Below are 54834 nucleotides of genomic sequence, written 5' to 3' on the forward strand. Positions count from 1 at the left end.
TGCGACAGATAGTCGTACCCGAGGTCGGCGGCGCTGGAGAAGACCTGGGCCGGTCCGGCGAGGTCCAGCAGGTGCAACTGTGGCACCAGCAGGAACACGACCCGGGTCATCGGGTCAGCTCCGGGTGCCGGCGAGGGTCGCGCCGGTCACCTCGTCGACGGTACGGATGGTCGCGAAGCGGCCGGCCAACGCGTACTCGGTGCGGGTGACGATCTCCTCGTTGGTGAGGGTGCGCGGGTCGGCGAGGATCTCGGCGACGGTGGCGGTCTCCGGCAGGTCCCGGTGCGGGATCGGGAAGGTGAGCGTGGCGTCGGTGACGACAGTCATCCGGTAACCGAGGTCCGCGCCGACCCGGGTGGTGGTCTCCACGCACTGTTCGGTGCGGATGCCGCAGACCGTGATGTCGTGGATGCCGGCCTGGGTGAGTAGCTGTTGGAGGTTAGTGGTGGTGAAGGCGTTGTGCGCGGTCTTGACCAGCGTCGGCTCGTCAGCGGCCGGCACCAGCCCGTCGATCAGCCGCACGTGCCCGACGGCGGGGTCGAACACCCCGCCCGTGCCGGGCTCGGAGTGCAGCACCCAGACCACCAGGTCGCCGCGCTCACGGGCAACGGCGACCAGCCGTTCGACCTGCCGGACCAGGTCGGGGTTGGAGCCGTACGCCCAGATCGGGCGCTGCCGGAAGGATTCCTGGACGTCGATCACGACGAGGGCCGCTCTGCTCATGTCTGAAGATCCTGACCGAACGGCGTCCGCACCGGCAGACATCATCCTGACCGGGTGCGGAACGATCCGGCCAACCCACTGTCAGCGGCTGGTCTCGCGCTGCTCCTCCGCGGCCTCCAGCGCGGCGGCCTCCTCCGGAGTGGGAGCGCTGCCGCCCAGGTGCGCGGGCAACCACCAGGTGTCGTCCGGGCCGGCCGGCGCGTCCGGGTATTCCCGCTGGGCCCGTTCGACGAGCGCGCTGAGCCGGGTGGTCAGCTCGGCGGCCAGCAGGTTCGGGTCCGGGAAGTCCGCCGGGTCGATCGGCTCGCCGATCAGGATGGTGATCGGCGTGTGCCGACGGGTCAGGGTGCGTGGGCGGCCCTTGGTCCAGAGCCGCTGGGTCCCCCACAACGCGACAGGCAACACCGGGACCTTCGCCGAGCGGGCCATCCGGACCGTGCCGCTCTTCAACTCCTTGACGGTGAACGACTGACTGATCGTCGCCTCCGGGAAGACGCCGACGATCTCGCCGCGCTTGAGAGCGGCGACGGCGGTGCGGAACGAGGCGGCGCCGGCGTCCCGGTCCACCGAGATGTGCCGCATCCCGCGCATCAGCGGGCCGGAGATCTTGTGCGTGAAGACCGACTTCTTGGCCATGAACCGAACCAGTCGGCCCGACGCGTTCGCGCCCAGGCCGGCGAAGATGAAGTCGAGGTAGCTGATGTGGTTGCCGGCCAGCACCGCCCCGCCGGTACGAGGTACGTGGTGGGCACCCTCAATGGTGATCTTGAGATCGAGAAGACGGAACATCGTCTTCGCAGCGGCGATAACGGGCGGGTACACGAGCTCCGGCATTGGCAGAATCTACCCTGCCAGGCTGGGTGGCGACCCGGCGGCGGCGTGCCCCGCGCGCCGCCGCCGGGTCGGCCGGCGGGTCCGTCAGTCGGCGAGCTTGTCCAGTTCCAGCCGGCCCCGGGCGAACGCGTCCACCCGACCCCAGCGACCCGGGATGTCGAGCACCTCGATCCGGCCCATGCCCACCGGCAGTCGCGGCTCGACCGACAGGTGACCGTCGTGCGGTTCCAGACCGAGCATGGTCCGCAGCAGCAGCAGCGGGGTGCCTGTCGACCAGGCCTGCGGGCTGCACGCGGTCGGGTACTCCACAGGGAACTTGGTGAGGTCCCGTGGGTAGCCGCCGAACGCCTCCGGCAACCGGCCGTCGAAGTACGTGGCCGCGTCCAGGATGCCGTTGGCGATTGTCGCGGCCTCCTCGGCGAAGCCGTATCGGCGCAGACCCCAGGCGATGAACGAGTTGTCGAACGGCCAGATCGTGCCGTTGTGGTAGCCGATGGGGTTGTACCGGGCCTCCCCCACGGCGAGCGTCCGCACCCCCCAACCGGAGAAGAGCCGCTGCCCCACCAGGTGCTGGGCGATCTTCTCCGCCCGCTCGGGTTCGACGATTCCACTCCACAGCAGGTGGCCGATGTTGGAGCTGAGGATGTCGCACTGGCGGCCGTCCGGGTCCAGGGCCAGGGCGTAGAACTCGCCGTCGTCCACCCACCAGTCCCGGTTGAACCGCTCCTTCAGCGCTGCCGCCTCCCGCTCCAACTGGTCGGCGAACGCCGGGTCGCCCCAGAACTGGCGCGCCATCCGGGCCGCGCGCATCTTCGCGTCGTACGCGTACCCCTGCACCTCGCAGGTGGCACGCGGAAACGGCGGCAGCGTCCCGTCGGCGTAGGAGATGGAGTCCCAGGAGTCCTTCCAGCACTGGTTCTCCAGGCCGGTGTCGGTGTTGCGCCGTTCGTACCAGATGTAGCCGTTGCCGACCAGGTCGGCGTAGTTGTCGATCCACCGCAGCGCCGCGCGGGACTCCTGCTCCAACTCCTTGACGAGCGCGACGTCCCCGGTCCACCGCTCGTACTCGTCGAGCAGCACGACGAACAGCGGCGTCGCGTCCACCGACCCGTAGTACGGCGAGTGCGGCTGCTCCTCGAAGGCCGCGGTTTCGCCGTAGCGCATCTCGTGCAGGATGCGCCCCGGGTCCTCGTCCCGGAAGTCGTCGAAGCGACTGCCCTGCAACGAGGCGAGAATGCGCAGCGTCGTCTTCGACAACTGCGGTGTGAACGGCAGCGTCTGCAGGCAGGTGAGGATGCTGTCCCGACCGAACATGGTCATGAACCAGGGCAGGCCGGCGGCCGGCAGCGTGGCGCCGCCGAGCGACAGGGGCGAGAAGCGCAGCGCGGCCAGGTCGATCAGGCTGCGCCGGTAGGTGCTGGCCACCCGGCCATGCTCACTGTTGACCTTCGGCGCGTCGGCGATCCACCGCTCCAGGTCGTGCTGCAGGGCGAGCCGCTCGGTGCCGTGCACCCGCAGCCCGAACCGCAGGTCCCGGCCACCCGGACCAACCGCGTGCGTCCGGACGTCGATCGAGGCTTCCCACTGCTCGTTGGGTTCCAGATGAACCGTGTACGCGAAACCGTCGCGGTCGTACCGGGCCGGCATCGAGGAGGAGATCACCGTTTCCCGCTGGAAGTTGCCCCGGCGATAGCCCAGCCGGAGCTGCTCCGGCTCGACCTCGGCGTAGATCTCGCCCTTCTTGTTGAGGATCTCGTCCTTGACCTGGAACAGGTCGGCGAAGTCCGACGCCGCGTCCATCCGGACCTCTAGATCGACAGGCTTTTCGTCGTGGTTGAGGATGGTGAGCTGCTCCCGGAAGCTGCCGCCCACCATCCGCTCGCGGATGATGGACAGCTTCGCGTCCACGTAGTGCGTGGCCATTCCGGGGACGAGGAAGAACCGCGACTCGAAGTACTGCAGATCGTCGTAGGAGAGCGAGTTGAGTCGCTCACCGTTGACGGTCAGCACCCAGGTGGACAGAAACCGGGTGTCGATGGAGAAGAGCCCGGTCGGCTCGCTCGGAGTCGCCTCGATGTCGCCGGTGTCCTCGCAGACGACGAACGTGTTGCCGTCCAGGATCCGGACCGTGTTCGACTGCCCCATCAGAATTCCTCCTCGGCGAAGCGTCGACGGGGCCCGCGGGCGTCCGGCGAACTCGGGAAGATCCGCTCCACCTGCACCACCAGCCGGGCGTCACCGGTCACCGTCATGTCTCCACGCAACAGTGCGGCGAGGCCGTGTTCCCGACCCGAGGCGATGTCGTCGAAGAGGACGGGGCTGGCACCAATCACCGTGTCGGCCTCTCGATCCTCCTGGCTCACGTCGAGCCGCCCGTGGTCGATACTCAGCAGCCAGTGCCGGGTCTGCGCCCCCTCGTGCAGGTCGATACGCAGGGTCCCGGAGGTCTTCGCCAGCAGGGGTTCGTACCCCCGCCGGTCCAGGTCCTCGAAGAACCTCGTGGTCGCGTCCACCTCGAGTCAACTCCTCCCAGTTGCCGGGCCCGGGATCCCACACCGCACTCGCGTCGCGCGGCCGGCCGGCGTTGCACGTCCCCGCACGGGTCCCCGCCGGCCCTCCGGTCAATCTCGCCCGGATCGGGTGAGCTGCGGCGGCGTCCCGGCAGCGCAGCGCCGGCCCGCCCCGCGAGGGGAGAGCCGGCGCGCGCCCGCGGCGGACGGTCAGTTGTTCGGGTCGTCGGCGCTGATGTCCGCGAGCACCGACTGCGGTTCCCGCTCGACCGCGAGGTCGCCCATCGAGATCAGGCCGACCAGGCGCCCGTCGTCGATCACCGGAAGCCGGCGTACGGCGTACGTGCGCATCAGGTCCGCGGCGGCCACCGCGTCGTCGTACTGGCTCACCGTGATCACGTCACGGGTGGTTATCTGGTTCAGCCGCGTCGAACCCGCGTCCATGTTCTCCGCGACACCCCGGACCGTGATGTCCCGGTCCGTGACGATGCCGACCACGTTGTCGCCGTCGGTCACCACCACGTCACCGATCGCACTGTCGCGCATCTCCTGCGCGGCCGCGATGAGTGTGTCGTTGCCGTCCATCGTCACCAACCGGGTCGTCATGAACTCTCCGACCGTTGTCATGGTGCTCCCCTCTCGGTGTCGGCACGGCCCGTCTACCCGCCGCTCGGCAGGGGGTAACGCCGGCCTCCCCGCCACTACCGACGCGCTGCCACCCGCCGTGCCGCTGCTGCCGGGCCGGTCGGGCCGGGGCAGGTCGGTCGGCTGGGCCGGCGCGGGCCGGCGGGCCGGGGCGGTCGGGGCGGGGCGGGTCGACCACCGGCCCACCCGGCCGAGGCGGACGCAGGTCGGCTCCGCCGCTTATGGTGAACCGATGACCGGCGCGGAGGAGTTGCGGAGTTTGATCGCCGACAACGGTTGGCTGACCCGGGCGCTGACCGTGGTGCGTGACTCCGGCCTGCCGGACGCCTGGATCGGCGCGGGTGTTCTCCGCGACCTGGTCTGGGGCGAGCGCTACGGCGACGGGTTCGACCCGACCACAGTCCACGACGTGGACGTGGTCTTCTTCGACCCGGCGAGGCTGAGCCGCGACGACGACCAGCGGGCCACCGCCCGACTGGTGACGGCATGGCCCGAACCGCCGTGGCAGGCCCGCAACCAGGCGGCGGTACACACCTGGTACGCGGCGAAGTTCGGCGGCGACCCGATCGAGCCGTACCGCAGTGTGGCCGAGGCGGTAGCCACCTGGCCGGAGTACGCGACAGCGGTGGCCGTACGGCTGGGCTCGGCAGACGAGCTGGAGATCTGCGCGCCGTACGGTCTGACGGATCTGTTGGACGGGATCTGGCGGCACAACCCGACCCGGGTGGACGTGGGCCGGTCCCGGCAACGGTTGGCCCGGCACCGGCCGGCGCACCGCTGGCCCGGCGTGACAGTGATCGAGCCGGGCTGACTCGGCCGGGTCAGCGGCGGGGCGCCAGCCCGTAGACGCGCTGCACGTGCAGACGCAGCACCAGCCGCCGGTCGTCGACCATGGCCTGGCGGTATTCGTCCCAGTCCGGGTGCTCGCCGCTCAGCGTCCGGTACAGGTCCACCAGTTCCTCGACTGTGGCATCGTCGGGTTCGGTGGCGGGCGGGGTCAGCTCGGCGCGCCCCTCGACCACCGCGTACGCCCAGCCGTCCTCGCTGCTGACGTGGAAGCTGGCCCGCGGGTCCCGGCGCAGGTTGGCGGTCTTGGCCCGCCCGTCGGTGACGGAGACCCGGATCAGCCCGGCGTCCCTGTCGAACGAGTAGACCACTGTGGACAGCTGCGGTCGTCCGTCCCGCCTGATCGTTGCCAGCACGCCCATCGAGCGGCCGGCGATCAGATCGGTAAGCGCCTGCTGGGTGCGGTCGTCCGGCACGGTTCCTCCAGGTGGACGTCGGCTTTGTCCATCCAAGCATGCCCGGCCGACCGCCGCCCGGAACGCGACCGAGCCCCCGCCGCTGACCGGCGAGGGCTCGGGTGACGCGACGGTCAGCGACGTTCGGCGGCGACCAGCTCGGCGAGCTGCACCGCGTTGAGGGCGGCACCCTTGCGCAGGTTGTCGTTGGAGCAGAACAGTGCCAGCCCGTACTCGGCGGTCTCGTCGGCGCGGATCCGGCCGACGTAGGTCGGGTCCTGGCCGGCGGCCTGCAGCGGCGTCGGCACGTCGGTGAGTGCCACCCCGGGCGCGTCGGTCAGCAGCTCGTGGGCCCGCTGCGGGGTGAGCGGCCGGGCGAACCGGGCGTTGATCTGAAGGGAGTGCCCGGTGAAGACCGGCACCCGGACGCAGGTCCCGGACACCTTCAGGTCAGGAATTTCCAGGATCTTGCGGGTCTCGTTGCGGAGCTTCTGCTCCTCGTCGGTCTCGAACGAGCCGTCGTCCACTATCGAACCGGCAAGCGGCAGGACGTTGAAGGCGATCGGCTCGGCGAACGAGCGCGGCGCGGGGAACTCCACGGCCGAGCCGTCGAAGGCCAGCGCGGTGGCGTGCTCGGCGACCTTGCGGACCTGCTCGTCCAGCTCGGCGACGCCGGCCAGCCCGGCACCGGACACCGCCTGGTACGTGGAGACGACAAGGCCGACAAGCCCCGCCTCGGCGTGCAGCGGGCGCAGCACCGGCATCGCGGCCATCGTGGTGCAGTTCGGGTTGGCGATGATGCCCTTCGGGCGGTCGGTGGCCGCCTGGGGGTTGACCTCGGCGACCACGAGCGGCACCTGGGGATCCATCCGGAACGCCGAGGAGTTGTCGATCACCACGGCGCCGGCCTCGGCGACCCGGGGCGCCAACTCCCGTGCCGTGCCCTTACCTGCCGAAAAGAGCACGATGTCCAGCCCGGCGTAGTCCGCGGTCGCGGCGTCCTCCACGGTCACCTCGCCGTCGCGCCACGGCAGCGCACGCCCGGCGGACCGCGCCGAGGCGAACAACCGCACCTGCTCCGCCGGGAACTTCCGCTCCGCCAGCACCTGCCGCATCACGCCACCGACCTGGCCGGTGGCCCCCACAATGCCGATCCTCATGCCCGCGAGGCTACCCAGCCCACCCCCGAACACGGGAACCGTTTCCCACCCCCCGGGTCCCGCATCACACCCCCAAACCCCACCCCACCCCTCCCACCCCGCCCCCCGCCCTCCCCCTCCCACCTCCCACCCGCCCCCGCCCACCCGCCCGCCTCCCGGTTGATCATGAAGTTATTGCCACGACACGCCGAGGCAGGTGACAACAACTTCATGATCAACGGCGAAGGGCGGGGCCGGCCGAAGGGCGGGGCCGGCCGAAGGGCGGGGTGGGCCGGGTGGGGTGGGTCGGGATGGGGTCAGGGGAGGATGGTGCCTAGGTTTGCGGCCGTCAGGTCGTCGCGGATGACCGCGGCGTCGCCTTCGATGACCAGGGTCAGTGCGTCCGGGTGCAGGTGGGTGGCCGCCGCCGCGGAGACCTGGTCCACGTCCGCCGCCAGCAGCGACTCGCGCAGCCGGGCGTGGTAGTCGTCCGGCAGGTCGTGCACCACAAGCGTGGTGAGCGCGGACGCGATCGCCCGAGGGCTCTGCAACTCGACCGAGAGCTGCCCGGCCCGCCAGGACCGGGCCACCGCCAGCTCGTCCTCGGTCACCCCGGTGGCCTGGGTACGGCTGATCTCACCCACCGCCTCGACCAGGGCCGGCACGGTGACCGCGGTCTGCACGCCGGAGCTGACCCCGAACCGACCGAAGCGGCGCGACGAGGCGAAGTCGCCCCGGACGCCGTAGGTGTAGCCGTGCACCTCGCGCAGCAGGTGGTTGAGGCGGGAGGTGAACGCCCCACCGAGGACCGTGCCGGCGAGCGTCATCGGCACGTGGTCGGGATGCGCCCGGTGCGGCGACGGGTGGCCCAGCCGCAGCGTGGACTGCACCGAGCCGGGCCGATCCACCAGGATGATCCGCCGCCCGTCGTGCAGCGGCACCTCGATCGGCCCGCCCCGCTCGGCCGGGCCGCCACCGGTGCCGGCGAACGCCGCGGCGGCCAGTGCGTCAAGGTCGATCCGGTCCAGGTCACCGGCGACGACCAGGGTGCCGGGGCGCAGGAACCACTCGGAGTGGAAGACCGTGACGTCCTCCACGTCCAGCCCGGCGACCGACTCCGGGTCGCCGTGCATCGGCCGACCCCAACGGTGCTGGGCGCCGAACAGGTCACCGCGCAGCGCGGCGTCGGCGCGGGGGCCCGGGTTGGCCCAGTCCATCCGCAGCGCTGTCGCCTCGTCGTCCCGGACCCGGCGGACGTCGGCCGGGTCCAACCTCGGCGTACGGACCGCTTCGGCGAGCAACTCCACGGCGGCGCTGAGCCGGTCCACCGGGATCACCACGCTGGCCTGGAACGAGTCCCAGTCCAGCCCGGTCGACAACGCGGTGCCCAGCCCTTCGACGGCGAGCGCGTACGCGGCGGCGTCCCGCTGCGCGGTCCCCTCTTCGAGGGCCTTGGCCAACACCCCGGACAGGCCCTCCTTGCCGACCGGCTCCTGGCCCGCGCCCACGTCGAGCAGCAACAGGGCCACGGCGAGGTTCTGCCCCGGCAGGTGCGCGGCGACGACCTGACCACCGGCCGCGGTGCGACGGACCACCGGCGGGAACCGGTACGGGCGGGCGGCACCCGGGCCGGGACGGTCGGCGATAAGCGTCATGGGGTCTCCTCGGGCAGGTAGGTCAGCAGCACCCGGTCGGTGGCGAGCACCTCGGCGGCGGCCTCGGCGATCTGCTCGGCGGTGACGGCGAGCAGACCCGGCAACTGGTCGGCGATGCGGGCCGGGTCACCGAACTGCGTGGCGTACCGGCCGAGCAGGTCCGCGCGGCCATCCACCGTGGACAGTTGACGCCACCACCCGGTGCTGAGCATCGCCTTGGCCCGATCCAGCTCGGCGGCGGTGACCGGCACGGTGGCCAACTCGTCGACCACCTCGGCCAAGCCCTCGGCCAGCCGCTCGGCGCCCACTCCGGCGCGGGCGGTGGCGGTGGCGATGAGCGGCGCCGGTGCGTGCGCCAGATCCACCCCGTACGCCCCGACCAGGTCCGGCTGGGCGATCCGTTCACCGTCGGCGAGTCGCTGGTAGAGCCGGCTGCCCCGCCCACTGCCGAGGACTGTGGCGAGCACGGTGACCACGTGGTACTCCGGGCTGCCGAACGGGTAGGTCCGGTGGGCGATGTACACCCGCGGCGCCGGCACGTCGGCGCGTACCGACTCGACAGCCGTCTGCCCGGTCGCCGCGACGGTGCGGCCGTCCGGGGCGGCCGGGATGTCGTCGCGTGCCGGCAGCGCGCCGAAATACTTGTCGGCGAGCGCGAACACGTCGGACGCGGTGGCGTCGCCGGCCACGGTGAGCACCGCGTTGTTCGGTGCGTAGTAGGTCTGGTGGAACGCCTGGAAGGTGGCGAGGTCGGCGGCGTTCAGGTCGGCCATCGAGCCGATCGTCGCGTGGTGGTACGGGTGTCCCGGCGGGTAGAGCAGCGGCAGCAACCGCAGCCAGGCGTCGCCGTACGGAACGTTCTCGTACCGCTGCCGGCGCTCGTTCTTGACCACGTCCCGCTGGTTGTCGAGCGTCTCCTGGGTGAGCGCGGGCACCAGCCCGCCCATCCGGTCGGCCTCCAACCAGAGCGCCAACTCCAGGTGCTCGGCCGGAACCGTCTCGAAGTAGTTGGTCCGGTCCGGGTTGGTGGTGGCGTTGAGCGAGCCGCCGGAGCCCTGGATCAACTTCATGTGCTCGGTCTTCGCCACGTTCACCGAGCCCTCGAACATCAGGTGCTCGAAGAGGTGGGCGAAGCCGGTCTGCCCGGTCGGCTCGTGCCGGGAGCCGACGTCATACCAGAGATTGACGGCCACCGCGGGTGCGGTGCGGTCCTCACTCACCACCACGCGTAGGCCGTTGTCCAGTCGGGACGTCTCGATGGGCCAGGGGTAACCGCTGTCGGGCATACCCCGACGCTATCCGATCTCGTGGGCGGAAAGGTGACCTGTGGTGGGTCGGCGAGCCGACCCGGGGCATCGGGACCGCCGTCCGGGGTACCGGAGGGCAATGACAGTCACCCCGCCCCCGTCCCGGTCCGCCGTCGTCGTCGAACGGGCCAGCGCCGCGCTCGGCCGGCTGCGCCACGGCAGGCTGCTGCATCCGGCCGGTCGCTCGTTCGTCGGCGAGGTGATGATCTGGGGTACGCCCGGACCGCCCACCGGGGTCGGCCTGCTTGACGATCCCGGCCGGTACCGGGCCACCGTCCGGCTGTCCAAGGGAACCCCCACGCCCGACGGCTGGCCGGACGTGCTGGGCGTCGCGCTGCGCCTGCACCGCGACGCGGGCCGACCGTTCGACCTGCTGGTCAGCTCCAGCGGCGCGGCCCCGCTACTGCGACACCTGCCGCTGCCCCGACGCTGCTTCACCGGGACGTACAGCACGATCGTGGGTTACCGCGTGGGCCGCCGCCGCATCTGGCTGGCCGCGCTGGCCGACCCCGACTCCGTCGACCTCGGGTGCAGCCTGCCCGCGGTGGCCGCCGCGACCCGGACGGACACGCCGCGCCTGGTGCTCGCTGTCGCGTCCGCCGTCGGGCCGTGGCGGCCGGTGGGGCAGGTAGCGATCGGTGTCCCGCTCAGCGCCGAGCAGGACGCCGCGCTCGCGTTCGACCCGGTGCGGAACCTGCCGTCCGAACTGCGGGCGGCAGGTCCGCTGACCTGGCTGCGGGAGCACACCTACCGGGGGTCCCGCCGGGCGCGGGGCGCCACCGCTCAGTCCGGCGGCTCGACCGCGACCACTGTCTGATCGGAGGTACGACGTTCCAGCACCGTGTCGGGTGCCGCGTTCTGGTCCGCCTCCCGGATGTCCGACTCGGTGAGGATGGCCTCGGCCTGCGCCTCCGGGTCGTCGCTGCCCACGGCGGCCTCCTCCGGCAGGAGGTGGTGGGCGCGGGACTCCACCCGATCCTGATCGCTCTGGTGTTCTGTCATGGCACCCCTGTTACCCCGACCCCGCCCCTGGCACGCGGGCTGTGCCCCGCATCTTGGGACGACGGGCCGGCCGTTCCCGTCCGGTCGGGTACGCTTGCCCCCGTGACACGTTCCTATCGATGGTTTAGGCAGCCGGCTCGCACGCCGGTGACTTCACCATGAACTGACGTCACCACGGACCGAGCCGGCTGGGCAGGAGCTGTCGTTCCTGCCCTTTTGCGTACGAGCAGCCGGCTCGTCCCGGGCACCGGCCCCGGGCACGGTCGGCGGAAGGATGCCCACCGTGACGACCCCGGAGACCGATCGGGTAAGCGATCAGCGGATCGACCGTGTCGTGCCGCTGACCACGCCCGCCCTGCTGCACCACGAGTTACCCCTGGACGCCCCGCTCGCGTCGGCCGTGCTGACCGGTCGCCGAGCGGTGGGCCGGGTGCTGGATCGCGAGGACGACCGTCTGCTGGTGGTGGTCGGCCCCTGCTCGGTGCATGACCCGGCCGCCGCCCTCGACTACGCGCGGCGTCTCCGCACGGCAGCCGACCGGCTGGCCGACGACCTGTTGATCGTCATGCGGGTCTACTTCGAGAAGCCGCGCTCCACCGTCGGCTGGAAGGGCCTGATCAACGACCCGGGTCTGGACGGCAGCGGGGACGTCAACACCGGTCTGCGGCTGGCCCGGGCGCTGCTGCTCGACGTGCTGCGGGTCGGTCTGCCGGTGGGCTGCGAGTTCCTCGACCCGATCACGCCGCAGTACATCGCGGACACGGTGGCCTGGGGCGCGATCGGGGCCCGCACCGTGGAGAGTCAGGTGCACCGCCAGCTCGCCTCTGGTCTGTCCATGCCGATCGGCATGAAGAACCGCCCGGACGGCAGCATCGGCACCGCCGTGGACGCGATCCGCGCCGCCGGGGTGCCGCATGTGTTCCCCGGCATCGACTTCTCCGGCACCCCCGCGATCATGCACACCCGGGGCAACACCGACGGCCATCTGGTGCTGCGCGGCGGGGGTGGCCGACCCAACTACGACGCCGATTCGGTTGCCGGAGCGCTCGACCTGCTCCGCGCCGCCGAGCTGCCGGAGCGGCTGGTGATCGACGCCAGTCACGCCAACAGCGGCAAGGATCACCGCAACCAGCCGCGGGTGGCCGCCGACGTGGCCGCCCAACTGGCCGCCGGCCAGCGCGGGATCACCGGCGTGATGCTGGAGTCGTTCCTGCTGCCCGGCCGGCAGGATCTCGACCCGACCCGGGAGCTGGAGTACGGCCGGTCGGTCACCGACGCCTGCCTCGGCTGGGACGACACCGTCGAGGTGCTCGACCACCTGGCCACCGCGGTGCGGGCGCGCCGGGCCACCCTGCCGGCGGTGGTGTGACCGTCGACACCGCGGGGCACGGAACACGGGCGGGGGTAGCCTCGTTGACAGGGGTGTCGGTGTGTCCAGTGTCCCCGGGCCTCACCTAAATAGCCTTCGCGGAATACCGTCCGGCTGGAGCCGCGCAGTGCCACTCGCCGAGAGGCGACCTGCACACCGACACCAGCGCCGCCCCCGGCCCACAAGGCCGGGGGCGGCGCTGTCTGCCCGGGTCGGGACAGTCTCAGTCGCCCGGCGGCGGCCATCCGCCGGTGACGTTTGACCGATTCCGCCCCGGGTAGCTGATCGAGGTGACCGACGACGCATCCGTGACCGACGAGCCGGACACCCAGGCCCTCGACGACCTGCTCGACGACGTCTTCCGGGGGCAGGAGCGGGTCGACCAGGGCGAGATCTACCGCCGGGCGGTGGCCGCCGAGCTTCCGGCGGATCTGCTCACCCGGATCGACGCGCTGCCCGAGGGCGAGTACTCGGTGGACGAGGCCAGCGACCTGCTGGGCGGCTCCATCGGGTGAGCGGCCCCGCCAGCTTCATCGCCGGAGGCGATCTCGCCAGCAGAAGGGACACCGACATGAGTCACCACGAGGATCACGACGAGAAGATGCCGGCGCTGGGTCAGCCGCCGAAGGGCAGGGACACCACCCCCGAACCGGATTTCGCCAACGAGCACGACAAGACGGCTGTCGACCGGGACATCATCACCGGTGCGGACGAGGACGAACGGGAACCGGAGTCGCCGCACGGCTGGTCCGGCATGCAGCGCTGAGGTGGTTACGACAGGGGGGCCGGCGACTGCCGGCCCCCCTGCGCGTCTACTCGATCAGTCGTCGTCGTGGTGCCCACCCTCGGCGGCCTGCTGTGCCGTCGCGTACGCCATCTGGAGGAAGTCGGACGCGGCGACCGCCGTCAGCGCGGTGGCCACCAGCCGGGTCAGCCGGGGTGCGAGCACCAGGCCGCCGGTAAGCCCGGTGGCCACCCAGACGGCCAGGCAGAACGGGCAGCTCAGCAACTCGCCGATGGCGTGCCGGGTCGGGCTGCCCGAGTCGCGGACCTGCTCCATCACCTCACCGCTGCCGATCGGACGGTCGTAGCGGGTGAACGGTGCCCGTAGCGGACTGGTCACCGCGTCCTTGGACAGCAGCCGACTCAGCTTGTGCGTGGCGATGGAGAGCAGCACCACGTCGGACGGGGCGGGACGCTCCGGCACCGGCCGACCGGTCACCTTGACCAGACCGGCGAGCGCCCCGGTCACCCCGGCGTACGTGCCCATCGCCGCCAGGTAGCCGCCGAGCGGCCGGTGTTCGTGCGGCGCGTACGCGCGACGCAACCGCGCCGCCTTCTGTCGCAGGCCAGTGTCGCGCACCCGGTCTCCTTACTTCTCGTGGTGGTGCGGGAGCGGCGTCCCGCGCGGCCGACTCAGCCGGCCTGGAGGTTGTCGGCGACCTCGCGGGCCAGATTGGTGAGCGCCTCGTCGGCCAACTGGTCCGGGCCCGGCCCGTCCGATCCGTCGGCCAGGTCGAGCTGGATCCGGGCCCCGCCGGAGTCGGCCGACTCCACCCTGATCTCGGCGGACCAGTCGGCGTCGCCACCCCACCGCGCTGTCAACTCGGTACCGCTGATCTCCGCGGCCGGGCTGCCGCCACCGCGCAGCGGTTCCGGCAGCCAGGCGGAGGCCCGGTCGGGGTCGGTGGCCGTGTTGAAGACCACCTCGGGTGGCGCGGACATGCCGCGCACGGCGCGCGCCGCCATCAGGAGTCCCGCAGCCGGTTGGGGTCGACCTCCCGGCCCGGGTGACGGGCCAGGTATTCGGTCTCGAGCTCCGCGGTGCGCCGCAGGTGGTTGGCGAGCGCGGAGTCCGCCGCGTGTCGCAGGGTGTCCAGGCGGGTGCGGTGCAGGCTGTGCATCTCGCGGATCAGATCCTCGTCGCTCAACTCCGTCGGGTCGACGCCGGGCAGGTCGCCGTCGAGAACACCCGCCGGGTCGGCGAGGTGATCGCCACCCCACTCGGGCACCCGCTGCTCCGGGCTCATGTCCGTGCTGCCGCTGGTCGCAAAGTCGTCCTCGCGTACCGATCCGGTCATCATCGCCCCCCTTGATCTCGTTTGGGCTGGCGTCTAGACGATTGCCCAGGCGTGGTGACGCCAAACCAGCCCGGCGGCGCGACAACTACGACACGGTGTCGGAGACGGGCGGCGACCCCGGTATTCTCGGTGCCATGAGGCGGCTCTGGACCCCGGCGTGGATCGCACGTCACGTGGCCATGGTCGTGCTGGTGGTGGCCTTCCTCGGGCTGGGCTGGTGGCAGATCAGCCGGGCCACCGCCGGCAACAGCCTCAGCTGGGGGTACGCGGTCGAGTGGCCGGTCTTCGCCGGCTTCGTGGTCTACGTCTGGTGGCGTGAGGTGAGGCTGGCCCGTCGCCGGGCGGCCGACACCGACGTGCCGTCGACGGAGCCGGCCGCCGAGCCCGCGCCGGCGCTCACCACGGGGTCCCGACCGGCGGTACGCCGACCGGTGCGGGTGTCCCGCCGGCCGTCCGGTGGGGGCGACGCCGTCGAGGACACGGACCTGGCCGCCTACAACCACTACCTGTCATGGTTGAGCGCCAATCCGGGCGCCCGACCCGGCGACTATCCCGGCTGAGCCGGGCTCGGAAGGACGGACGAAGGTGGGCGCTGCCCTTACCCGGTACCGCGCGATCGCCTGGATCGTGGGCGTCGTGCTGATCCTGCTGGTCGTGATCGGCATGCCGATGAAGTACGTGTTCCACAACGCGGTGGTGGTGGAGACGGTGGGGCCCGCGCACGGGTTCCTCTACATGATCTATCTGGTGGCGGCGTTCGACCTGAGCCGTCGGGCCGACTGGCCGCTGAAGCGGATGTTGCTGGTGATGTTGGCCGGGACCGTCCCGTTCGTGTCGTTCTACGCCGAGCGCCGGGTCAGCGCCTGGCTGGCCGCGCCGCAGGAGACCCGGACCCCGGAGCCGGTCGCCCACTGAGCGGGCCGCCCGGCCGACGCCCGTTCGCCGCGGGCCCCCGTCTGTCGGCTCACCGAGTGGGCCGCCACGGCTCGGCGGAGGCGAGCGGGTCGACCCAGCCGCCGTAACGGTTCATTTCCCGGGCCCGCAAGAGTGCCCGGGTGACCTGGCCGAACTGCCGCTCGTCGTCGGCACTGAACAGCAGCACCTCCACTCCCCCGTACCACCCCCACAGCTCGTGCGGCGGTGGGCGCCACCGATCGCCGACCACCGCGAGCGCGGCCGGCAGCAGCAACACCGCGCCGAGGATCAGGTACGCCCCGGCGGTCAGGCGTTGCAGGCCGCCGGTGAAGCCGAGCAGCAGTCCGACGCCGCCGAGCATGCTGGCGGTGATGATGACGGCCCGGACGGCGATCCGGTCGTGCGGGCCCCGGGTGGTACGCAGATGGGTCAGGTCGGCAATCCGGTAACTGGTGCGGCCGACGGTGAACCGGTCGACGGTCACGATGATTCCGGGCCGCGCGTACAACAGGGTCGACCGGCCACCCGGCTTCGTTCGCGGCGGTCGCACACTTGCGCCTTCACGATCCACGGTTCCTCCCGCGGGGACGGTTGGCCGAGGTGACCGGCGGTGACGGCTCGCCCTGTCCACCGACGGGATTCCCGGCCTCAGCTCCCATTGTGTTTGCGCACCGCCAGCCGACCTGGGCAATTACCGGTTCTCGACAGCTCACCCCGGGCGGGACATCGCCGAGAAACAGCATCCATTTCGCCTTTTTTCGGTTATGGCGGCCAGCGATCCGGCGGGATACGCCCGGAACGACGAAAGTCGTATATCCGTCAATGCCTCAGAAAAAGGTCTCTGCCCCGGCGCGGCAGGTGTCAGCAGCGCCATCCGCCGCACCGACCCGAACCGCCACTCGGCCAACTTTCGCCCCTGCTTCAACTGCGAGCGACATCCGTCCCGGGTTAGGTTGGGTGCGCCGGTCCGGCCCAGTGCCGTCCGCCCGGATGACCCCGGCCGGTGTCGACGAGGGCGTCAGCAGCCCCGGCGGCCGTGGGAGAGGGGCCTTCCGCTCTTGTCATCCCTGAGAAACCTGCTGCGTACCGTGGCGCTGGCCGGCATGTCGGCAGCGCTTATCGCCCCGACGGCGGTGGCGCACGCCGAGCCGTCCCCCGCCGACCTGACCCGCCGGATCGAGACGTCCTCGGCCGAGTTGGAACGGGTGGTGGAGTCGTACAACAAGCTGCGTGAGGAGATCAAGACCAACGAGGCCTCGGTGGCCCGATTACGGACCCGCATCGGCCCGCTCGAGCAGCAGGTCGAGCAGAGCCGGGCCGACGTGGCGGAGCTTGCCTCGACCGCGTACAAGAACGGTGGCCTGCGGACCGCTGACGCCCTTTTGCGTCCCGGCGGCTCCGCCGCATTGCTGGACCGGCTGGGCACGCTCGACCAGTTGACCCGGCAGCGGCAGGAGCGCATCTCCGGCTTCACCGCCGACCAGCAGCGGCTGCTTGACCAGAAGGCGAGTCTCGACGCCACCCTGACCCGGCAGGCCGCGCAGGCCCGCCAGCTCGCGGCCGGTAAGAAGCAGATCGAGCAGGACCTGGCCAAGCTGTACGAGCTGCGTCGGCAGGCGTACGGGGCGGCCACCGAGCGCCCCGCGCCGAAGGCCGCGGCGACCGAGGCCAAGAATGTGCCAGCGGTGGCGGGTGACGCCGGCGCCGCGGTGCGCTACGCGTTCGGCGCGATCGGCAAGCCGTACGTCTGGGCAGCAGACGGACCGAACGGCTACGACTGTTCCGGGCTGACCTCGGCGGCCTGGCGGGCGGCCGGGAAGTCCCTGCCGCACAACACCCGGATGCAGTGGGGTGCCGTCGCGCACATCGGGCGGGGCGACCTACGCCCAGGCGACCTGATCTTCTACAGCGGGCTCGGGCACGTCGCCCTCTACGTCGGCGACGGCCAGGTGATCGACGCGCCGAGCGCCGGCCGCAACGTGCTCAAACGAGGCATGAACATGATGTCCATCCAGGGCTACGGCCGGGTCCGCTAGCACCGACCAAGTACGGCGAACGGCCGGCGTCCCCCTATCGGACGCCGGCCGTTCGCCGTAATTACTACCAGGTCAGGCCGCCTGCAGCCCCTCCGCCCGGGCCAGCTCGCGCAGCCGACCGAGGGCCTGGATCTCCAACTGCCGGATCCGCTCGCGAGACAGCGAGAAGCGCGACGCGACCTCGGTGAGCGAGTGCTCCCGACCGTCCTCCAGCCCGTAACGGGCCCGCATGATGCCGGCGGACCGGTCGTCGAGGTGGTTGAGCAGCCCCTCGATGCGCTGCCGCTCCAGGCCGCTGAGGACGATGTCCTCCGGCGACGGTGCGTCGCTGTCGGCGACCAGGTCGCCGAGGTTCGTGTCGCCGTCGTCGCCCACCGGGGTGTCAAGCGAGACGGTGTCCTGCGACCAGCGGCGCAGCTCGTTCACCCGCTCGACGGTGACGCCCAGGGAGGCCGCGATCTGCTCCGGCTCCGGGTCGGCGCCCAGCTCACGGGTCAACTGCCGGGCCACGTTGCGCATCCGGTTGACGTCCTCCACCAGGTGCACCGGCAGTCGGACGGTGCGCTCCTGCTGCGCGATCGCCCGGCTGATCGCCTGACGGATCCACCAGGTGGCGTAGGTGGAGAACTTGTAACCGCGCTCGTAGTCGAACTTCTCGACCGCCCGGACCAGGCCGGTGTTGCCCTCCTGGATCAGGTCCAGCATGGGCATGCCCGAACGCACGTAACGGCGGGCGATCGAGACGACAAGTCGGAGGTTGGCGCGGATGAAGAGATCCTTCGCCCGCTCCCCCTCGACGACGAGCCACTCCAGGTCGGCCCGGTCCGCACCGGCGGGGACGGCGTCCTCACCGAGCAGGTGCTCGGCGTAGAGGCCGGCCTCGATAGCCTTGGAGAGATCGACCTCCTTGGCGGCGTCCAGCAGTGGCGTCCGGGAGATCTCGTGCAGGTAGACGCCGACCAGGTCGCGCTCCTCGGCAACCTCGTCGGTTCGCATGCCGATGTTCTTGTCCACGTTGCCCACGGTCCCCTCGCTCGCGCCGGTTGCCCGGTTCCTTGCCATTCCCCACGTCCGTCAACCCCTGGTAACTTCTGCTGTGCCCATCGGTGCTGACACCTACACAACAGATGAGACGTGTCGGGGATTCCGTGTGGTGAGTCGAAAGTGTCACGAATGCCTGAGTAGTAGCTGAGAGCACGGTCCACGTTTGCTGTCAGCACCCCGTCGGATGGCTCGCCGCTGGGCACCACGCACGGGTTACCGCACCATGGCAACACCACCCGCCGTGGGGGCACAGCGACCCGGGTCACCACCACGCTGCGATCCTGGTCACTGCCAGATACGCGGCGAAGGACCGGCCGGTTCATCCTCGGGGGTGTATTACCCCCCGGCCAGATGAACAATCCGAAGCCCCGTTCGCTTCCCGGGGCGCGGGAGCCTAGGGGGCGAGCAGGGCGAGGGCCCCGCGTACCTGGTCGGCGGAGCGGGCCAGCGCGGCCCGGGCGGCGTCCACCTCGGCACCGGAGACCAGGGCGACGAGCGCCGTCTTCAGGTCACCGTCGGCCTCGGCGAGCGCCCGCCGGGAAACCTCCTCCGAGCAGCCGGTGGCCTCGATCAGAATTGAGATCATTCGACCGCGGAGCTTCGCGTTGGTGGCCACCATATCGATCATGAGGTTCGAGTAGACCCGGCCCAGGCGCACCATGACGGCGGTGGAGAACGTGTTGAGCACCAACTTCTGCGCCGTGCCCGCCTTCATCCGGGTCGACCCGGTGACCACCTCGGGTCCGGTGTCCACCCCGATGAACACGTCCACCGACCGGGCGGCCTCCGCCTCCGGATTGGCGCAGAGCAGCACCGTCGAGGTGCCCTTGGCGCGGCCCGCGGCGAGCGCCCCGAGCACGTACGGGGTGCGTCCGCTCGCCGCCAGACCCACCACCAGGTCACCGGTGCGCACACAACTGGCCGCCTCGACCGCGCCGCCCCGCTCGTCGTCCTCGGCGTCCTCCACGGCCCGCCACATGGCGTCCGGGCCGCCGGCGAGGTGGGCACAGAACCAGTGCCGGGGCGAGTTGAAGGTGGGGGCGAGCTCGGCCGCGTCCAGGACACCGAGCCGGCCGGAGGTGCCGGCCCCGAAGTAGTGCACCCGGTGGCCACCGCGCAGCGCCTCGACCGCCAGGTCGACGGTGGCGGCGATCTCGTCGAGCACCGCGGCGACCGCCGCCGGCACCCGCCGATCCGCCTCGTTGATCACCGTGAGCACGTCCCGGGTCGACATCAGGTCCAGGTCGACGCTCAGCGGGTTGCGCCGTTCGGTGGGTGCGCCCACCCGGACTGTCGGTCGGGCGTGCCGCGCCGGCAGGTCTTCGTCGGGGGCCAGCGCACCGGCCGTCATGGCCGCCTCCGGTTGGCACCCACCCGGTGCGACTGGACCGCCTCGGCGGTCGACTCCAGGGCCTTGCGGGCCCGCGCCCGGTTGCGGGCGGCCACCCCGACGAAGAGGCAGTCGACAACGGTGAGCTGGGCCAGCCGGCTGGCCGTGGCACCGGAGCGGTAGGTGGTCTCCCGCGCCGCCGTCGTCAACACGAAGTCCGCCACTTCGGTGATCGGCGAGCGCGGGAAGTTGGTGAGCGCCACGGTGACGGCACCTCGCGTACGGGCCTGCTCCAGCACCTCGATCACATCGGAGGTCGTGCCGCTGTGCGAGATGCCGATCGCCACGTCGCCGCGGCCGAGCAGGGCGGCCGAGGTGAGCGCGGTGTGCACGTCCGGAAAGTAGAAGGCGATCCGGCCGATGCGGTGCAGCTTCTGCTGGAAGTCCGAGGCCACGAACCCACTGGCACCGGCGCCGTAGATGTCGATCCGGGCGGCGCTGTTGATCGCCTCGACCACCTGCTCACAGACGGCGGGGTCGAGCTGCTCGGCAGTCTCCTCGACCGCGCGGGCGTCGTTGAACGCGATGGTGGCGATGATCTGGGCGAGGTCGGCACCGGGCGGGATGTCGCCACCGACCACCCGGGCGTCCGGTGGCTCGATCCGGCGGGCGGCCTCGGCGGCGAGCCGGATCCGCAGCTGCGGATAACCGTCCATGCCGACCGAACGGCAGAACCGGATGACTGTCGCTTCCGAGGTCTCCGCCGCGGTGGCGAGGTCGGTGATGGTCCGCCGGGCCGCGGCGGCCGGGTCGGAGACGACCAGCCGGGCTACCCGCTGCTCGGCGGGCGACAGCGACGGCAACAGCCCGCTGATGTGGACGATCAGCCCACCGGGCTCCTGACTCGCAGAAATCTTCGGACTCTTCGCCACGGATGAAACTTACTTTCACCTGGCGTGAGCGTCAACTACGACCGGCCGAAACGGGGCAAACGGCCGACGCCCGAATCACCGGTCCCGCACAGCCTGCCACTCCCGCAGCACCGCCGCCTCATCCGCCGGGTCCAGTCCCCCCTGCCGGACGGCGGCCGGGTCCGCTGTCATCCAGGCCGCGGTCGCCCGAACAGTGTCGGAAAGTGGACGGACCGCCAGCCCGGCGGCCAGAGCCGGTCCCGCGTCCCGGTCCATCAGGCCAGCGAACTCCGGCAACCGCACCCAGAGCGGCAGGGCCCGCTCCCCCGTCCACTCCCGCACGTCGTGGTCCAGCAGGAACTCCTGGTCCACCCAGACGAGGGCCGGATCGGCGACACCCAGCCCGGCGGCCACCCCGTGCAGCAGCTCGGCGCGGGGCATCGCCAGCCCGGTGCCATCGTACGTGCCGGCGAGGCCGGTGCCGGCGGCGTGCAGGAGCCAGGCAGCCAGATCGGCCACGTCCACGAACTGCACCCGGTCGGTCGGCCGGCCCGGCGCGAGCACCTCGCCACCTGTCGACAGCCGCCGCACCCAGTACGGAAAACGATCGCTCGGATCCTCCGCGCCGACGATCAGCCCGGCCCGGCAGATGAACGAGCGGTCCACCCCCATCCGCTCCCGAACCAACCGCTCGATGCTCACCTTGCACTCGCCGTACCAGCGATGGTCCGCGCCGACCGGACCGTCCACCTCCGGTGGGGCCGGCGCCAGCAGCGGTGCATCCGACGCGGTCTGACCCGCTGTGGTGTTGTCCGCGTACACCGAGATCGTCGACACGAAGGACCAGTGGCCGACCCGGTCGGCGAGCGCGGCGAGCGCGTGCCGGGCGTGACTGATCTGACTGGTCACGTCGACCACGGCGTCGAACCCGACGTCGGCGAGCGGCTCCAGCGCCCCGGGGTCGTCCCGGTCCACCGGCACGAACCGGACCCCGCTCGGCACCGAGCCGGACACCCCCCGGGCCGCACAGGTCACGTCGTGCCCCTGCGCGGCGGCGAGTCGAGCCACCGCCCGGCCGAGGAAGCGGGTACCACCGAGAACGAGGATGCGCATCCAGTGATGCTGCGCTACCCCCGGGCCGTTTGCCCAGCCCGTCTGCTGTGGGCAGACGATGGACCGCGCAGGATGACGTCCGGGGCGGGGACTAGCGTGCAGCGTATGGCGGAGCGCAGCGTGTTGGTCACCGGAGGCGGCGGCGGGCTCGGCGGGGCGGTGGTGGCCGCGTTCGCCGAGGCGGGTTGGCGGGTGGTCGTACCGGAGCGGACCGCCCGGCCCGACTCGGGCCCGGCGGCGGACGACCTGGTCCGACTGGTCGCGGACCTCAGCGACCCGGCGGGGGCCGCCCGGGCGGTCGAGGCCGCTGCCGACACGGCGGCCGCGCCGCTGCGGGCGGTGGTCAACCTGGCCGGTGGGTACGCCAGCGGCGGCCTGGTGCACGAGACGCCGGTTGCGGATTTCGAGCGGATGCTCACCGTCAACCTGCGCCCCACCTACCTGGTCACCCAGGCCGCGTTGCCCCACCTGGTGGCGGCCGGCGGCGGCGCGGTGGTCTGCGTCGCGGCCCGCGCGGCGCTCGCCCCGTTTCCCGGCGCCGCCGGCTACGTGACGGCCAAGGCGGCGGTGCTCGCCCTCGCCAACACGATCGCTGTGGAGTACCGGTCCCGCAACGTGCGCTGCAACACCGTGCTGCCGAGCGTCATCGACACCCCGGCGAATCGGGCCGCCCAGCCCGACGCCGACCACTCCCGCTGGGTGGCCCCGGCCGAGATCGCGTCGGTGATCCGGTTCCTCGCCTCGGCCGACTCCGCGCCGACCAGCGGCGCCACAGTGCCGGTCTACGGGCGGGCCTGAGCCACCAACGGGTCGCCGTCACCGTCCGCCGGCCCGGGGGACGCCGGCAGCCAGGTGCCCAGGTGCGCCTGGATCTGCTCGGTCACCTCCTCGGCCGGCCGGCCCGCGTCCACCACGACGAAGCTCGGGTATTCGGGCAGGGCCCGGTAGGCGGTGTCCGCCGCGGTCAGCCAGCCCATGGTCTCGTGGTCGGTGCCGCGCTTCTCGATGCGCCGGTACGCCTCGGCCGGGTCGACAGTGAGCAGGAAGGTCACCTGCGGGGTCGGGAACAGTCGGTAGCCGGCCCGGGCCAGCCGCTCCCAGCGGTGCCCGCCATGCGCGCGGATGCTCGCGTACTGGCAGGCCGAGTAGCGGTCCATCACCGCCGTCCGGCCGGTGACCAGGCTGGTGAGCAGGGCTACGGCGATGGCGAGCCAGCGCAGCACTGACTCCACAGCCAGCACGCCGTCGCGCCCGACGAGCCGCTGCGCGTCCGGCCGTCCGAGCCGGTGGGCGAGCCGGCCGAGCCAACGGCGTCCGCTGGCGTTGCGGCGGTAGGTGGCGGGGCGACCGGCGGCCGTCAGCGCGTCGGCCAGGCGGTGTGCCTGAGTGGTCTTGCCCGAGCCGTCGATGCCGATCAGGGCGACGGTGCGCAACCGGGCCCTGCCGCGTCGCGTCCCCGATGATCTGGCCACCCTCCACAGATTATCCGACCCGCGCACCCACTCCGCGTGGTTTGCACCGCTTAGTCCCTGTTGACGCCCGACCGCGCCCCGCGCAGGTGTGGCCGACCGGAATGCCGGGTACGGGAGTCTGAAACCCAACCGCCGGTCCACCAACACGACGGGAGATCCAGATGGCTGAGCGCGGGGACGAGAGTCTGGTGCACACCCTGAAGAAGGTCGCCGCCGTGCTCAAGCAGTCCGAGATCCCGTTCGCCCTGGGCGGCAGCTTCGCCGTCTACGCCCACGGGGGCCACTCCAGCGAGCACGACGTCGACTTCCTGATCCGGGAGGCCGACGTGGAACAGGCCCTGGCTGCCCTGGTGGACGCCGGCTTCGTCGCTCAGCGACCGCCGGAGGACTGGCTGGTCAAGGTCTTCGACGACGGCCGGATGGTGGACCTCATCCACCGCCCGATCGAGACGCCGGTGACCGAGGAGACGTTCGCCGACACTGTCATCCGGCCGGTGGACGCGATTCACATGCCGGTGCTGTCCGCCACCCAGCTGATGGTGCACAAGCTGCTCAGCTTCTCCCAGCACTACTGCGACTTCGCCCGCGGCCTGCCGCTGGCCCGGTCGCTGCGGGAGCAGATCGACTGGGAAAGGGTACGCAAGGAGACGCAGCACTCGCCGTACGCCGAGGCGTTCCTGGTGCTGCTGGACCGGCTGGAGGTGGTGCCGGCGGTCGGCACCCAGCCAGGAGAGGGGACATCGTGACCCATCATCGCGACATCGACACCGGCCCACCGGACGAGTACGTCGAAGCGGAGATCCAGCGGCTGCTCGCCGAGGACCCCGCCGTCGCCGAACAGGGGATCACCGTGGTCCGACGGGAACGCGCCCTCGTGCTCCAGGGCGAGGTGGAGAGCCCGCACCGGCGGGCGGAGATCCTGCGCCGGGTGTCCGAGCGCTTTCCTGACGTACCGATTGCCGACGACATCGGGGTGATTCGCACCCAGGCGCCCACGGAGATCGAGCAACTGCCCTGAGGGAGGTTCCATGGTGATCCGGATCGCCGCGGTGGGTGACGTGCATCTGGACGAGGACGTGGTCGGACGGTTCCGACCGGCGTTGGAAGAACTGCCGGAGTGCGCCGACGTGCTGCTGCTGGCCGGGGACCTGACCCGGCACGGCACCGAGGCCGAGGCGCGCTGCGTGGCGGAGGAGTTCGGCGGGTTGGCAGTGCCGGTGGTGACAGTGCTGGGCAACCACGACCACCAGTGTGACCAGGTGCCGCAGGTGGTCAAGGTGCTCGAGGACGCCGGCATCACAGTGCTGGAGGGCAACGGGGTGGTGTTGGACTGCGCGGGCGGCCGACTCGGCATCGCCGGGGTCAAGGGCTTCGGTGGTGGGTTCGCCGGGCGGTGTGCGAGCGACTTCGGCGAGCCGGAGATGAAGGCCTTCGTGCGGACCACCACCGAGAGCGCGGACCGCCTCGGCGCCGCGCTGCGCTCGCTGGACTGCGACATGCTCGTCGCCCTCACCCACTACGCGCCGGTGCCGGACACCCTGGTCGGCGAACCGCTGGAGATCTACCCGTTCCTCGGCTCGTACCAGCTGGGACAGGCGATCGACTCGGCACCCACGGCGCTGGCCCTGCACGGGCACGCGCACGCCGGCACCGAGCGCGGCACGACCCCCGGTGGGGTCCGCGTACGCAACGTCGCGCACCCGGTGATCAAGCAGGCGTACAGCGTCTTCCACGTGGGCGATCAACTTGATACCGACCAGGTTTCCCCGCTCGGCACGTCGGGTATTCAGAGGTCATGGAGCTGATTCTTTGGATTCTCGCAGTCGTACTCGTGGTCGCCGGCATCCTCGCGCTGTTCCGCCGGCAGATCCTGTGGGGCATCGTCCTCATCGTTGTCGGGCTGTTGGTCGGCCCTGGTGGTGTCAGCATCTTCAATTGACGACGTTCGCACTACGTAACACCGGGACCCGCCGGGGTCGCCGCGACCGGAGCTCCGTCCTCCCGACAGGAGCACCGGCCGGGGCGATCCCGGCGCTTTTCTGTGGGCGCTCGCGCCGCTCGTCCCGGCCCGGGTCCGGCCGCTGACGCATCGTCGCGGCCCGGTGGCGCAGCTTCGCCGCTGGCGGTTTGAGCTGACGCGTGCCGGAAATCATCTCGACCATGGAGATGACTCAGCACGCGTCGAGGACCTCCGGCCGGCGGCGGTGGTGGGCTCTCCTGGGCTTCGCCGCGGCCGTCTTCGTCGCGGCCGCCATCGGCGGGTTGGGGGTGCAGGGCACCACCGACGAGTACGCGAGCCTGCGGCAGCCCGACTGGGCACCGCCCTCCTGGCTCTTCGGCCCGGTCTGGTCGCTGCTCTACGCGTTGATCGCCGTGGCCGGCTGGCTGGTGTGGCGGCGGGTCGGCTTCTCGGCAGCGCTCTGGGCGTGGACCGCCCAACTGGTGCTCAACGCGATCTGGACCCCGCTCTTCTTCGGCGCGGGGAGGTACGGGCTGGCGTTCGCCGAGATCGTGCTGATGTGGCTGGCGATCGGCCTCACCGTGGTGCTGTTCGCCCGGGTGTCCCGGGTGGCGGCGGCGCTGTTGCTGCCGTACTGGGCCTGGGTCACCTTCGCCGCCGCGCTGAACCTGTCGATCTGGCAGCTGAACAACTGACCCACCGGACCCCGGCGGCGGTGGCCGCCGGGGACCGTGGCCGTTGCCGGGTCAGCAGCGGGGCACGCCGGGGATGTAACCGTCGTACCCGGTGTACACGTACGCGTCGGCGATGAAGCGGCCGGAGCCGATCCGGTCCCAGATCGAGCTGGTGCCGAAGGTGCCGGTGACAGTGGTGCCGCTGGTCTGGCAGGCGATGGTCACCCGGGTGCCGTCGGCGACGGTGCCCACCGAGGCGTACCCGGTGCCGGGGCCGGAGCGGACGGTCAGCGGGGTGCCGCTGGTGTCGACGGTGGCGTTGCCGCTGCCCGAGGAGCACCCGTTGCCACTGGTGTAGCTCTTGGTGCCCCAGTAGAGCGCGAGGGTGCCGTTGAAGCGGACCTGGATGTCGGCGCCGTTGAGGCGCTGCTCGTAGTGCAGGTGGGGGCCGGTCGAGCCGCCGGTGCTGCCGACCCAGCCGATCACCTTGCCGTAGCCGACCGTCTGCCCGACCGAGACGTTGAAGCCGCTGAGGTGGGCGTAGTACGTGCTGTATCCGCCCCCGTGGTTGATTCGGACGTACTTGCCGTAGCTGGTGCCGCCGAGGTCGGTCACCCGGTCGACGGTGCCGGGGGCGCTGGCCACCACCGGGTCGCCCTGGTCGTCGGTGCGGTTGAAGTCGACGGCGTACGCCGGGCTGTGGTCCGACCGGGTCTGTCCGGACCAGGTCTGCCCGCACGGGAACGGCACCCGGAAGGTCGGCGCGGCAAGCGCCGGGCTCGCCGGTGCCAGCGCGCCCCCGACCAAGAGACCCGTCACCAGCAGGCTGATCCACCGCTTTCGCATACAGCTCCTCCTATGTCGAAAACCTTCGATCCGGTGCGCCTAGCCTGACAGATATCGTCAGTCTTCGAAAGAGTCGGAGTTTCGCCTCGACAAGGCGCTCACCAGGCAGCCCGCAGGTTTCCGGATTGTTACTCGCTCGTGTCTGACTGGGGGTGGACCGGATCGGATGCAAGCGCTTACATGTGTGCACGCCCAATCGGACCGGCGACGGGTCACCAGCACGACCGCGCCGGCTAGGAAGGAGGACGGCATGGCGGTCTTCACCAGACCACGCCAGGCCTTCGTGATCGCCGGCGTACTCGGGCTGGCGCTCAGCGCCACCGCCTGCGGTACCGGCAATGACAAGAAGAGCGACAAGGCAGGTTCCGCGGAGTGCGCCGCGTACGACAAGTACGAGGGCCACGACGGCAAGAAGGTCTCCATCTACGCGTCCATCCGTGACGCCGAGGCCGACCTGCTCAGGAACTCCTGGAAGACGTTCGAGGACTGCACCGGCATCGAGATCGACTACGAGGGCAACGCCGAGTTCGAGGCGCAGCTCCCCGTCCGGGTCGACGGCGGCAACGCGCCCGACCTGGCCTTCGTGCCCCAGCCAGGTCTGGTCAAGCGGTTCGCCGACGCCGGCAAGCTGAAGTCCCTCGGCGCCGACACCAAGGCCCTCGCCGAGCAGAACATGCCCGCCGACTGGCTGAAGTACGGCACCGTCAACGGCACCCTCTACGGCGTGCCGCTCGGCGCCAACGTGAAGTCCTTCGTCTGGTACTCCCCGAAGACGTTCAAGGAGAAGGGCTGGGAGGTTCCGACCACCTGGGACCAGCTCATCGCCCTGAGCGACAAGATCGCCGCCAGCGGCATGAAGCCGTGGTGCGCGGGCATCGAGTCCGGTGACGCCACCGGTTGGCCGGCCACCGACTGGATCGAGGACGTGATCCTGCGGACCCAAGGTCCCGAGGTCTACGACCAGTGGACGACCCACGCCATCCCGTTCAACGACCCGAAGATCATCGACGCGGTCAACCGCGCCGGCACCATCCTCAAGAACGAGAAGTACATGAACGGCGGCTTCGGTGGGGTGAAGAGCATCGGCACCACCGCTTTCGGTGAGGCCGGCCTGCCCGTCACCACCGGCAAGTGCGCGATGCACCGACAGGCGTCCTTCTACGCCAACCAGTTCCCCAAGGGCACCAACGTGGCCGCGGACGGCGACGCGTTCGCCTTCTACTTCCCGGCCATCGACCCGGCCAAGGGCAAGCCGGTGCTGGGCGCGGGCGAGTTCGTCGTCGGCTACGCCGACCGTCCCGAGGTCCAGGCGGTGCAGACCTACCTCGCCTCCGCCGAGTACGTGAACAGCCGGGCGAAGCTCGGCAACTGGGTCACGGCGAACAACAAGCTGGACATCGCCAACGTGGCCAGCCCGATCGACAAGCTCTCCGTCCAGATCCTGCAGGACAAGACCGGCACCTTCCGCTTCGACGGATCCGACCTGATGCCGGCCGCTGTCGGCGCGGGAACGTTCTGGAAGGGCATGGTCGAGTGGATCAACGGCAAGGACACCGCGACGGTGCTCCAGGGCATCGAGAGCAGCTGGAAGTGATCTGAACGGTGGGCCGGTCCGCAGCCGCGGGCCGGCCCACCGGCGGATCTGGACCCAAGAGGGAGGGTTGATGGAGTTCGACTTCGCCGCTGAGCAGCCGAAGCTCCTCATGCTGATGTACGGGCTGTTGGCCTTCGTGTTGGTGGTAGGCGGTCTGCTGCTGCTGCTCGACGTGGTGCCAGCCTGGTTCGCCCGGCGGCGGGAGGCCCAACTCGTCGCCGCGTCCATGAGTGGGGCGACGATCACCCGGCGGCCCAAGCAGCGCGAGGGCGTCTTCGCTCTCTTCTTCCTGCTGCCCACGCTGCTGCTGCTCCTCGTCGGCCTGGTCGTGCCGGCCATCCGCACCCTGCTGCTCTCCCTGATGGACGGGAGCAGCACCAACTGGGTCGGTCTGCGCAACTACGGCTGGATGTTCGCCGACGACTCGATCGTCCGGGTCCTGATCAACACCCTGGTCTGGGTGGTTCTGGTCCCGCTGGTGGCGACCGCGTTCGGCCTGATCTACGCCATCCTGGTGGACAAGGCCCGGTTCGAGGCGGTGGCGAAGTCCCTGATCTTCCTGCCGATGGCGATCTCCTTCGTCGGCGCCAGCATCATCTGGAAGTTCGTCTACGCCTACCGGGGTGAGGGCGACCAGATCGGTCTGCTCAACCAGATCGTCGTCAGCGTCGGCGGTGAGCCCAAGCAGTGGCTGCTCGAATCACCGCTGAACACGCTGCTGCTGATCGTCATCATGGTCTGGATCCAGGCCGGCTTCGCCATGGTGGTGCTCTCCGCCGCGATCAAGGCCATCCCCGGCGACATCGTCGAGGCCGCCCGGCTCGACGGCGTCAGCCCGTGGCAGATGTTCTGGCGGATCACCATGCCGAGCATCCGGCCGGCGCTGATCGTCGTGGTGGTGACGCTCACCATCGCCACGCTCAAGGTCTTCGACATCGTCCGGACCTCGACAAACGGCAACTACGACACCAGCGTGATCGCCAGTGAGATGTACAACCAGGCGTTCCGGTACGGCCAGAACGGGCAGGGCTCCGCGCTCGCGGTCTTCCTCTTCATCCTGGTCATCCCGGTCGTGATCTACCAGATCCGCAACCTCCGTCAGCAGCGGGAGGGCTGAGATGACCACCGCAACGCCCACCGTCGCCGTCGGCACCCAGAAGACCGATGGCCCCACGTCCACCGCCGGGCGAGTTCGCAAGCGGTTGAACAGCCGTACCGCGACGCTCATCTCGATCGTCATCGCGGTGGTGTGGACCATCCCGACCTTCGGCCTGCTCGTCTCGTCCCTCCGACCGGAGGACGAGATCAAGACCACCGGCTGGTGGACGGCCTTCACCAACCCACAGTTCACGTTGGAGAACTACCAGGAGGTGCTGTTCGGAGGGTCGTCCTCCTCCGGGCAGCTCGCCAGCTACTTCATCAACTCGCTGGCGATCACCCTCCCGTCGGTGCTCTTTCCGCTCGCCTTCGCCTCGCTCGCCGCGTACGCGCTGGCGTGGATCAACTTCCGCGGCCGGGACTGGCTCTACATCGCGATCTTCGCGCTGCAGATCGTGCCGTTGCAGATGGCCCTGGTGCCGCTGCTGAAGTTCTTCTCCACCGGCGTCACCCTCGGCGGCGTGACCCTGATGCCGGCCTGGGATCTGGTCGACGAGCAGAAGTTCGCCCAGGTGTGGTTCGCGCACACCTGCTTCGCGCTTCCGTTCGCCGTCTTCCTGCTGCACAACTTCATCTCGCAGCTGCCCGGTGACCTGATGGAGGCGGCCCGGGTCGACGGGGCCACCCACCCGAAGATCTTCCGCACCATCGTGCTGCCGTTGATCACCCCGGCGCTGGCGGCGTTCGGCATCTTCCAGTTCCTCTGGGTCTGGAACGACCTGCTGGTCGCGCTGATCTTCGCCGGTGGTGGCAACGAGACCGCGCCGCTCACCGTCCGGCTCGCCGAGATGGCCGGCACCCGGGGCAACGAGTGGCAGCGCCTCACCGCCGGCGCGTTCGTCAGCATCGTCGTACCCCTCATCGTGTTCCTGTCCCTGCAGCGCTTCTTCGTGCGAGGTCTGCTCGCCGGCAGCGTCAAGGGCTGACCCGCGCGCCCGCCGCCGCCTGGCCCCTCGGGCGGCGGCGGGCGCTCCGGGCACCGAGCGGGGGAAAAGAACCGTGACGAGGATCGATGATGTGGCCCGGCTGGCCGGAGTGTCCACGGCCACCGTCTCGCGGGCCCTGCGCGGGCTTCCGACGGTCTCCGCCGCCACCCGGCACCGGGTGCTCGCCGCCGCCGAGCAACTCGACTACGCGGTCTCACCGAGCGCGTCCCGGCTGGCCGGGGGCCGGACCGGCACTGTCGCGGTGGTGGTCCCCCGGATCACCCGCTGGTTCTTCAGCACCGTCGTCGAGGCGGTCGAGGAGTACCTGCACCAGTCCGGCTACGACCTGCTGCTCTACAACCTGGGCGGCCGGGAGCAGGTCCGCCAGCGGGTCCTGCGCACGGCCAATCTGCACAAACGGGTGGACGCCATCATGCTTGTCGCCACGCCACTCCGGTCGGCCGACCTGACCGCGTTGGCCAGCCTGGAGCTGCCGGGCGTCACCATCAGCTCGGGCAGCAGGGTGCCCAACTGGCCCTGCGTACGGATCGACGACGTCGCTGCCGCCCGGGCCGCCACCCGGCACCTGATCGACCTCGGCCACCACCGGATCGCGCACATCTCCGGCGACCCGGACGACGAGTTGGCCTTCACCACCCACCTCGACCGGCGCCGTGGCTACCAGGCGGAGCTGCGCTCCGCCGGCCTGCGGCCCGACCCGAGCCTGGATGTCGAGTCCACCTTCACCATCGACGGCGGCAACCGGGCCGCCGCCGAGCTGCTGGCCAGTGGCGAACCGCCGACCGCGATCGTCGCCGCCTGCGACGAGATGGCGATGGGAGCGATGACAGCGGTACGCGACGCTGGGCTGCGGGTGCCGCAGGACATCAGCGTGATCGGGATAGACGACCACGACCTGGCCGGTGTGCTGGGGCTCAGCACCGTCGCCCAGCCTGCGGCCGAGCAGGGCCGGCTGGCCGCCCGGATGTTGCTCGACCCGCTCGGGGCCCGCCCGCCGGGCCCGGTGGTGGGTCAACGCGACGCCGGCCACGACACGCCGGTGATCCTGCCCACTCGGTTGGTGGTGCGGGACTCGACAGCACCACCCCGGGCACACTGAAAAACCCACAATCCACCGGCAATTTACCCACAGCGCGACATGGGAGCAGACCCTGAACACCGATCCGACCCAGCAGAACTCCTCCGGTCACCCGGCCACCGGCTGGTGGACCGAGGCGACCATCTACCAGATCTACCCCCGCTCGTTCGCCGACTCCGACGGCGACGGGATCGGTGACCTGCCCGGCATCACCGCCCGCCTCGACCACCTGGTCGAGCTGGGCGTGGACGCGGTGTGGCTCTCCCCCTTCTACCCGTCGCCGCAGGCCGACGCCGGCTACGACGTGGCCGACTACCGCGACATCGACCCGCTGTTCGGCACCCTCAGCGACGCGGACAAGCTGATCGCCGAGGCCCGGTCCCGCGGCCTGCGGGTGATCGTCGACCTGGTCCCCAACCACACCTCGTCCGCGCACCGCTGGTTCCAGGCGGCGCTGCCCGCCGCGCCCGGCAGCCCGGAACGGTCCCGGTACATCTTCCGGGACGGTCGGGGACCGGCCGGCGACCAGCCGCCGAACGACTGGCAGAGCGTCTTCGGCGGCCCGGCCTGGACCCGGACGGTGGACGCCGACGGGCAACCCGGCCAGTGGTACCTGCACCTGTTCGACACCGGCCAGCCGGACCTCAACTGGGAAAACCCGGAGGTGCACGCGGAGTTCCTGGACGTGCTGCGGTTCTGGCTCGACCGTGGCGTGGACGGCTTCCGGGTGGACGTGGCGCACGGCCTGATCAAGCAGGCCGACCTGGCCGACTGGCAGGAGCCGCAGGAGATCCTCTCCGGCAACGAGATCGACAAGCCGCGCCCGCCGATGTGGGACCAGGACGGCGTGCACGAGATCTACCGGCAGTGGCGGCAGGTTCTGGACAGCTACCCCGGCGAACGGGTGCTGGTCGCCGAGGCCTGGGTGGAGCCGGCCGAGCGGCTGGCCCGCTACGTCCGCCCGGACGAGATGCACCAGGCGTTCAACTTCGAGTACCTGCTCGCCGCCTGGACCGCACCGGCCCAGTACGCGGTGATCACCCGCTCGTTGGAGGCGACCGACTCGGTCGGCGCGCCGACCACCTGGGTGCTGTCAAACCACGACGTGGTGCGGCACGCCTCCCGGCTCGGCCTGCCGATCGGCGGCGGCCGTCCCAACGGCATCGGCATCGGTGACCCGCAGCCGGACGCCGCGCTCGGCCTGCGCCGGGCCCGGGCGGCCACCCTGCTGATGCTCGCCCTGCCCGGCTCGGCCTACCTCTACCAGGGCGAGGAGCTGGGGCTGCCCGAGCACACCACGCTGCCCGACGAGGCCCGGCAGGACCCGACCTGGGCGCGCAGCGGACACACCCAGCGCGGCCGGGACGGCTGCCGGGTGCCGATCCCGTGGGAGGCCGACGCCCCGTCGTACGGCTTCGGGCCCACCGACGCGAGCTGGCTGCCGCAACCCGCGGTCTGGGCGGAGTACGCCCTGGACCGTCAACGTGACGTGCCCGGCTCGACGTACGAGCTGTACCGCACGGCGCTGCGGCTGCGCCGCGAGCACGGGCTGGGTCGCGGCACCCTTGCCTGGTTGCCCGCCGGCGACGAGGTGCTGACCTTCCGCAACGGTGCGCTGACCGTGCTCACCAACTTCGGCACCGCCCCGGTGCCGGTGCCCGCCGGTGCCGAGGTGCTCGCCACCAGTGCCCCCCTGAACGACGACGGCGCGGTCCCAACCGACGTGACCGTCTGGCTGCGGGGCTGATCCCCCGCCGACAGACCCGCCCTGGAAGCGACGCTCCCAGGGCGGGTCTGTCGGGTGTGCTTTGGAGCTGATGCCGCAAACGAGTCAGACGGTCCCTGCGCCGCCACGCCCGACGCCCGACGCCCGACGCCAGATGCCCGATGCCCGATGCCAAGATCGTGCTATTTCCAGGATGTAGGGGCTTCGTGCCGCGTCGAAAGCACTACATCCTGGAACTAGTGCGATCTTGGGCATGGGGATGGGCGCGGGCGCAGTCCCGGACGCGGGCACGGGCACGATCCCAGCGCGGCGCGGGCGGTCAGAGGCGGTCGGCGCGGGTGTGCAGCAGATCGTGCACGTTCTCGATGTCCGCTGGTGAGCTCCGCGAGGCGAGCCAGTACATGACGCCGGTGGGGATGAAGAAGAGCTGGAACGCGGCCAGCCCCACCGCGAAGTTCAGCGGCGGCGGGAACGCCGTCCGGAGCGCCTGGAAGGCGACCCCGACCAGGCCGTTGCCGGCCGCCCGGCCGACCCCGTTCACCAGGTTGCCCAGGCTGTAGACGGTGCCCCGGTGCTCCGGCGGGTTCACGTCGGCGATCAGCGCGAACCAGTTCGGCGAGTTGGCCGAGGTCAACGCGAGCGCCACGACAGCGGTGAGCAGGCTCAGGCCCACCGACGGCTCGGTGAACACACTGGCCAGCACCGCGCCCACCACCGCGCCACCGCTGGCACCGTCCGGCACGTCGATGGTCACCGGGACGAAGAACAGCACCAGGTAGAACGGCAGCGCGGCGAGGATGCCGACCGCTGCGACAAGCGCCCGACCGCCGGGGTTGCGCCGCTGCACCGCGTCGCCGATCAGACCGCCCACGATGGAGAGCACCCCGCCGAGCTGGAACAGCGTGGCGAAGACGCTCCCCACCACCACCGCCGTCGACGCCGAATAGCCCTGGGCCTCGGCCCGTTCGGCGAAGAGCACCGGCAGCCAGACCAGCGAACCGAACGCGGCCTGCGCGGTCAGGCCCTGCAGGATCAGCCACCGGTTGGTCCGGCGGGCCAGGATCCGCGGCAGGTCGGCGCGGCTGATCCGATAGTCGTACTCCGCGCCGGCGTCCAGCCGGTCGGCCAACTCCGGCTCGCTCTGACCGCGCCGGATGTCGTACGTGAAGAGGTAGGCCACTGTGGCGGCCAGGCCGACGCCGGTCAGGATCAGGAACGGTCGCCGCCAGTCGGTCGCCCCGAGCAGCCCGCCGACGAGCGTGCCCGCCAGGGTGCCGACCCCCTGGGAAAGGCCCCAGAAACTCATCACCAGCCCCCGCCGGGTCGGTGAGATCAGGTCGGTGACCACGGAGAACCCCACCGAGCCGACCGCGCCGAGACCGACGGCCGCCACCAACTGGGCGGCCAGGAAGGTCAGGTAGCCGCCGGCCAGCGCACTGCCGCCGGTGCCGGCCGCCCAGAGCAGCGTCCCCACCATGAGCAGGCGTTTGCGATTGGTCCGATCGCCGACGTACGCCCAGCCGACCGCGGCCACCGCGCTCACCAGGAAGCTGACCGCGGTGACCAGACCCAGCAGCCGCCCGGACACCTGGAACGCGTCGGAGATCGGGCCGTACAGCGGCGGGACCAGCCCGATCGCCACGTTGTCCAGGGAGGCGAGCAGCACGAACACCACGACGCTGTACAACCGGTGGGCCGGACCACCGCCCCGGCCCGGCGGGCGTGGGCCGGGCTGCGCCCGACCCCGACCGGGTCCGCCACTGGTCACCGTCATGCCGGCAGCCAACCAGACGCCGCCACGAGGGCCGGCACGCGGGTGGGGTGCCGGCCCACAGGCTCCGGCACCCCACCCGCGTCGATCCCGACGGTCAGCGCCGGTCGAGAACCAGTCCGCGAGCCGCCGCGTACTGGTCGCGGACGGCGGGAACCGGCTCGCCCGCGTACTCCTCGGTGCCCTCGATCGCCCAGGCCGGCGGCGTGGGGCCGCCCAGGGCGACCCAGGCGGCCTGCCGGGCGGCGCCGTCGGCGACGTACTCCCCGGCCGGCGGCACGACGACCGGGCAGCCGAAGACCTGCGGTGCGATCCGACGCACCGCCGCCGACCGGGCTCCGCCGCCGACCAGGATGACCCGGCGGACGGTGGCGCCCTGTGCGATGAGCGCGTCCAGGCCGTCGGCGAGCGCACAGAGCATGCCCTCCACGGCGGCCCGCGCCAGGTGCGCGGGGGTCGACGTACGCAGGGTCAGGCCGTGCACCGCACCGGTGGCGAGCGGCCGGTTCGGCGTCCGCTCCCCCTCCAGGTAGGGCACCATGACCAGCCCGTCCGCGCCGGCTGGCGCGGAGAGCGCCAGGTCGGCCAGCTCGTCCAGGCTGACCCCGAGCATCGCCGCGGCGGCGTCCAGCACCCGGGCCGCGTTGAGCGTGCAGACCAGCGGCAGGAAACGACCTGACGCGTCGGCGAAGCCCGCCACGGCACCGCTCTCGTCGGCGGCCGGCACGTCGGCGACGCTGAACACGGTGCCGGAGGTGCCGATCGAGACGACCACGTCGCCGGGGCCGGCACCGACGCCGAACGCGGCGGCGGCGTTGTCCCCGGTGCCCGCCCCGAGCAGCGCGCCGCCCGAGCCGCCCAGGTCGTCGGCCAGCTTGCCGGCCGACTCCGCCGGACCGAGCACCTCGGGCAGCACCAACTGCCGACCGAAGCCCCGCTCCAACAGGTCCGGCCGGTATTCACCGGTCGCCGGCGACCAGTAGCCGGTGCCACTGGCGTCACCACGGTCGGTGCGCAACGCGCCCAACCCCGGTGCGCCGGCCAGCCGCCACGTCAGCCAGTCGTGCGGCAGGCAGACGGCGGCCACCCGGGCCGCCGCCTCCGGCTCGTGGGTGGCCAGCCACCGCAGTTTCGTGATGGTGAAGCTGGCCACCGGGACGCTGCCGGCGGCTTCGGCCCAGAACCGACGCCCGGCCGCGCCGCCGCCGGCCTCCTCGACGAGGTCGACGGCGGCGTCGGCGGATCGGGTGTCGTTCCACAACAGTGCCGGGCGGACCACCCGGCCGTCCTCGTCGAGGCACACCATGCCGTGCTGCTGGCCGGCGACCGAGATCGCCGCCACGTCGGCCAACCCGCCGGCCTGGTCGACGGCGCTGCGCAGCGCCTGCCACCAGGCTTCCGGGTCGACCTCGGTGCCGTCCGGGTGCGGTGCCCGGCCCTGCCGCAGCAGAGCCCCGGTCTCCGCGTCCCGGATGACCACCTTGCAGGACTGGGTGGACGAGTCAACGCCTGCGACAAACGGCATGGCGGGGCCTCAGCGGGCGCCGAGCAGGTGCTCGACGGCGAGCTGGTTGAGCCGGACGAAGGCGAAGCCCCGCGCGGCCACCGCGTCCACGTCGACGTCCTCGAACGCGGACCGGTCGGCCAGGAACTCCTGGTAGCCCTCGCCGTCGCCGAGCGTGGGCGTGCTCAGCTCGCCGACCTTGCTGGCGGCGAGCGCCTCGATGACCTCGGGGTCGGCGCGGAACGCCGCGGCCCGCTCCTTGAGCAGCAGGTAGGTGCTCATGTTGGCCGCCGCCGAGGCCCACACGCCGTCCATGTCCTCGGTCCGGGAGGGCTTGTAGTCGAAGTGCCGGGGGCCGTCGTACGCCGGGCCGCCGTTGGGGCCGCCGTTCTCCAGGAGGTCGACCAGGGCGAACGCGTTCATCAGGTCACCGTGGCCGAAGACCAGGTCCTGGTCGTACTTGATGCCGCGCTGGCCGTTGAGGTCCAGATGGAACAGCTTGCCCTGCCAGAGCGCCTGGGCGATGCCGTGGGCGTAGTTGAGCCCGGCCATCTGCTCGTGCCCGACCTCCGGGTTGAGGCCGACCAGCTCCGGGTGCTCCAGCTGGGAGATGAAGCCGAGCGCGTGCCCGATGGTGGGCAGCAGGATGTCGCCGCGCGGCTCGTTGGGCTTGGGCTCCAGCGCGAACCGCAGGTTGTAGCCCTTGTCGATGGAGTACTGGGTGAGCAGGTTGACGGCCTCGCGGTAGCGGTCGAGCGCGGCGCGGACGTCCTTGGCGAGGTCGTACTCGGAGCCCTCGCGACCGCCCCACATCACGAACGTGCTGGCACCCAGCTCGGCGGCCAGGTCGACCTGACGCAGCACCTTGCGCAGCGCGTACCGGCGGACGTCACGGTCGTTGCTTGTGAAGCCGCCGTCCTTGAAGATCGGGTGGGTGAAGAGGTTGGTGGTGACCATCGGCACCACCAGGCCGGTCTGGTCGAGGGCCTTGCGGAACCGGGCGATGTGCTGGTCCCGGGTGGCGGCGTCGACGCCGAACGGGATCAGGTCGTCGTCGTGGAAGGTGATGCCGTACGCGCCCAGCTCGGCGAGCCGGTGCACCGCCTCGACGGCGTCGAGCTCGGGCCGGGTGGCGTCACCGAACGGGTCACGGGCCTGCCAGCCCACGGTCCAGAGCCCGAAGGAGAACTTGTCGGCGGGAGTGGGACGGGGTGCCATGAGCAACCTCCGGGGTGGTGTTGTCGGCTATTTGTTCAGCCATTGAATTATTTGCCCGCCCTATGGCACTGTCAAGGGGTGAGCCTCACCCACGCCCCGGCCGGCGCAGTCCGTCAGGGCAGTCTGCGCGAACTCAACCTCGCGCTGGTCCTGGGCCGGATCGCCGCGGCCGACCGACCTCCGTCCCGGGCCGATCTGGCGACCGCTACCGGCCTGACCCGAGCCACGGTGTCCGCGGTGGTCGAGGACCTACTCGCCGGGCAGTTGGTGAGCGAGTCCGAACCGGCGCCCCGCGCCGGCGCCGGCCGCCCGGCCCGCGGCCTCGTCCTGGCCGACCAGGGACCGGCCGGGCTCGGCCTGGAGGTCAACGTCGACTATCTGGCGGTCTGTGTGGTGGACCTCACCGGACAGGTCCGGCACCGCACGGTACACCGGGCCGACCTGCGCCCGGTGGCCCCCGCCGATGCCCTGGCCCAGCTTGTCGAAATCGCCGGGACGGCCCGCGACCACGCCGCCGACGAGGGCCTCACCCTGGTCGGGGCCGCACTCGCGGTGCCCGGCCTGGTGGACGACTCCGGAGTGGTCCGGCTCGCGCCGAACCTCGGCTGGCGCGACGTGCCGGTGCCCGCGCTACTCGCCGCGCACCCGCCGCTTGTCGAGCAGGTGCCCGGCGTACCCGCGCTCGTGGTGGACAACGAGGCCAACCTCGCCGCCCTCGGTGAGCTGCACTCCCGGCCACCCGGACCGGCCAGCTTCCTGCACATCTCCGGAGAGGTGGGCATCGGCGCCGGCATCGTGCTGGACGGCGCCCTGTTCCGCGGCGTACGCGGCTGGAGCGGCGAGATCGGGCATCTCCCGGTGCACCCCGAGGGCCGCCCGTGCCGCTGTGGCGGACAGGGCTGCCTGGAGCAGTACGCCGGTCAGGAGGCGATAGTGACCGCCGCCGGGCTCGCCCGGACCGAACTCCCCGCGGACACCGGGACAGCGCGACTTGCCGAGTTGGCCGCGGCCGGTGACCCGGACGCGCTCCGGGCGCTCCACGAGGCCGGGACGGCGCTCGGCGTCGCGGTGGCCGGTGTCGTCAACCTGCTCGACCTGGACACCGTGGTGCTCGGTGGCGGTTACGCGGCGCTGGCACCCTGGTTGTGTCCGCCGGTGCTCGCCGAGATCGCCAGTCGGGTGCTCACCGCCGCCTGGTCGCCGGTGACGGTCCGGCCGTCGACGCTCGGTGCGGAGGCCGCCGCGGTGGGCGCCGCCGGCTCGGTGGCCCGCCGGATCGTCGCCCAGCCCGCCGGCTGGTTGGGCCGCTCCGGTTGATCGACGCCAAGCGCTGGCTGGGCGGGTGTCCGAGGGGCTCGGTAGCCTTTCCAGCAGCAACGATCCGCGGCGAGGAGGCGAGCAGCAGCATGCGTACAGGTCGTCAGACGCGCGGTGACGTCGGACGGTGACCACGACCCGGCAACCCAGCGACACCACTCTGCCGGCCGACGCGAGACTTGCCCGCGAGCTGCTCGACGGGCTCGCCGAGGCCGTGCTGACCACTGACGGGACCGGTCGGGTCACCCTGGCCAACGCCACGGCGCAGCAACTGCTCCCGGAGATCACCATCGGCACCGACCTGGCCCGCTGCCCGGTGGCCGGCCTGGCCCGGGCCTTCGCCGACGACGCCGCCCAGTTCTACGCCGAGCACCACGGCCGGCGGCTGCACGGCACCCGGCGGCAGCTCGCCGGCTCCCGGTACGCGTGGTACGTCCGCGACGTCACCGAGGAGCACGCCCACACCGCCGCGCTGCGGACCGAGCGCGCCCGCACCGCGTTCCTCGCCCAGACCGGCAGCCGGCTCGGGCTCTCCCTGCACCGGGACCAGGTGCTCCTGGCCACCACCACCCTCGCCGTGCCGTACCTGGCCGACCTGGCGGTGGCACTGCCCCGACCGGCCACCCCGACCGGGTCTCCCACCCGTTGGATCCGGTACGCCGACGGAGAGCCGACAGCGGTCGCCGGCCTGACCCCCGCCAGCCTGACCGGCACCGTGCCCGGCGTCGCCGCGGCGCTGGCCGGCGAGTTCGTCGAGCCGGGGCCCTGGCCGGATGCCGGCCCCGCCGACCTGGCCACCCTGCTGCCGCCCGGATTCGGCCCGGGCACCGTGCTGGTCAGCCCGTTGCTCAGCGCCGACGGATCGGCCGGGGCCCTACTGCTCATCCGCCAAGTCGGGCGGCCCGGTTTCGACGAGCGTGACGTCCAACTGGCCCGCGAGTTCGCCGCCCGGGCCGGCGCCGCGCTGACCAGCGCCGACCTCCATGGCGAACAGGCCCACCTGGCCCAGGTGCTGCAAACCAGCCTGCTCCCGCCCGAGCTGCCCACAGTGCCCGGCGTGGCCATTGCCGGCGGATACCGGGCGGCCGGAGACACCCTGCGCATCGGTGGCGACTTCTACGAGGTGTTCCCACACCCACGCGGAGCCCTGTTCGCGCTCGGCGACGTGTGCGGCAAGGGGGTGGGCGCGGCCGTGTTGACCGGCCGGGTCCGCCAGTCGTTGCGGACGCTGCGGCTTGTCGAGCAGCGTCCGCTGGAGCTGATCCAGCTACTCGACCGCGCCTTGGCCGACGCCCCGGACGCGGCACGGCAGAGCCAGTTGACCACCCTGCTGCTCGGCTCGATCGACAGCGGGCCCGCCGGGCTGGACATCCGGATCGCCGGTGGCGGCCACCCCGCGCCACTGCTTGTCACCGCCGACGGCACTGTCAGCACGGTCCCGGTCGGCGGGATGCCGGTCGGAGCGCTGACCGTCGCACGATTCGCCGAGACCCGGGTGCACCTCGCCCCGGGTGACCTGCTGCTCGCGTACACCGATGGGGTGACCTCGGCGCGCGGCCCGCGTGACCTGGCGACGTTCGGCGTGGCCCGGCTGCGCGCCGTGCTCGCCTCGGCGGCCGGGCTGTCGCCGGCCGCGCTCGTCGACCGGGTACGGCAGGCGGTCGACGAATGGCTGGCCGGCGAGGCGCACGACGACATCGCGATGCTGGCCGTGGGTGCCCCGACGCCGGGGTGATCGTCGCCTCGGCGAGGTGGTCAGGCGGTCCGCGCCACCGGCGGTCCGTCGGCCGGGCGGTCCCGGTTGCCGCCGATCGACAGTTCCGGCGCACCGGACTGGTCCGCCCAGGCCTGGCGGGTCTGCCGGTCCGGATCGATCGACCAGTCGTCCGAGCGCCCACCGGGCCGGTCCGGGTCGTCCGACCAGTCGTCCGAGCGCCCACCGGGCCGGTCCGGGTCGTCCGGCCAGTCCCGCGACTTCGGGGTGCGCTGCGCCCGCTGCTGGCGGGCGACCTCGTCGAACTCCCGCATGCCGTCAAGCAGCGCGTGGCGGCCCGCGGGGCTCATCCCGGCCAGCACGACGGCGAGCCGCGCCTGCCGGTCGGCCCGCAGCTCGGTGAGGAGCCGGCGGGCCTCCGGCGTGAGGTGCAGCGAGATCTCCCGCCGGTCGAAGCGCCCCGGCTCACGCTCAAGCATGCCGGCGGCGACCAGCCGGTCGCAGAGCCGGCTGGCGGAGCTGAGCAGCATGTCGAGCCGGGTGGCCAACCGCCGCAGGTTGATCCCGTCGTGCTGCTCGACCACCATCACCGCCCGTAGTTGGGCGCCGGAGACTCGGCCGGCCGTCCCCTCCCGGGCGGATTCCCAGATGCCGAGCAGGGCAGCGGCAGTCTCATCGAGCGCGGCAGCCATACTCGTCTCGGGGTCCGTCGAACTGTGCAGTTCAGCCATGGTGGCCCGAGAGTACTCCGAAACCACTGGTGGTTGAGCTTTCACCGAGGGAGCGACGATGAGTGAACCGGTCAATCAGGCACGACGCGCCCTGAACGAGACATCGGCGGACCGTCTCGTCGGTGGTATCGGCGAGGTGCTCGCCCGGTCGTACGCAATCACCGACGTCGAGCTCTACCAGGTCGACTACCGGCTCTCGGAGCTACTGCCACTCACCGAGGGTGACTCGATCACGAGCCCTGGGCATCCCGCCTGGCGCGCCTTCGACCACCAGTCGCCGATCCTGGCCGACGGCACCGCCTGGTTTCCGGTGACCATGCGTGGCGAGCGTCGCGGGGTGCTGTGCCTGGCGCCCGTCCCGGACGACCGGGAGGTCATCGCGGAGCTGGCCGACATCGCCACCGCGCTCGCCCACGAGGTGGCGGCGGTCTCCGCCGGCACCGACGTCTACCGGACGGCGCGGCGCACCCAGCGCCTCACCCTGGCCGCCGAGATGCAGTGGGACCTGCTCCCCGGCCGCAGCCGGATCCGCCCCTCGTTCAGCCTGGCCGGGCAGTTGGAGCCGGCCTACGCGGTCCGCGGCGACAGCTTCGACTGGTCCGACGACGGGGAACGACTCTGGTTGTCCACGATCAACGGCACCGGCGAGGGGGTCGCCGCCTCCCTGCTCACCTCGTTGGCCACCCACGCGCTCCGCAACGCGCGTCGGGCCGGGCTGCGCCTGGCCGACCAGGCCGCCCTCGCCGACCAGGCCATCTACGACCTGTACCGGGGCGAGCAGCACCTGTCGGCGTTGCTGATGGAGCTTGACCTGCGGTCCGGGATGATGACAGTTGTCGATGCCGGCTCACCCCGGCTGGTCCTGCTCCGCAACGGGGAGGTCACCGAGCAGCCCCTGGAAGCGCAGTTCCCCCTCGGCATGTTCGAGGAGACCGACTACCACGAGCAGAAGTTCCCGATGGAGCGCGGCGACCGGGTCTTCGTCGTCAGCGACGGCGTGGTGGAGGCCACCGGCCAGCACATGCGCTACGGCGAGACGGCACTTGACCGGTTCCTGCGGCGGACCGGGCCGATGGAGCCCCTTGACGCCGTCCGGTCCCTGATCGGTGACCTGCGCGCCTTCGTGGCCGGTGACCTGGTCGACGACGCGGTGGTCGTCTGCCTGGACTGGACCGGCCCGCAGTCGTGACCGCCGGCCGTCAGTACGCTCCGCGACCGTTCAGGACCGCACCGAAGGTCTTCCAGAGGATGGTGAGGTCGGCGGCGAGGGACCAGTTTTCCACGTAGTAGAGGTCGAGCCGGATGCCGTCCTCCCAGCTGAGGTCGGAGCGGCCACTCACCTGCCACAGTCCGGTCATGCCCGGCTTGACCAGCAGCCGCCGCGCCACGTCGCCGTCGTAGCGGGCCACCTCCGAGGGCAGCGGCGGTCGCGGTCCGACCATGCTCATCTGGCCCAACAGCACGTTCACCAGTTGCGGCAGCTCGTCAAGCGACCACTTGCGCAACAGCCGGCCGACGCGGGTGACCCGGGGGTCGTGGCGCATCTTGAACATCAGGCCGTCGGTCTCGTTGCGCGCGGTCAGCTCGGCGAGCAGCGAGTCGGCGTTCACCACCATGGTGCGGAACTTGAACACGCCGAACTCCTGCCCACCCCGGCCGACGCGGACCTGCCGGAAGAGCACCGGGCCGCGGCTGTCCAGTTTGATGGCCAGGGCGATGACCGCGATCAGCGGCATCAGCAGCGCCAGCGCCAGCGACGAGGCCGACCGGTCGACGAGACCCTTCACCAACTTGCGCGCACCACGGAACTCCGGTGCCTCGACGTGGATCAGCGGCAGGCCGGCCACCGGACGGGTGTGGATTCGCGGGCCGGCGACGTCGGTGAGCGCGGGCGCCACGACCAGGTCGACGCCGGTGCCCTCCAACTGCCAGCCGAGGCGACGCAGCCGGGTCGCGGTCAGCTCGCCGGAGGCGGTCACCGCGACGGTGTCCGCGCCGATGGCGGTGGCGGCCTCCGGGATGCCCCGGAACGACCCCACCACCGGTACGTCGCCCAGGCGCTGCGCCACCGGTGCCAGCAGCGCGTCCGGGATGCACGCGCCGACCACCTGGTACCCGGCGTACGGCTCGCGGCGCAGCGTGTGCACCAACTCCAACACGTGGGCGGTGTCGCCGACCACCAGCACCCGGCGGGACCAGCCGGCACCCATCGAGCGGGCCCGGTGCAGGCGCTTGCGGGCGGCGAACCGGGCCACCTCCAGCCCGACGGTGCCCACCGCGAAGGAGATGCCCAGGAAGCCCCGCGAGACGCCGAGGTCGGTGATGTAGCCGATGATGGCTATCGCGCCGGCCAGGCGCAGGCTCGCGGAACTGACCCGCCGGTACTCGTCCGCCCCGTAGCCGATCACCCGGTCGTCGTAGCAGCCGAGCGCCTTGAGCGAGGTCAGCCAGGCCAGCACCAACCCGGGGGCCACCAGCACGTACGGGATCTCGGAGCCGGCCGGTTCGCCGTCACCGAAGCGGGTGACGTAGCCGATGAGCAGCGCGATGATGAGCACGGTGGTGTCCAGGACCACCATGACCCGGATGTAGGACCGCTCGTCGGCACGCGCCACCAGCCCGGCGCGGTTGTCGTTCGGCTCCGCCGTCGTGGCGGGGGTCAACAGTGTCGCCGCGGTCACCGGCCCTCCCACTCTGCTCAGGATGGCCCCGGCCAACGGGTCGGACCGGAGGCGCACCGACTATGCCGGAACAGTCGACATCCTGCCTCCATAACTATGACCGCCGATTGCTTCGGACGTATTGCCGTCACTTTTCTTCAACCTGGAAGCCAAAAAGCGGCCCGCCTACCGGATCCCGGTAGGCAGGCCGCTGAGGGCCGTACGTCAGCTCAGCGCGGTGCCGGCGGACGTCGCGCGATGGCGCTGAGGAAGATGCTGCCGATCTCGCTCGGGTCCTTGGTGACGAAGACATCGCCACCGGCCACCTTGGTGATCGACTCAAGCTCGGCCTTGCTGACGCCCTCACCAATGCCGATCATGATGACCTGGACCGGCCGCTCCGGATCAGCGATCTGCTTGAGCTTGGCGAGCAGCTGCTGCTGGGTGAGGCCGTTGTCGTCGTCGTTCTTACCGTCGGTGAACAGCACTATCGAGTTGACCCGGCCGGGCTGCCAGTTTTCCTGCACCGCCTGGTACGCGGCCAACATCGTGTCGTAGAGGCCGGTGTCGCCGTCGGAGGGCTTGATGCCACCGAGCGCCGCCTCCAGCTGGGCCCGCTGGCCGGAGAGCGGGCCGATGCCGACCAACTCCCGATAGTCCCGGTTGCCGACCAGCTTGGTGGAGAAGGTCCACAGGCCGATCGACCAGGAGTCGTCGAAGAGGCCGAGGCCACGACGGGCCGCGTCGACGGTGACTTCCTCCCGGCTCCGGTTGTTGGCGGAGGGCACCGGGTCCTTCATCGAGCCGGAGACGTCGATGACGGCGAGCATCCGGCCGGACTGGGTGGCGATCGACCAACTGGAGACGACCCGCTGGATCGCTGCCGGGTCCAGCCCACCAGCGGCGGTGCCGCCGTTCGCCGCTGCGGTCGGCGCACCACCGGACGGACTCGGGGCGCCCTGCGGAGCCTTGAAGCCGTCACCCCAGTTGCCGTCCGGTGCGCGCAACGACTGCGCCGCGAGCCGGTTCCGGAAGGAGGGGCTGGTGAGCAACTCGAACAGCACCCGGGCCGCCGACGCCTTGGTCGGCTCGATGCCGGGCAGCACCGCGTAGGGGTAGTCGAGCGGCATCGGGGCCGGCTCCATGTAGAGCGCGGCCAGCGGCACCGGTGGCTTCTTGCTGTTGTAGGCGATCACGTCTTCTTCGGACAGCGCCGCCGCGCCGAGACCGCTGGCGATCGACGTCGCGTCGTTGGCGGTCGGGAAGCGGGCCAGCAGGTCGTTGCGCAGCGAGGAGCGGCCGGTGGCCAGTGCGCGAAGCGCGCCGACGGTGTTGCGTTGGGCGTCGCCGCCTGCGCCGTTGGCGGCGGCGGTCAACGAGAGCAGGCCGGACAGGCCGGCGGCGTCACGGGTCGGCTCGACGATCCCGGTGCGCAGCGGCGCGCTCGTGTTGTTCACCTGCTTGAGCAGGTCGGTCCAGTTGAACTTCTTGTCCGGCCAACCCAGCCGCAGGGCGATCGGCTCGGGCATCGCGACGACGATGGGGCTGCGCGCGATCGACGCGCCGTTGGTCGGCGCGAACGCTGTCGCGTCCTTCTTCAACCGCAGCAGCCAGGTCGAGGAGTCCGGCACCCAGACGTCCGGGCTGACGGCGGTGCCGCTGGCCTGCCCCACACCGGCCAGGACCGCGCCATGCTTGGCCGCCACCACGGCCGCCACGTCGACCGGGTCGGACGCGGAGACATCGACCTTGATGCAGGTCGGACCCACCGCGGCGCCGTCCTTGACCCACTGGGACGCAGCAGCGTCCACAGCGGGGGCCAGCTCGGAGGCGACCGCCACCGCGAGTCGGATCTCCCCCGAGCAGCTGGACTGGACCAGCTCCCGATAGCCGAACCACAGGCCGGTCGTGACGACGAGCACCGTCGCCGTCGCGGCGGCGGCTGCGAGGTGGAGTTTCGAACGCATGCGATGGCGGCCTGCTGACACGGTGACCATCTTGCGTACAAGGTGCCGTCTCTGCCACATCCGTTCGGCCTAAAGTTACGCAGGAGAAACAGATCACCAGCATTTAGCAACGGAGCGTGACGTTTCGGCCCCGAGGGGTTGCCGAATCAGCGTCCGTCTCACGTCCCCGTGACGGCCCTCACGGCAGCACACACGTCGGGCTCGGCACCGGCACCGGTTCCCCGATCGCCTCCGGAACGCCGGTGTCGATGTCGCGCCGGAAGACCCGCACCATGTCGGCCCGTTCGTCGGCGACGTAGATGTGCTCCCCGATCAGCGCGAAGTGCCGGGGCCACTCACCACCGGTCTCCACTTCGGTCACCAACTCGGGCAACTCGCCGGCCAGGGTGAAAGCCGACAGGGTGCCCACCCCCCGGTTGGCGACGTAGAGGAACCGGCCGTCCGGGCTGACCGCCACCTCCGAGGGCTGGACGTGACCGGGCCGCGCGCTCGCCTCGACCCGACCTCGCTGGTGCAGCGCGCCGTCGTCGGTCAGCTCGTAGGCGGTGACGGAGGCGTCCAGCTCGCCGACGAGGTAACACCGCAGTCCGTCCGGGTGCCGGGCCAGGTGCCGGGGCCCGGCACCGGGCGTCGTACGGATGCGTGGCGCACGCGGCACCAGTCGACCGCTCGCCCGGTCCAGGTCGTACCGGTAGACCGAGTCGGTGCCGAGATCCACAGCGAGCAGCGGCCCCCGGCCCGGCCCCGGGGAGACCATGTGGGCGTGCGCGTGGTCCTGCCGGTCCGGGTCGGGGCCGTGCCCCTCGTGCACCACCAGGTCGGTGCGCTCGCCGGGCACCCCCTGCGGGTCGAGCGGGAAGACCGCCACGCTGCCGCTGCCGTAGTTGGCCACCACCAACTGGTCGCCGTCGGGCAGCACCGCCAGGTGGCACGGCTCGGCGCCACCCGTCGACCGGCTGCCCAGCGGATCCAGCCCACCGTCCGGCCCGACCCGCCAGGCGCTGATCTCACCGGCCGTCAACTCGTTCACCGCGTACAGCACCGGGTGGGTGGGGTGCCGCGCCAGGAAGGAGGGGGACGGTGTGACAGCCACCGTGCCGAGCGGGGTCAGCGCCCCGGTCGTCGGGTCGCGACGCGCGGCGACGATGCCGCTGCCCCGCCCACCGCTCTGCGCGGTGTAACCCCCGATGTGGACGACCCCACCCTGAGCACTCACGTCCCACTCCTCCGCCGGCATCCTCCGCTGATCCAATCAGAGGCTGCCCGCATCGCCGGCCGGTTAACCGGCTTTGCCGCCCGGATCTCAGGCCGTCGGCACCGGCTCCCCGCGTTGCCGGGCGACATGCTCGACCAAGGAGATCAACACCAGCTTTCCGGACTGCCTGTCGCGGGCGTCGCAGAGCACCATCGGCACGTCCGGGTCGAGGTCGAGTGCCCGGCGTACGGTCTCCAGATTGAACCGCCGCGAGTCGTCGAAGCAGTTCACACCGACGACGAACGGGATGCCGCGTTGCTCGAAGTAGTCGATGGACGGGAAACAGTCGGCCAGCCGACGGGTGTCGGCGAGCACCACAGCGCCGAGCGCGCCGAACGCCAACTCGTCCCACAGGAACCAGAACCGGTCCTGGCCGGGGGTGCCGAACAGGTAGACCTGCAGGTCGTCGTTGATGGTGATCCGGCCGAAGTCCATCGCCACAGTGGTGGTCGACTTGCCCTCCACCCCGGAGACGTCGTCGGTGCCGACCCCGGCGCCGGTCAACACCTCCTCGGTCTGCAACGGGCGCACCTCGCTGAGGGCACTGACAAGTGTCGTCTTGCCGGCCCCGAAGCCCCCCGCGATGAGGATCTTCAGCGCCAGCGGGATGGTGGTGCTGGTGCCCGTATGGTCACAACGCACGGAGTCCACTGACCACCGCCTTGAGGATGTCGTCGTCGGGAAGAATTCCGGCGGCCGGCGGCTCGTGCACCGCGACCAGGCCCTCGGCCAGGAGATCACCGAGGAGTACCCGGACCACCCCGACCGCGAGGTCCAGCTCGGCTGCCAACTCGGCCACCGACACCGGCCGGAGGGCCAACGCGATCAGCCGTCGGTGCTCCGGGAGCAGGTGCGGATGGCCCGCCACGTCGCCGTCCGATGTCGCAAGCACGAATGCGACAAGGTCGAAACCGTCGACGGCGGAGCGTACCCGGCCTTTGGTGAGGGTGTACGGGCGCACCACCGGACCGGCCTCGCCGTCCAGCCACTCGTGTTGCGGCCCCGGCGGCTCAGCCCGCATCACCGGCTCCGGCCGACGATCGGGCCGGCGCGGCGAGGCTCTCCCCCACCCTGATGACGAGCATCGCCATCTCGTACGCGACCAACCCGATGTCCGCGTCGGCGTCGCTCACCACGGCCAGGCAGGCGCCCTGCCCGGCGGTGGTGACGAAGAGGTACGCCGACTCCATCTCCACCACCGTCTGCCGGACCGGACCGCCGTCCACGTGCCGGCTGGCGCCCCGCGCCAGGCTGGAAAAGCCCGCGGCGAGCGCACACAGGTGCTCCGCGTCCGAGCGCTCCAACTCGGCCGAGCAGCCGAGCAGCAGACCGTCGGCGGAGAGCACCACCGCCTCCCGGGCGGCCGGCACCCGTTGCACCAGCTCGTCGAGCAACCAGTCCAGGCCGGTGCTCTGCTTCGTCGAATGCCGCACTAGGCGTCCCTCTCAGTCGCGGTCGGGGGTTCGGGGGGCGACACCGGGGCGGCCGGATCGGTTGGATCGGTTGGCACTGCCGGCGTCGCCGCAGCGGTCGGGGTGGTGCCGGTGGCGCGGCCGCGCGCCGTGCCGGCCTGCAAGGCCGCCATCACCCGGCGCACCTCCTCGGGAGACCGGGGCGCCGGCGTGTCGGTGACGGCGGACCGCGGTTGGGCGGCGGGGGTACGACGTCGCACCCGGCGGGGCAGACCGTCGAGTTCGTCGTCCGCTGCCGACCCCGCGTCGCCCGGCCCGCCGCCCGCCGCCGGCCCCGAGTTCGGTGCGCCGGTGGGTGGGGCGGACGGTGCGACGACGGCGCGCGGTGCCGTGGGTGGGCGGGTGCGGGGCACGGCGCCCCGACGAGCCGTCCGGGCCAGCCGCCGGGCCGGGTCGGCCGACGCGGCGGGCAGCGTGGCGGGGTCAGGGCCGGCCGGCGGCTCGGCGGTGACCAGTTCGGCGGGGATCAGCACCACAGCGATCACCCCGCCCTGCTCGGACTGGCGCAACCGCACCCGTACGCCGTGCCGGGCCGCCAGCCGGGCCACCACGAACAGGCCGAGCCGGGCGCTCTGCGCCGGGTCGAACTCGGGCGAGCTGGCCAGCCGGGTGTTCGCCGTCTCCAGGGCCGCGGCGGACATGCCCAACCCCTGGTCGGTGATCTCCACGGCGTACCCGTTCGCGACCTGGTCCCCGGAGACGGTGACCCGGGTGTCCGGCGGGGAGAAGGCGGTGGCGTTCTCGATCAGCTCGGCGAGCAGGTGGATGACGTCGCCGACCGCCCGGCCCAGCACCCCGGCGGGCTGCGCGGCGGTGATGTCCACCCGGTCGTACGCCTCGACCTCGGAGATCGCGCCGCGGATCAGGTCGACGATCGCTACCGGGTTTCGCCAACCGCGGCCGGGCGCGGAGCCGGCAAGGATGACCAGGTCCTCGGCGTGCCGGCGGAGCCGGGTCGCCAGGTGGTCGACCTGGAACAGCTCGGCCAGCTCGTCCGGGTCCTCGGCGCGGCGCTCCATCCGGTCCAGCAGGTGCAGCTGACGGTGCACCAGGCTCTGGCTGCGCCGGGCGATGTTCAGGAAGACCTCGTTGAGCCCACGCCGCAGGGTGACCTCGTCCACGGCGGCCTGGACGGCGGTGCGCTGCACCTCGGTGAAGGCGCGGCCGACCTCGCCGATCTCGTCGTGGCCGTACTCGAGTGGCGGTGCCTCCCGGGCGACGTCCACCTGCTCGCCGCGACGCAGTCGGGTCACCACGTCCGGGAGACGGTGCTCGGCCAACTCGAGCGCGGCGGTGCGGACGCCACTGAGACGCTGGACCAGCGTGCGGCCGAGGCGCAACGCCACCAGCACCGAGACGACCACTGCGACAAGCCCGAGCACACCGGCGGCGGCGAGCCGCACCAGGATGCGTACCGCCATCGGCACGGAGCGGTCGGTGAGACCGTCGGCCTCGGCCAGCTCGAAATCGCGCAGCTGCTGCTGCACCGCGTCGTAGCTGGCCTGCCAGGCCGCCGCGTCGACCGGCGGTCGGCCGGACCGGTTGGCCGCGACCAGCGCGTCCTGCATCGTGCGCAGCCGGGTGAACGCCTCGCTCTCGGTCAACCGTTGGTACGCGACCCGGCCGGACTCGGGCAGGTCGGCCACGGCGTTGTCGGTGAGCCACCGTTGGTTGCCGATGGCCTGCACGAGTTGGGCGTGCTCCCCCTCGGCGAACCGTCCGGCGAACAACGCGCCGGCCAGCAGGGCGTCGCTCTGGCCGAGCAGTTCCCGGGACCGGCCCAACGCGGTGAGCGCCAGGGCCTGCCGGTTGAGGTCCGGGTCGTTGAGGGTCGCCATCGCGGAGAACGTCTGGAAGGCCGCGGTGACCATGCCGCTGTACAGGCCGATCGCGCCGCTGCGGTCCACCTTGCGGTCGTCGATGAACTGCCGCCCGGCCGGCAGCGCCGCCAGGGCGGTGAGCAGGTCGTCGATCCGCGCCTCCAGCGGGTCGTCGGCGGCGTCGCGCAGGGCTTCCCCGTCGACCCGGCGACGCAGCTCGGCGATGGCCCGGTCGGTGCGCTCCCGCTGCTCGGCCAGGACCGGGAGCTGGGCGGTGCCCGCGAGCTGCACCACCGAGAGCCGGCGTTCCCGTTGCAGCTCGGTGACCACGATCTCGCCGGGGCGACCCAGGTCGTAGAGCAGGGTGCGGGCGGAGAGCAGGTCCAGGGCGGGACCGAAGGTGAGCGTGGTCGCGAAGATCCACAGCGCCAGGAGCGCGGTCACCGGCGCGACGACCAACGCGGTCAGCTTCGAACGGATCGGCCAGTCGCGGGTTCTCATCAGACCTCGCCCGTACAGGGGTGGCAGGAGGGGTGCCGGCACCGCCGGGCAACGCGTCGGCCGGCGGTGCGCCCGGCGTGACGCCGGGCACCGGCGCGGGCGCCTTGGGCAGGATACGTAATCGGGGGCCGTTGCACTACCGCCCGTCGCACCGACATCGACGCTCCGAGATGCCCCGCACCGGGCGGCGGAAGGTCCGCTTTCTGGACTCGGTCAGGTCTGCGCCGCTCGGCGGGCTGCGGCCCTCGGCAGCTCCTTCTCCCGCTCCCGCACACAAGCCGGCCAGAAAGTACCTCGGATCGGGATTGGCGATCAGTGCGCGGAGGGAATACCAGGTGACGAAGGAGGAGCCATGTCGCCCACGCAGGTAATCGTCATCGTGCTCGTCGTGCTCGTGATCGTCGCGGTGCTGGCCGTGGCCGTCCGGTCGCTCGGCCGCCGTCGCGCGCTGCGCGACCGGTTCGGGCCGGAGTACGACCGGGTGGTGGAGGAGCAGGACAGCCGATCCGCCGCCGAGCGCGAACTGCGCGACCGGGAACGCCGGCACGCCGAGCTCACGCTCACCCCGCTCAGCCCGGAGTCCCGGGCCCGCTACAGCGCCGCCTGGGAGGAACTCCAGGTGCGCTTCATCGACTCGCCCGGCGAAACGGTTGGCGACGCCGACGCTCTGGTCACCCGGCTCATTGAGGAGCAGGGCTACCCGACCGGCGACTTCTCCGACCAGATCGCCCATCTCTCCGTCGAGCACGCTCGCACACTCACCAACTACCGCGACGCGCACGACATCCACCTGCGCAACTCCCGGGGCGAGGCCAGCACCGAGGAGCTGCGGCAGGCGGTCGTGCACTACCGGGCGCTCTTCGCCGATCTGCTCGGCGAGGAGCCGGTCGGCCACCGCGCGCCCGAACAGCGCCACCACCCGGACCACGACTCCACGAGCCGCTGAGGAGGTCACCGATGCGCCAGGAAGAGCAGCAGGTGAGCAACGACCACCCGGAGGCCGTCCGGTCCGCGCCCGTCCCGGTACCGCCCACCGGCGACCGGGCCGGCCGCTCGGACGTCCCCGAGGATGCCCTGGAAGACCGGGGCACCTTCGACAACCAGACCGCCGCCGACGAGCGGGCCGACTCGGACGAGCGGTTCGACGCCACCGAGCCGGTCGACGACACCGACCGGGCCGACCACACCACACGGATCGGCGACGCCGACCGGTTCGACGACGCGGAGCGGGATGCCGCGTACGACCCGGTCGACGACGAGCGCGCCGACGACTCCGACCCGCGCCACCGGCGGGACGACCGCTCCGCCGACGAGGGCGGCTTCCACGAGCCGGGGCCGCTGCCCACGGCGTTCGGCGCCACCACGGTGGCCGACGCGGTGGCCGCCTCGGCACTGGCCAGCCCCAACCCGCAGGATCAGCCGGACGCCCGGGCCGAACGGACGGCCCAGCCGGGCGACGGCGCCGAGGACGGCGAGCGGGAGGGCCTGCGGGCCGACCCCACTGCCGAGTTGCACCGCCGGGACGCCGCCCCGGGGACCGACCCGGACGCGGTGACCGCCGGCGCGGCCGGTTACGGCAGCGCGACACCCGAGATGGTCGACCCGGACGCCGACGGCGAGCCGGTCGACACCGAGGGCGACGGCACGTCGTTGGGGGCCGCCGGGACATCCCGGCCCGCCGGGTCGACAGTCGCGGCGGAGCCGGCGACACTCCTGGACACCGACACCGCACAGGGCTTCCGCGACCGCTGGCGGGACGTGCAGCTGCGTTTCGTCGATGATCCGCAGGCTGCGGCCGGCGAGGCGCAGTCGCTGGTGGAGGAGGCCATCCAGGCACTCTCCTCGGCGCTGGCCGCGCAGAAGACCACGCTCGGCGGATGGCAGGACGCCGGCTCGGCCGACACCGAGCAACTGCGGATGGCGGTGCGCAACTACCGGGACTTCCTGGACCGCGTACTGGGTCGCTGAACGACGCACCGAGGGGCGCCCCGGCCGGCTGGCTGGGGTGCCCCTCGCGCTGTGCGGCAGGTGCCGCCGCGGCGGCGGGTGAGCGACAGGCGCGCGACCCCACGCCGAATCGCCCGAACCGGACTCCACCTGCTTCGAGGCGTGAAACGTTTCGGACGGGGTAATAGGGCGCGCGCGTACCAACTGGCGCGGACGTCGGGTTGAGGGGTGGCGGGATGGACGGCGACGGTCTTCGGCTCGACATGAACGGCCTGGACTACCTGATTCTGGCGCTGTACTTCGTCACCGTCCTCGGGGTCGGCGTCGCCGCACGCCGGGCGATCCGGACCAGCGTCGACTTCTTCCTCTCCGGCCGGTCCCTGCCGGCCTGGGTGACCGGGCTCGCCTTCGTCTCGGCGAACCTGGGCGCGTTGGAGATCATCGGGATGGCCGCGAACGGTGCCCAGTACGGCGTCATGACCGTCCACTACTACTGGATCGGCGCCGTGCCGGCGATGGTCTTCCTCGGCATCGTGATGATGCCCTTCTACTACGGCTCGAAGGTCCGCAGCGTGCCGGAGTACCTGCGGCTGCGGTTCAACCGCCCCACCCACCTGCTCAACGCGCTCAGCTTCGCCGTCGCCCAGGTGCTCATCGCCGGCGTGAACCTCTACGCGCTGGCCCTGGTGATGCAGGCGCTGCTCGGCTGGCCGCTCTGGACCGCGATCGTGGTCGGCGCGGCGATCGTCCTTGCGTACATCACCATCGGTGGTCTGACCGGCGCGATCTACAACGAGGTGCTCCAGTTCTTCGTCATCCTGGCCGGTCTCATCCCGGTCACCGTGATCGGCCTGGTCAAGGTCGGCGGGGTGAACGGCCTGATGGACGCGGTACGCGACTCCAAGCTCGGCGAGGCGGGCCTGCACGCCTGGCAGGACACCGGCAGCACCGACAACCCGCTGGGCGCGCAGTGGATCGGCATCGTCTTCGGCCTCGGCTTCGTGTTGTCCTTCGGCTACTGGACGACGAACTTCGCCGAGGTGCAGCGGGCGCTGTCCGCGAAGAACATGAGCGCCGCCCGGCGTACGCCGATCATCGCCGCGTACCCGAAGCTGCTCATCCCCCTGGTCACGGTGATCCCCGGCCTGGTGGCCCTGGTGACGGTGAAGGGCCTGGGGGCAGAGAGCGGCGACCTGCAGTACAACAACGCCATCCCGCTGCTGATGCGCGACCTGCTCCCCAACGGCGTGCTGGGCGTCGCGGTCACCGGCCTGTTGGCCTCGTTCATGGCCGGCATGGCGGCGAACGTGAGCGGCTTCAACACCGTCTTCACCTACGACATCTGGCAGGCGTACATCCGCCGCGACCGGCCGGACGACCACTACGTGCGGGTCGGGCGGTGGGCGACGGTCGCCGCCGTGGTGGTCGGTATCGGCACGGCGTTCATCGCTGCCGGGTTCAGCAACATCATGAACTACATCCAGGCGCTCTTCTCCGTCTTCAACGCGCCACTGTTCGCCACCTTCATCATCGGCATGTTCTGGAAGCGGATGACCGCGCTCGCCGGCTTCTGGTCGCTGCTGCTGGGAACCCTGGTGTCGCTCAGTCTCTACCTGCTCTACAAGGGTGGCGTCATCGACTTCAACT

The 54834-nt window shown here is 71.5% G+C and carries 56 protein-coding genes and 1 pseudogene (2 of these 57 cut by a window edge); 25 read left to right on the top strand and 32 right to left on the bottom strand.

Features of this window, described 5'->3' with window-relative positions; translation table 11 throughout:
- The 6 genes from AB0B85_RS13840 to AB0B85_RS13865 all read right to left on the bottom strand — a co-directional run.
- On the bottom strand, window positions 1–110 hold the 5' end (the start) of the coding sequence (locus tag AB0B85_RS13840) for a DJ-1/PfpI family protein (RefSeq protein WP_357406972.1). The gene continues 871 nt to the left of window position 1, outside the view; only the first 110 of its 981 coding nucleotides appear in the window; the start codon lies at window positions 108–110; its stop codon lies beyond the left edge, outside the window.
- Between the two features lie 4 nt (window positions 111–114).
- Window positions 115–723: an isochorismatase family protein gene (locus tag AB0B85_RS13845; RefSeq protein ID WP_357406974.1), complete on the bottom strand. Its 609-nt coding sequence runs from the start codon at window positions 721–723 to the stop codon at window positions 115–117.
- Between the two features lie 81 nt (window positions 724–804).
- Window positions 805–1557, bottom strand: coding sequence for a lysophospholipid acyltransferase family protein (locus AB0B85_RS13850; RefSeq protein ID WP_357406976.1), 753 nt, complete (start codon window positions 1555–1557; stop codon window positions 805–807).
- A gap of 84 nt (window positions 1558–1641) precedes the next feature.
- Window positions 1642–3702 carry a glycogen debranching N-terminal domain-containing protein gene (locus AB0B85_RS13855; protein WP_357406978.1) on the bottom strand — a complete coding sequence of 687 codons (2061 nt, stop codon included), beginning with the start codon at window positions 3700–3702 and terminating at the stop codon, window positions 1642–1644.
- On the bottom strand, window positions 3702–4070 hold the full coding sequence (locus AB0B85_RS13860; RefSeq protein ID WP_357406980.1) for an SCP2 sterol-binding domain-containing protein: 369 nt from the start codon (window positions 4068–4070) through the stop codon (window positions 3702–3704). Before AB0B85_RS13860 ends, AB0B85_RS13855 begins: the two co-directional genes overlap by 1 nt.
- Window positions 4071–4277: 207 nt before the next feature.
- A complete protein-coding gene (locus tag AB0B85_RS13865; protein WP_357406982.1) occupies window positions 4278–4694 on the bottom strand; it encodes a CBS domain-containing protein in 417 nt (138 codons plus the stop codon).
- 250 nt (window positions 4695–4944) lie between these two features.
- On the opposite strand from AB0B85_RS13865, the gene AB0B85_RS13870 reads away from it, so the two are divergent.
- Window positions 4945–5523 carry a nucleotidyltransferase family protein gene (locus tag AB0B85_RS13870; RefSeq protein WP_357406984.1) on the top strand — a complete coding sequence of 193 codons (579 nt, stop codon included), beginning with the start codon at window positions 4945–4947 and terminating at the stop codon, window positions 5521–5523.
- A 10-nt stretch (window positions 5524–5533) separates the two neighbouring features.
- Here the strand turns inward: AB0B85_RS13870 and AB0B85_RS13875 are convergent, their stop codons facing one another.
- The 4 genes from AB0B85_RS13875 to AB0B85_RS13890 all read right to left on the bottom strand — a co-directional run bounded on the left by AB0B85_RS13875 (window position 5534) and on the right by AB0B85_RS13890 (window position 10033).
- Complete coding sequence (locus AB0B85_RS13875) at window positions 5534–5974, bottom strand: PPOX class F420-dependent oxidoreductase (protein WP_357406986.1); 441 nt, start codon at window positions 5972–5974, stop codon at window positions 5534–5536.
- Between the two features lie 113 nt (window positions 5975–6087).
- Window positions 6088–7113 carry an aspartate-semialdehyde dehydrogenase gene (locus tag AB0B85_RS13880; protein ID WP_357406989.1) on the bottom strand — a complete coding sequence of 342 codons (1026 nt, stop codon included), beginning with the start codon at window positions 7111–7113 and terminating at the stop codon, window positions 6088–6090.
- Between the two features lie 296 nt (window positions 7114–7409).
- Entirely contained in the window at window positions 7410–8747 is a 1338-nt protein-coding gene (locus AB0B85_RS13885; RefSeq protein WP_357406991.1) for a pitrilysin family protein, read from the bottom strand.
- A complete protein-coding gene (locus AB0B85_RS13890) occupies window positions 8744–10033 on the bottom strand; it encodes a pitrilysin family protein (protein ID WP_357406993.1) in 1290 nt (429 codons plus the stop codon). The genes AB0B85_RS13885 and AB0B85_RS13890 overlap by 4 nt, the downstream gene beginning before the upstream one ends.
- Window positions 10034–10133: 100 nt before the next feature.
- On the opposite strand from AB0B85_RS13890, the gene AB0B85_RS13895 reads away from it, so the two are divergent.
- Entirely contained in the window at window positions 10134–10871 is a 738-nt protein-coding gene (locus AB0B85_RS13895) for a phosphodiesterase (protein ID WP_357406995.1), read from the top strand.
- Here the strand turns inward: AB0B85_RS13895 and AB0B85_RS13900 are convergent.
- A complete protein-coding gene (locus AB0B85_RS13900) occupies window positions 10838–11056 on the bottom strand; it encodes a hypothetical protein (protein WP_357406997.1) in 219 nt (72 codons plus the stop codon). The two genes, AB0B85_RS13895 and AB0B85_RS13900, sit on opposite strands and share 34 nt — an antisense overlap.
- Before the next feature lie 274 nt (window positions 11057–11330).
- Between AB0B85_RS13900 and AB0B85_RS13905 the strand changes: the two genes are divergently transcribed.
- From AB0B85_RS13905 to AB0B85_RS13915, 3 genes are all read left to right on the top strand, one after another.
- Complete coding sequence (locus AB0B85_RS13905) at window positions 11331–12425, top strand: 3-deoxy-7-phosphoheptulonate synthase (RefSeq protein WP_357406999.1); 1095 nt, start codon at window positions 11331–11333, stop codon at window positions 12423–12425.
- A gap of 281 nt (window positions 12426–12706) precedes the next feature.
- Window positions 12707–12940, top strand: a complete 234-nt coding sequence (locus AB0B85_RS13910) for a hypothetical protein (protein ID WP_357407111.1) — start codon at window positions 12707–12709, stop codon at window positions 12938–12940.
- A gap of 56 nt (window positions 12941–12996) precedes the next feature.
- Window positions 12997–13191, top strand: a complete 195-nt coding sequence (locus AB0B85_RS13915) for a hypothetical protein (RefSeq protein WP_357407001.1) — start codon at window positions 12997–12999, stop codon at window positions 13189–13191.
- 54 nt (window positions 13192–13245) lie between these two features.
- Here AB0B85_RS13915 and AB0B85_RS13920 read toward each other — a convergent pair whose 3' ends face one another.
- From AB0B85_RS13920 to AB0B85_RS13930, 3 genes are read right to left on the bottom strand one after another with little or no spacing between them, the layout of a single operon-like run.
- Window positions 13246–13788, bottom strand: coding sequence for a DUF1360 domain-containing protein (locus tag AB0B85_RS13920; protein ID WP_357407003.1), 543 nt, complete (start codon window positions 13786–13788; stop codon window positions 13246–13248).
- Between the two features lie 53 nt (window positions 13789–13841).
- Window positions 13842–14174, bottom strand: a complete 333-nt coding sequence (locus AB0B85_RS13925) for a hypothetical protein (RefSeq protein ID WP_357407005.1) — start codon at window positions 14172–14174, stop codon at window positions 13842–13844.
- The gene (locus tag AB0B85_RS13930; RefSeq protein WP_357407007.1) at window positions 14174–14509 is read right to left on the bottom strand and encodes a DUF6158 family protein; all 336 of its coding nucleotides are present in this window, start codon (window positions 14507–14509) and stop codon (window positions 14174–14176) included. Before AB0B85_RS13930 ends, AB0B85_RS13925 begins: the two co-directional genes overlap by 1 nt.
- Before the next feature lie 131 nt (window positions 14510–14640).
- On the opposite strand from AB0B85_RS13930, the gene AB0B85_RS13935 reads away from it, so the two are divergent.
- Together AB0B85_RS13935 and AB0B85_RS13940 are read left to right on the top strand one after the other, a co-directional pair.
- Window positions 14641–15066 (top strand): hypothetical protein, encoded by a 426-nt coding sequence (locus AB0B85_RS13935; protein ID WP_357407009.1) that lies wholly within the window; start codon window positions 14641–14643, stop codon window positions 15064–15066.
- A gap of 25 nt (window positions 15067–15091) precedes the next feature.
- Window positions 15092–15421: a DUF3817 domain-containing protein gene (locus tag AB0B85_RS13940; RefSeq protein ID WP_357407011.1), complete on the top strand. Its 330-nt coding sequence runs from the start codon at window positions 15092–15094 to the stop codon at window positions 15419–15421.
- Window positions 15422–15470: 49 nt separating this feature from the next.
- Here AB0B85_RS13940 and AB0B85_RS13945 read toward each other — a convergent pair whose 3' ends face one another.
- Window positions 15471–15905 carry a DUF6232 family protein gene (locus tag AB0B85_RS13945; RefSeq protein ID WP_357407013.1) on the bottom strand — a complete coding sequence of 145 codons (435 nt, stop codon included), beginning with the start codon at window positions 15903–15905 and terminating at the stop codon, window positions 15471–15473.
- A gap of 574 nt (window positions 15906–16479) precedes the next feature.
- Here AB0B85_RS13945 and AB0B85_RS13950 point away from each other — a divergent pair.
- Window positions 16480–17457, top strand: a complete 978-nt coding sequence (locus AB0B85_RS13950; RefSeq protein ID WP_357407015.1) for an NlpC/P60 family protein — start codon at window positions 16480–16482, stop codon at window positions 17455–17457.
- A gap of 72 nt (window positions 17458–17529) precedes the next feature.
- On the opposite strand, the gene AB0B85_RS13955 is transcribed toward AB0B85_RS13950, so the two are convergent.
- From AB0B85_RS13955 to AB0B85_RS13970, 4 genes are all read right to left on the bottom strand, one after another.
- Window positions 17530–18519 (bottom strand): sigma-70 family RNA polymerase sigma factor, encoded by a 990-nt coding sequence (locus AB0B85_RS13955; RefSeq protein WP_357407017.1) that lies wholly within the window; start codon window positions 18517–18519, stop codon window positions 17530–17532.
- A 376-nt stretch (window positions 18520–18895) separates the two neighbouring features.
- Window positions 18896–19852 carry an N-acetylmuramic acid 6-phosphate etherase gene (murQ, locus tag AB0B85_RS13960; protein ID WP_357407019.1) on the bottom strand — a complete coding sequence of 319 codons (957 nt, stop codon included), beginning with the start codon at window positions 19850–19852 and terminating at the stop codon, window positions 18896–18898.
- Window positions 19849–20763, bottom strand: a complete 915-nt coding sequence (locus tag AB0B85_RS13965; protein WP_357407021.1) for a MurR/RpiR family transcriptional regulator — start codon at window positions 20761–20763, stop codon at window positions 19849–19851. The genes murQ and AB0B85_RS13965 overlap by 4 nt, the downstream gene beginning before the upstream one ends.
- A 75-nt stretch (window positions 20764–20838) precedes the next feature.
- Window positions 20839–21855, bottom strand: a complete 1017-nt coding sequence (locus AB0B85_RS13970) for an NAD-dependent epimerase/dehydratase family protein (protein ID WP_357407022.1) — start codon at window positions 21853–21855, stop codon at window positions 20839–20841.
- A gap of 105 nt (window positions 21856–21960) precedes the next feature.
- Between AB0B85_RS13970 and AB0B85_RS13975 the strand changes: the two genes are divergently transcribed.
- Window positions 21961–22653 carry an SDR family NAD(P)-dependent oxidoreductase gene (locus tag AB0B85_RS13975; protein ID WP_357407024.1) on the top strand — a complete coding sequence of 231 codons (693 nt, stop codon included), beginning with the start codon at window positions 21961–21963 and terminating at the stop codon, window positions 22651–22653.
- On the opposite strand, the gene AB0B85_RS13980 is transcribed toward AB0B85_RS13975, so the two are convergent.
- On the bottom strand, window positions 22638–23327 hold the full coding sequence (locus AB0B85_RS13980) for a dTMP kinase (RefSeq protein WP_357407026.1): 690 nt from the start codon (window positions 23325–23327) through the stop codon (window positions 22638–22640). The genes AB0B85_RS13975 and AB0B85_RS13980 overlap by 16 nt on opposite strands.
- A 161-nt stretch (window positions 23328–23488) precedes the next feature.
- Between AB0B85_RS13980 and AB0B85_RS13985 the strand changes: the two genes are divergently transcribed.
- From AB0B85_RS13985 to AB0B85_RS14005, 5 genes are all read left to right on the top strand, one after another.
- Window positions 23489–24073 (top strand): nucleotidyltransferase, encoded by a 585-nt coding sequence (locus AB0B85_RS13985; RefSeq protein ID WP_357407028.1) that lies wholly within the window; start codon window positions 23489–23491, stop codon window positions 24071–24073.
- Window positions 24070–24345 carry a hypothetical protein gene (locus tag AB0B85_RS13990; RefSeq protein WP_357407030.1) on the top strand — a complete coding sequence of 92 codons (276 nt, stop codon included), beginning with the start codon at window positions 24070–24072 and terminating at the stop codon, window positions 24343–24345. Before AB0B85_RS13985 ends, AB0B85_RS13990 begins: the two co-directional genes overlap by 4 nt.
- A 10-nt stretch (window positions 24346–24355) precedes the next feature.
- Window positions 24356–25132 carry a metallophosphoesterase gene (locus AB0B85_RS13995; RefSeq protein ID WP_357407032.1) on the top strand — a complete coding sequence of 259 codons (777 nt, stop codon included), beginning with the start codon at window positions 24356–24358 and terminating at the stop codon, window positions 25130–25132.
- Window positions 25123–25266 (top strand): GPGG-motif small membrane protein, encoded by a 144-nt coding sequence (locus AB0B85_RS14000; protein WP_007464364.1) that lies wholly within the window; start codon window positions 25123–25125, stop codon window positions 25264–25266. Before AB0B85_RS13995 ends, AB0B85_RS14000 begins: the two co-directional genes overlap by 10 nt.
- Window positions 25267–25487: 221 nt before the next feature.
- Window positions 25488–25982 (top strand): TspO/MBR family protein, encoded by a 495-nt coding sequence (locus AB0B85_RS14005; RefSeq protein WP_357407034.1) that lies wholly within the window; start codon window positions 25488–25490, stop codon window positions 25980–25982.
- Between the two features lie 51 nt (window positions 25983–26033).
- On the opposite strand, the gene AB0B85_RS14010 is transcribed toward AB0B85_RS14005, so the two are convergent.
- Window positions 26034–26807, bottom strand: a complete 774-nt coding sequence (locus AB0B85_RS14010) for a peptidoglycan DD-metalloendopeptidase family protein (RefSeq protein WP_357407036.1) — start codon at window positions 26805–26807, stop codon at window positions 26034–26036.
- A 250-nt stretch (window positions 26808–27057) separates the two neighbouring features.
- Between AB0B85_RS14010 and AB0B85_RS14015 the strand changes: the two genes are divergently transcribed.
- The 5 genes from AB0B85_RS14015 to AB0B85_RS14035 all read left to right on the top strand — a co-directional run bounded on the left by AB0B85_RS14015 (window position 27058) and on the right by AB0B85_RS14035 (window position 33331).
- Entirely contained in the window at window positions 27058–28401 is a 1344-nt protein-coding gene (locus AB0B85_RS14015; RefSeq protein ID WP_357407038.1) for an ABC transporter substrate-binding protein, read from the top strand.
- Between the two features lie 70 nt (window positions 28402–28471).
- Complete coding sequence (locus AB0B85_RS14020) at window positions 28472–29518, top strand: sugar ABC transporter permease (protein ID WP_357407040.1); 1047 nt, start codon at window positions 28472–28474, stop codon at window positions 29516–29518.
- Between the two features lies 1 nt (window position 29519).
- Complete coding sequence (locus AB0B85_RS14025) at window positions 29520–30485, top strand: carbohydrate ABC transporter permease (RefSeq protein ID WP_357407042.1); 966 nt, start codon at window positions 29520–29522, stop codon at window positions 30483–30485.
- A gap of 73 nt (window positions 30486–30558) precedes the next feature.
- Entirely contained in the window at window positions 30559–31605 is a 1047-nt protein-coding gene (locus AB0B85_RS14030; protein ID WP_357407044.1) for a LacI family DNA-binding transcriptional regulator, read from the top strand.
- 52 nt (window positions 31606–31657) lie between these two features.
- The gene (locus AB0B85_RS14035) at window positions 31658–33331 is read left to right on the top strand and encodes a glycoside hydrolase family 13 protein (RefSeq protein ID WP_357407113.1); all 1674 of its coding nucleotides are present in this window, start codon (window positions 31658–31660) and stop codon (window positions 33329–33331) included.
- A gap of 298 nt (window positions 33332–33629) precedes the next feature.
- On the opposite strand, the gene AB0B85_RS14040 is transcribed toward AB0B85_RS14035, so the two are convergent.
- The 3 genes from AB0B85_RS14040 to xylA form a co-directional block, all read right to left on the bottom strand.
- On the bottom strand, window positions 33630–35084 hold the full coding sequence (locus AB0B85_RS14040) for an MFS transporter (RefSeq protein WP_357407046.1): 1455 nt from the start codon (window positions 35082–35084) through the stop codon (window positions 33630–33632).
- Between the two features lie 94 nt (window positions 35085–35178).
- On the bottom strand, window positions 35179–36606 hold the full coding sequence (gene xylB / locus AB0B85_RS14045; RefSeq protein WP_357407048.1) for a xylulokinase: 1428 nt from the start codon (window positions 36604–36606) through the stop codon (window positions 35179–35181).
- Between the two features lie 9 nt (window positions 36607–36615).
- Window positions 36616–37803, bottom strand: a complete 1188-nt coding sequence (gene xylA, locus AB0B85_RS14050; protein ID WP_357407050.1) for a xylose isomerase — start codon at window positions 37801–37803, stop codon at window positions 36616–36618.
- A gap of 78 nt (window positions 37804–37881) precedes the next feature.
- Here xylA and AB0B85_RS14055 point away from each other — a divergent pair, with 78 nt between their 5' ends.
- Both AB0B85_RS14055 and AB0B85_RS14060 read left to right on the top strand, forming a co-directional pair.
- Window positions 37882–39120 (top strand): ROK family transcriptional regulator, encoded by a 1239-nt coding sequence (locus AB0B85_RS14055; RefSeq protein ID WP_357407052.1) that lies wholly within the window; start codon window positions 37882–37884, stop codon window positions 39118–39120.
- Between the two features lie 127 nt (window positions 39121–39247).
- Window positions 39248–40855: a SpoIIE family protein phosphatase gene (locus tag AB0B85_RS14060; RefSeq protein WP_357407055.1), complete on the top strand. Its 1608-nt coding sequence runs from the start codon at window positions 39248–39250 to the stop codon at window positions 40853–40855.
- A gap of 20 nt (window positions 40856–40875) precedes the next feature.
- On the opposite strand, the gene AB0B85_RS14065 is transcribed toward AB0B85_RS14060, so the two are convergent.
- Window positions 40876–41565, bottom strand: a complete 690-nt coding sequence (locus AB0B85_RS14065; protein WP_357407057.1) for a MarR family transcriptional regulator — start codon at window positions 41563–41565, stop codon at window positions 40876–40878.
- Between the two features lie 58 nt (window positions 41566–41623).
- On the opposite strand from AB0B85_RS14065, the gene AB0B85_RS14070 reads away from it, so the two are divergent.
- Complete coding sequence (locus AB0B85_RS14070) at window positions 41624–42754, top strand: PP2C family protein-serine/threonine phosphatase (RefSeq protein WP_357407058.1); 1131 nt, start codon at window positions 41624–41626, stop codon at window positions 42752–42754.
- A gap of 10 nt (window positions 42755–42764) precedes the next feature.
- Here the strand turns inward: AB0B85_RS14070 and AB0B85_RS14075 are convergent, their stop codons facing one another.
- The 7 genes from AB0B85_RS14075 to AB0B85_RS14105 form a co-directional block, all read right to left on the bottom strand.
- Window positions 42765–44231, bottom strand: coding sequence for a sugar transferase (locus AB0B85_RS14075; protein WP_357407115.1), 1467 nt, complete (start codon window positions 44229–44231; stop codon window positions 42765–42767).
- A gap of 224 nt (window positions 44232–44455) precedes the next feature.
- Window positions 44456–46213 carry a substrate-binding domain-containing protein gene (locus AB0B85_RS14080; protein ID WP_357407060.1) on the bottom strand — a complete coding sequence of 586 codons (1758 nt, stop codon included), beginning with the start codon at window positions 46211–46213 and terminating at the stop codon, window positions 44456–44458.
- A 157-nt stretch (window positions 46214–46370) separates the two neighbouring features.
- A complete protein-coding gene (locus tag AB0B85_RS14085) occupies window positions 46371–47408 on the bottom strand; it encodes a lactonase family protein (RefSeq protein WP_357407062.1) in 1038 nt (345 codons plus the stop codon).
- Window positions 47409–47495: 87 nt separating this feature from the next.
- Window positions 47496–48098 (bottom strand): ATP/GTP-binding protein, encoded by a 603-nt coding sequence (locus AB0B85_RS14090; protein WP_357407064.1) that lies wholly within the window; start codon window positions 48096–48098, stop codon window positions 47496–47498.
- Window positions 48079–48468 (bottom strand): DUF742 domain-containing protein, encoded by a 390-nt coding sequence (locus AB0B85_RS14095; protein ID WP_357407067.1) that lies wholly within the window; start codon window positions 48466–48468, stop codon window positions 48079–48081. Before AB0B85_RS14095 ends, AB0B85_RS14090 begins: the two co-directional genes overlap by 20 nt.
- Entirely contained in the window at window positions 48458–48880 is a 423-nt protein-coding gene (locus AB0B85_RS14100) for a roadblock/LC7 domain-containing protein (RefSeq protein WP_357407069.1), read from the bottom strand. Before AB0B85_RS14100 ends, AB0B85_RS14095 begins: the two co-directional genes overlap by 11 nt.
- Window positions 48880–51240, bottom strand: a complete 2361-nt coding sequence (locus tag AB0B85_RS14105; protein ID WP_357407071.1) for a nitrate- and nitrite sensing domain-containing protein — start codon at window positions 51238–51240, stop codon at window positions 48880–48882. Before AB0B85_RS14105 ends, AB0B85_RS14100 begins: the two co-directional genes overlap by 1 nt.
- 352 nt (window positions 51241–51592) lie before the next feature.
- Between AB0B85_RS14105 and AB0B85_RS14110 the strand changes: the two genes are divergently transcribed.
- The 3 genes and pseudogenes from AB0B85_RS14110 to AB0B85_RS14120 form a co-directional block, all read left to right on the top strand.
- Window positions 51593–52186, top strand: coding sequence for a hypothetical protein (locus AB0B85_RS14110; protein ID WP_357407073.1), 594 nt, complete (start codon window positions 51593–51595; stop codon window positions 52184–52186).
- 374 nt (window positions 52187–52560) lie between these two features.
- Window positions 52561–52749, top strand: a pseudogene (locus AB0B85_RS14115) (hypothetical protein); the annotation flags it as partial.
- A gap of 674 nt (window positions 52750–53423) precedes the next feature.
- On the top strand, window positions 53424–54834 hold the 5' portion of the coding sequence (locus AB0B85_RS14120) for a sodium:solute symporter family protein (RefSeq protein ID WP_357407075.1). It continues 248 nt past the right edge of the window; 1411 of the gene's 1659 nt are visible here — the first part of the coding sequence; it begins with the start codon at window positions 53424–53426; its stop codon lies beyond the right edge, outside the window.

This window comes from Micromonospora sp. NPDC049044 (assembly GCF_040649215.1).
In the GTDB taxonomy this organism is placed as follows: domain Bacteria; phylum Actinomycetota; class Actinomycetes; order Mycobacteriales; family Micromonosporaceae; genus Micromonospora.

Excerpts from the sequence above, each read along its gene's own strand:
- AB0B85_RS14005 (WP_357407034.1), top strand. The coding sequence starts at position 25,488 with ATGGAGATGACTCAGCACGCGTCGAGGACCTCCGGCCGGCGGCGGTGG.
- AB0B85_RS14040 (WP_357407046.1), bottom strand. The coding sequence starts at position 35,084 with ATGACGGTGACCAGTGGCGGACCCGGTCGGGGTCGGGCGCAGCCCGGC.
- AB0B85_RS13845 (WP_357406974.1), bottom strand. The coding sequence starts at position 723 with ATGAGCAGAGCGGCCCTCGTCGTGATCGACGTCCAGGAATCCTTCCGG.
- AB0B85_RS13970 (WP_357407022.1), bottom strand. The coding sequence starts at position 21,855 with ATGCGCATCCTCGTTCTCGGTGGTACCCGCTTCCTCGGCCGGGCGGTG.
- AB0B85_RS13880 (WP_357406989.1), bottom strand. The coding sequence starts at position 7,113 with ATGAGGATCGGCATTGTGGGGGCCACCGGCCAGGTCGGTGGCGTGATG.
- AB0B85_RS13935 (WP_357407009.1), top strand. The coding sequence starts at position 14,641 with ATGAGGCGGCTCTGGACCCCGGCGTGGATCGCACGTCACGTGGCCATG.
- AB0B85_RS13955 (WP_357407017.1), bottom strand. The coding sequence starts at position 18,519 with ATGGCAAGGAACCGGGCAACCGGCGCGAGCGAGGGGACCGTGGGCAAC.
- AB0B85_RS13930 (WP_357407007.1), bottom strand. The coding sequence starts at position 14,509 with ATGATGACCGGATCGGTACGCGAGGACGACTTTGCGACCAGCGGCAGC.
- xylB (WP_357407048.1), bottom strand. The coding sequence starts at position 36,606 with ATGCCGTTTGTCGCAGGCGTTGACTCGTCCACCCAGTCCTGCAAGGTG.
- AB0B85_RS14105 (WP_357407071.1), bottom strand. The coding sequence starts at position 51,240 with ATGAGAACCCGCGACTGGCCGATCCGTTCGAAGCTGACCGCGTTGGTC.
- AB0B85_RS13850 (WP_357406976.1), bottom strand. The coding sequence starts at position 1,557 with ATGCCGGAGCTCGTGTACCCGCCCGTTATCGCCGCTGCGAAGACGATG.
- AB0B85_RS13995 (WP_357407032.1), top strand. The coding sequence starts at position 24,356 with ATGGTGATCCGGATCGCCGCGGTGGGTGACGTGCATCTGGACGAGGAC.
- murQ (WP_357407019.1), bottom strand. The coding sequence starts at position 19,852 with ATGACGGCCGGTGCGCTGGCCCCCGACGAAGACCTGCCGGCGCGGCAC.
- AB0B85_RS13925 (WP_357407005.1), bottom strand. The coding sequence starts at position 14,174 with ATGGCGGCGCGCGCCGTGCGCGGCATGTCCGCGCCACCCGAGGTGGTC.
- AB0B85_RS14110 (WP_357407073.1), top strand. The coding sequence starts at position 51,593 with ATGTCGCCCACGCAGGTAATCGTCATCGTGCTCGTCGTGCTCGTGATC.
- AB0B85_RS13985 (WP_357407028.1), top strand. The coding sequence starts at position 23,489 with ATGGCTGAGCGCGGGGACGAGAGTCTGGTGCACACCCTGAAGAAGGTC.
- AB0B85_RS14020 (WP_357407040.1), top strand. The coding sequence starts at position 28,472 with ATGGAGTTCGACTTCGCCGCTGAGCAGCCGAAGCTCCTCATGCTGATG.
- AB0B85_RS13975 (WP_357407024.1), top strand. The coding sequence starts at position 21,961 with ATGGCGGAGCGCAGCGTGTTGGTCACCGGAGGCGGCGGCGGGCTCGGC.
- AB0B85_RS14065 (WP_357407057.1), bottom strand. The coding sequence starts at position 41,565 with ATGGCTGAACTGCACAGTTCGACGGACCCCGAGACGAGTATGGCTGCC.
- AB0B85_RS13915 (WP_357407001.1), top strand. The coding sequence starts at position 12,997 with ATGAGTCACCACGAGGATCACGACGAGAAGATGCCGGCGCTGGGTCAG.
- AB0B85_RS13855 (WP_357406978.1), bottom strand. The coding sequence starts at position 3,702 with ATGGGGCAGTCGAACACGGTCCGGATCCTGGACGGCAACACGTTCGTC.
- AB0B85_RS14010 (WP_357407036.1), bottom strand. The coding sequence starts at position 26,807 with ATGCGAAAGCGGTGGATCAGCCTGCTGGTGACGGGTCTCTTGGTCGGG.
- AB0B85_RS13890 (WP_357406993.1), bottom strand. The coding sequence starts at position 10,033 with ATGCCCGACAGCGGTTACCCCTGGCCCATCGAGACGTCCCGACTGGAC.
- AB0B85_RS13865 (WP_357406982.1), bottom strand. The coding sequence starts at position 4,694 with ATGACAACGGTCGGAGAGTTCATGACGACCCGGTTGGTGACGATGGAC.
- AB0B85_RS14000 (WP_007464364.1), top strand. The coding sequence starts at position 25,123 with ATGGAGCTGATTCTTTGGATTCTCGCAGTCGTACTCGTGGTCGCCGGC.
- AB0B85_RS14025 (WP_357407042.1), top strand. The coding sequence starts at position 29,520 with ATGACCACCGCAACGCCCACCGTCGCCGTCGGCACCCAGAAGACCGAT.
- AB0B85_RS13905 (WP_357406999.1), top strand. The coding sequence starts at position 11,331 with ATGCCCACCGTGACGACCCCGGAGACCGATCGGGTAAGCGATCAGCGG.
- AB0B85_RS13900 (WP_357406997.1), bottom strand. The coding sequence starts at position 11,056 with ATGACAGAACACCAGAGCGATCAGGATCGGGTGGAGTCCCGCGCCCAC.
- AB0B85_RS13870 (WP_357406984.1), top strand. The coding sequence starts at position 4,945 with ATGACCGGCGCGGAGGAGTTGCGGAGTTTGATCGCCGACAACGGTTGG.
- AB0B85_RS13895 (WP_357406995.1), top strand. The coding sequence starts at position 10,134 with ATGACAGTCACCCCGCCCCCGTCCCGGTCCGCCGTCGTCGTCGAACGG.
- xylA (WP_357407050.1), bottom strand. The coding sequence starts at position 37,803 with ATGGCACCCCGTCCCACTCCCGCCGACAAGTTCTCCTTCGGGCTCTGG.
- AB0B85_RS13885 (WP_357406991.1), bottom strand. The coding sequence starts at position 8,747 with ATGACGCTTATCGCCGACCGTCCCGGCCCGGGTGCCGCCCGCCCGTAC.
- AB0B85_RS14070 (WP_357407058.1), top strand. The coding sequence starts at position 41,624 with ATGAGTGAACCGGTCAATCAGGCACGACGCGCCCTGAACGAGACATCG.
- AB0B85_RS14095 (WP_357407067.1), bottom strand. The coding sequence starts at position 48,468 with ATGCGGGCTGAGCCGCCGGGGCCGCAACACGAGTGGCTGGACGGCGAG.
- AB0B85_RS14015 (WP_357407038.1), top strand. The coding sequence starts at position 27,058 with ATGGCGGTCTTCACCAGACCACGCCAGGCCTTCGTGATCGCCGGCGTA.